Genomic DNA, 56,920 nt, shown 5'->3' on the forward strand with positions numbered 1-56,920 from the left:
GGGTCCCGTCGCCGTGGGTGCGCGGCTGTCCCGCGGCGATCGCCGCCATCAGCTCGTTGGCCTGCGCCAGGTGGGCGGCGGCCTCCCCGACGGTCCATGTGGAGCGGGGAACGGGCAGTCCGGTGTCGGTGGCCTCGCGCAGCACGCCGGCGATGTCCGCGGCGGTCTCGCGTATCGCCTCGCCGAGCCCTTCGGGCAGCACTCCCCGCGACCGACCGTCCGGCGCTCCCACCATGCTCGTCTCCCTCGGCTCAGGACTCCTTCGGCGGCGTGGCGCGCCGTTCGGCGACAAGGTACGCGATGCCCGGGAGCGTGAGCAGGGCGGTGCCCCACAAGGGCAGAGCGAACAGCGCCTCGTCCCCGGTCAGCCTGTCCGTGAGGAAGAGGACGGGAAGTCCGACGACGAGCGCCACGACCCAGCCCTTGCGGAAACCGAGGGAGCCTCGGCGAAGTTCCAGGAGGACGGTGACGAGGCCGATGCTCAGCCAGAAGGCCAGCCGCCCCATGGTGATGTCCACGACCGTCGTCCAGTGGATGAGGTGCGAGTACAGCAGCAGCATGCCGACGACGAACGGAATCAGTGCCGCCATCCTCAGCACGCGACGGTGCAGCGGCATCCGTGCCCTGGCCCAGGACGCGGCGAAGGCCTTGACGTCCCGGCCGACGACGTCCTGCGGGGTGCGGCCGGCCGCCGCGGCGTCCTCCAGGTGGGCGGTCAGCTCGGCGAGCATCTCGCGCACGGATGCGTCGTCGATGCCCCGGTACTCCCAATTGCTGCGGCAGACCGCGATCACGCGCTCGTTCGTCATGGTGTCGTTCCCCCCGTGGGTCGTTCGGTCTCGGTCGTCACGGTCGGCTGCTTCGTCCCGGCCGGCAACTGTGTCCCGGCCGCGCCGGCGAGAATCAGGTCCGCCTGTGTGGCGAACTCCCGCCACACCGCTCTCCCGTGGTCCAGTTCGGCCCGGCCTGCCTCGGACAGCCGGTAGTACTTGCGCGGCGCCCCGCCACTGGACGACGGGGCGCGGTAGGACTCGACCAGCCCCGCGCGCTCCATCCTGGCCAGCAGCGGGTAGATGCTGCCCTCACTCACGAGCTCGAGCCCGCTCTCGGTGAGCGCCTCCACGAACTCGTAGCCGTAACGGGGCCGTTCGGCGATGAGCGACAGCAGGCACAGGTCGAGCACGCCGCGCAGAAGCTGGCTGCGCCGTTGGTCACCGGCCGTCGACAGCTCCTTTGTCATGCGGTGCATGATAGTCACCGACTACCTTGCACCACAAGATATTCCGCGTCCGCTCAGGGGTCCGGGTCGCGTCGGGTCGCCCACTGGTCGTCCACCCGGATGACCCGACCATGGCCGGGAGCCGGCCGCCGAGTCCACCGGCACGCTCCACGGCGACGGCGTTCGGCGCATGATGGACCGTCAGGCTCCCGCTCCGGCCCGCCCTCCGTCTCCATGGCTGTTCGAACACCGCTAGGGTTTCCGCCAGTCATACGACAGACAGCTGAGCACCACGGGGGCGGGCACGTGCAGACGGGTACGGGGACGAGTTCGGAGACGTTCCAGCCGCTCGGGGACGACGATCCGCGCACCGTCGGGGCCTACCGCCTCGTCGCACGGCTCGGAGCCGGCGGCATGGGCCGTGTCTACCTCTCGTACACGCCCGGCGGGCGACCCGTCGCCGTGAAGGTCATCCGCCCCGAGCTGGCGGACGACCCCGACTTCCGCGAACGGTTCCGCCAGGAGGTCACCAACGCCCGTCGCGTACAGGGCGTGTGCACCGCCCCGGTCCTCGACAGCGACACCGAGGGCCCCACGCCCTGGCTGGCCACCGCCTATGTTCCCGGGCCCTCGCTCGCGGAGGCCGTCAAGCGGCACGGCCCGCTGCCCATGTCCACGGTGCTGTTGCTGACGGCGGGGGTCGCGGAGGCGCTCCAGGACATCCACCGGGCCGGGATCGTGCATCGCGACCTCAAGCCGTCGAACGTCCTGCTCGCCCTCGACGGGCCCCGTGTCATCGACTTCGGTGTGGCGCGCGCCGCGGACGCCACCGCCCTGACCCACAGCGGGTCCGCCATCGGAACGCCCGCCTTCATGGCACCCGAGCAGGCGCTCGGCGGGGAGATCACCGGGGCGGCGGACGTGTTCGCGCTCGGCCAGATCGCGGCGTTCGCCGCGACCGGCGTGGGCGCCTTCGGCGACGGACCCTCGCACGGAATCCTGTACCGCATCGTGCACGAGCAGCCCCAGCTCGGTGAACTTCCGGACAAGATAACCGAGTTGGTGTCCGGGTGCCTGCGCAAGGTGGCCTCCGAGCGGCTCACCCCGGCCGATGTCATCCGGCTGTGCGCGGCCGCCGACCCGGACGGCGGCCTACGACGCTCCGACAGCTGGCTCCCGGCATCGGTGGCGGGGCAGCTCGCCCAGCACGCCGTCCGCGAGCCGGAGCCGGGGCCGGAGCAACCGGAGCAGGGCCGACCGGAGCAGGCGCGAGCCGAGCAGGGACAGCCCGAGCAGGCGCGACCCGAGCAGGGACGGCCCGAGCAGGGACAGCCCGGGCAGGCGCGCCCGACTCCCGCCCCGGAAGACACGATGGCTCTGCGTCTCCCCCACCCGGGCGCTGCCCCGCGACCCGGCGTGGCTCCCCTGCCCACCCCGTCCGCCGTCCCGGGTGGCGAGACCGCCGGCGTCTTCGGACCGGCGTCCCCCGGTGTTCCGGCGCCCGGCTCCGCCGCGGGCCTCCCCGCCGGTGCGTTCGGCGGGCCGGCCGCCGCGGGTGTCTCGCCGTACGCCGCTCCGACCGGTCCCGGCCGCCTGGGCTCCGAGCCGCAACGTCGCACCAAGCGGCGGGGGCTGGTCACGGCCGGGGCGGTCGTCCTGACCGCCGCCACGGTCACCGGGGCGCTCTTCCTGTCAGGCGTCCTGCGCCCCGGCGAGCGCGCCGATGAGGCGAACGATCAGGTGGGGCATGGCTCGAGCCCGTCGGCGGAGCAGCGCCCGACCGGTACCGGCGGGCCGTCGGCACCGCCGTCGAAGAGCCCGGAGGCGTCCACGTCGGCGTCCCCTTCCCCGTCCGCCACCACCCGTACCGCCCCTCCCGCGTCCGCCGAGCCGACGGCGTCCCGGCCGCCGACCGCCTCGACCAAGCCGTCGGCCACCGCAGCCCCGCAGCCGCCCGCCACCACGTACGGCGGCATTCGTATGAGGACCAAGCAGGACCTGTATCTGGCCGACCGGCCCGTACGGGCCAAGGCCGACGCGGGCACCATCGACGAGGACCTCACGTACGCCGTGTACTCCTCCGGCGCCGTCGTGGCTCCCGGCTCCACCAGTCGGAGCCAGCTGACCCGGCTCGCGCCCCGCGCCGCGGGGACGCTGAACTCGTGTCTCGCACAGACCGGCAGCGAGAAGTACCTCTGGGTCAAGGACCTGGCCGTCGGCGACCGGCTGTGCCTGATCAGCGGTACCGGCCACGTCGGTCTCATCACCTTCCGGGGCACCGCGCCCTCGCCCGGCACGACGGACTACATCACGGTGGATGTGAAGGTCTGGCGCGACGCGGTGAATCCGGTGGGGGGCTGACCGGCGGCACCGTCGGCACCCTGCCGGACCGCACCCTCATACGATGCCCAGCCGGCCCACCAGCCGGCCGTGGGCGAGCGCCGTCCCGTCGGCGGGCCGGACCGTGGTCCAGGACGCCCCGACGGCAAGGACCGTGGCCGCGCTCGCGACGCCGAGGACGGCGCCCGCGGCCACATCGCCGGGATAGTGCACTCCGGTGTGGACGCGGGAGTAGCCGACGGCGCTCGCCAGTACGCCGAGCGGCACCGCGGCCACGGGCAGGACGACTCCGACGGCGGTGGCGAAAGCGACGGCCGAGGCGGTGTGTCCGGAGGGGAACGAGGCCGAGGCGGGCATGGGGACGTGGCGGCCGACGGCCACCCGGGCCGCCTCCCGGTCGGGGCGGCTCCGGCGGACCACACGCTTGCCGACCAGATTGGCCACGGCCGAGGCCACGGCGATCGCCCCGACCCCCGCGAGCGCCGCCCGCCGGGGGCGTCCGGGGACGACGGCGAGCGCGGCGGCGACTCCGAGCGAGATCTTGGAGTGGTCGGCCGCCGTGGACAGCTTTCGCAGCCCGGTGTCGAGCGTGGGGGTGGGCGTCGCGGCCACCGCCGCGTACACCGCTCCGTCGACGACGCGCAGGTCGTGGAGCGCGGCCGAGATGCTCCGCCGCAGGGCCCGTGGCCCGCGCCGCCCGGGCGTGCCGGCGGGGGCGCCGCCCCCCGCGGTCTCCTCCTCCCGTGCGGGCCTCACCGTGCACGCCCCAGGGCGAGTGCGGTGACCCACCGCCAGTTCAGGGGCGAGCTCGGTGCCACGGTCCCGGGCCGGTGGCGGGGGACGAGGACGCGCAGGGCACGCGGACGGACGGTGCAGACGACCGGCGTGGGCAGGGTCAGTGCCTCGCCGTCCACCGCGACGGGGACGGTCTCCGTTCCGGCTGCGACTTCCACCCGGCGCGCCGTCAGGAGGTTGAGTCCCTGCGAGCGCCGTCCCCGCACGGCGAGGTCGGCCGCATGGGCCACACCCTCCACACGGAGGCCGATCACACCGAGCTTCCCGCGGTCGAGCCGCGTCCGGAGGCCCGTGGCCATCAAGTCCGGTGCGGCATAGGGGTTGTTCGTCACCAGGATCGCCTGCTGTCCCGCGAGCTGTTTCTCACCGGCGGTCGCGTCGAGGCGCCGGCTGCTTTCCTGGAGCAGATCGGGCAGGAGATTGAGGATGGTCTCCGCCTTCGCATCGCGGTACTCGGGACGCTGCACGATGTCCGCGTACACCCCGAACGACACCGTGTTGACGAAGGGCCGCCCGCCGACGAACCCCAGGTCGATCCGGAGTTCCTCACCGTCGGTCAAGGCGTCCAGACACCGGGACGGGTCCGCCCGGTCGAGGCCGAGGTCCATGGCGAAGTGGTTGCGCGTACCGGCGGAGATCACCAGGAAGGGCAGATCGTGCTCGGCGGCCACCCCGGCGACGAGCGCCTGGGTGCCGTCACCGCCCGCCACCCCGAGCAGATCGGCTCCGCCTGCGACGGCCTCGCGGGCCAGCGCTTCCACGTCGGTCCCGCCCTGGGTGTCGAGGAGGTGCACCGTGGCGCCCATCTCCTCTGCGCGCTCCACGAGTCCGAAGCGGCCGACCTTTCCTCCCCCGGACTTCGGGTTCATGATCAGGACAGGCTTGCGGGGCAGCGGCCGGGTCTTGCCGCGCATCACGTAGGCCTTGCCCGTGGCGCGCATCGCGGCCCGCGCGCAGATCAGGGCCAGGCCGTACAGTGCGAGGGCGATGAGCGCGTTGCCCCAGACGCCCTTCTGGATGTAGTGGATCAGTACGCCGACCGGTGCGGCGACCGCGAGCAGCGCACCGAGCAGCCGGAGCGGTCCCCGGCCGGCGAGCAGCCACCACAGTCCGACGGCGGTGACGACGAAGCCGCCGAGCCCGGTCAGCAGGACGATCGGCCCGGCCTTGCCCAGCGCCAGGAAAAGCACGACGACCGCCGCTGTGATCGCGAGCAGCGCGCAACGTGCCAGGAGCCGGGCCGCTCCCCTGTGCCGTCCGGAACCACGCACCGGTACCACCTCCTGTCCCAGCCTCCCCCACTCGGCCCTGTCCGGCTCCCCGGACGGCGCCGTTAGGGAGACGTTATCCCGCGCCGAATTCCCAGTGTGACCCAGCGGCCCGACACGGGCTCCGCCCTTCAGCGGTGGACGATCGCCTGACGCGAGGGCGTAGGCGCGCGGCCGGTGGCGCTCCTGACGGGACATCAATCGGCCGACCGTTCCGCCTTGCTCCTCGCCCGGTCGGCGGCACGGTGCGCGTCCCTTGCCGCGCGGCCGGCTTCCTTCACAGCCTTCTCGGCCTCGGCCGCCGCGTCCTGGACTGCGCGTTTCTCCTCCTTGGCCTCCTTCAGCTGCCGCTCCAGCTCGGTGACGCTCTCGTCCGCCGCGGCGACATCGTGCAGCGCCGCACTGCGCTCTTCCTCGGCCGCGTGCAGCGCCTCGTCGCGGGCGCGGGCCTCCGTGGCGGCTGCCTCGGCCTCCGCCCGATCCCGCTCCCGCCGCTCGCGGCGTTCCGCGTCCGCCTCGCTCACCCGCTTGGCCGCGGTCTTCGAAGGCTTCGCGGCCTTCGAAGACTTCGCAGGCTTCGCGGGCTCCGGCCGGGGAGCTGTGGCCTCTGGAACGACCTCGCCGAAGCCGACCGGCACCTCGGGTGCCCTGACGAGCCGGCCCGTCGCCCACTGCTCGGCGATGCCGGGGTCGGCGAGGACGGCGTGGAAGATCTGCTCGACGTCGTGGAGGACCGCGTCGCTCACCGGCTGTCCGGCGTCCCGCGCCGGTCCGGCGGCCTCGCGGGCCAGCGCGGCAACCACCTTGTGCCGCTGCCCGCTCGCTTCCCGCATCTTCGCCGGGTCGAGCGTGCGGTGGGCCTCCCGGAGGGTCTCGCCGAGCGCGAGCAGGCGATCGACGTCCGCCGGCCGTGCCCGTACGAAGAGATTCGACACCCACGCCGCCGTCGTCGGCCGCCGCAGGCCCGAGACCGCCTTCGCGGCATCCGACTCGCCCGCCTTGCGCGCCTCGGCGACATACGCGTCGCGGGCGGCGGTGAACTCCTCGGGCAGCAGCCCGTACAACTCCTCGATGACCTGCTCGACGTCCACGCCTCCACTATCCGCCGGTCGGCGCCGTTTACGGCGTAGGACGTGCCCGCCCGGGCGGGCCCGCCACACCGACGCAGGCTTCATTGCCCTCGGGATCGGCGAGCACCCAGTGCGACGGCGCGTGGGCGTCGGTCACCAGTCGGCCACCGACCGCGAGCGCCGCCGCCATCCGCTTCTCGGCGAGGTCGTACGGCACCCAGACGTCGACGTGGACCCGGTTGCGCTGCGGGCGCGGTGCGTCCATCTGCTGGAAGTAGAACGGCGCCCCGCGGCGCTGCGGGTCGATCAGGTCCTCGGGGCTGTTGGCACGGTCCTCGTATCCGAGCAGGGCGCGCCAGAACGCCACGACCTCCGGTCCCGCGAGGGCGTCGACGGTGACCTGCACGGTCTGCACGGCGGACGGGTCGGAGGGTAGGCGCAACGTGCGGGCCACCACGGAGATCTGCCGCGCCAGCTCGACATCCCCCTCGGTCAGCCCGTAGTAGTCGCCCGCGATCGTGATCAGTCGCACGGTCACGCCCGCGAACCTCAGGTCGACGTCGGGGTGTCCGTCCGCGACTCCGTGCAGCTCGCTGATCGCGCGTACGAGCTCCGCACCCGCCGCGAGCGATCCCGTACGGAAGTACGCGCACGCCCCCTCGCCCAGCACGCGCCAGTCCTCGAGGCCCGCAGTCTCATGGAACTGCTGCGGCCTGATCCGCTCGGTCTTCGCCTCTCCATCGGTCATGCGCTCAACCTAGCGCGAGACACCGACAACGCCCGTCCCCCGCCCGGCACTTCCGGTGCTGATCCCCGGCACCGACTGCGGCCCGGAACACGCCCGCATGAACCGCGACGACGTGGGCGCACGCGCGAGTGTCGAGGGCGCGGGCTCCGGGGGATTCGTGCCCCGCCGCCGTCAGTCGGTGAGTGCCAGACGGACCGCGAATGCCGCGATGACCGTGCCCGTCACCCGGTCGAGGATCCTGCGGGCGCGCGGCTTGCGCAGCCAGGTGCCGAGGGCGGACGCGGAGGCGATCAGGACGGTCGACCAGATCATGCCGAGCGTGATGTGGACGGCCGTCAGCAGCACTCCCGTCGTGAAATGGGGAGCGCCTTCGGGGATGAACTGGGGCAGGACGGCTACGTAGAAGACGCCCACCTTGGGGTTGAGGAGGTTGGTCAGGGTCCCTTGGCGCCAGCCGCCGGAGAGGGTGTCGACCCCCGTGAGCTGCTGCTCCGGATCGATCTCCGCGCGCCGGCCGCGGAAGGTGTCGACGATCATGCGGCCGGCCATCCACAGCAGGTACGCGGCGCCGGCCCAGCGGAGGATCTCGTAGGCGAGGTGGGAGGCGGTCAGAAGCGCCGTCACCCCGAGCGAGGTCAGTGTGCCCCAGATGAGCGTGCCGGTCTGGATGCCCAGGACGACCCCCCAGGCACGGGTGCGGCGGCCGAGGGCGGCGGTACGCAGGACGAGGGCCGTGTCGAGGCCGGGGGTGAGTGTCAGGAGTCCGACGACGAGAGCGAAGGACCACAACGCGGTGCTCATTGCCATGGAAGATCACGATAGAGGGCGGCTGCGCGACCCCCTGCGGCGCGGTGGCCCGAAGGGGGGCGGTCGGTGACCGGTGAGTTCCCCTCCGAGCCGTGAGCGGTACTCGCCTCTGCCCCTCTGGAAGGCTGGGGGCATGACGTCAGGAACCGCCGAGGAGTTCACCTCCCACCGACCCAGGCTGTTCGGCCTGGCCTACCGCCTGCTCGGGTCCGCCGAAGAGGCGGAAGACGCCGTGCACGACGCGTATCTGCGGTGGAGCGGCGTGGATCGGGCAGCGATCGAGCACCCCGGTGCCTGGCTCGCCAAGGTCGTCACCAACCTCTGTGTCAACCGGCTCACTTCGGCCCGTGCACGACGTGAGCAGTACGTGGGGCCGTGGCTGCCGGAGCCGGTGTTCACGCGGGACGGCGCACTCGGCCCCATGGAGTCCGCCGAGCAGCGCGACGCCGTGTCGACGGCGCTCCTGCTGCTGCTGGAACGGCTCACCCCGACGGAGCGTGCGGTCTACGTCCTGCGTGAGGCGTTCGGCTACACCCATCGGGACATCGCCGGGGTGCTCGACCTGAGCGAGGCCAACTGCCGTCAGACGTACCGCCGGGCGGTCCAGCGCGTGGCGACGCCCGAGGCCCGCTTCGCGCCGGCGGTCCAGCGGCGGCAGGAGCTCGTCGATTCCTTCGTCAGGGCGGCGCGCGAGGGCGATCTGGCAGGGCTTGAGAAGCTGCTCGCCGAGGATGTCACCTGGTGGAGCGACGGCGGCGGCAAGGTCACCGCAGCCCGTCGGCCTCTGGTCGGACGGGACACGGTCATGCGCTTCCTGGCGGGCGTCCTGCCGCGTTTCCCGGACGGATCGGCGCTCATGGGTGCCGAGGTCAACGGTGCGCCTGCAGTGGTGGCGCACGTCGGGGACCTGCTCGTCGCCGTCGCCTCGTTCGAGCTGCGGGACGCCGCCGTCGTCCAGGTGCGAGTCGTGATGAACCCGGAGAAACTCATCTTCGCGGGGCGGCAGTTCACCGCCTCGTCCCCGACGGCGTGACCGGCGGGTGAGCACGGTCACACAGGAGGCTGTCACATACCCGGGGGCTCACCGGTTCTCAGCGGATGACGGGTGCCCCATCGGGGGGCGCCCGCTCAGCGAAGGGACGACACCCACGATGACCACCATCCTGGTGACCGGCGGCACCGGAACCCTCGGCCGGCTCGTCACCGAGCGGCTGCGCTCAGAGGGAGAGCACGAGGTGCGCGTACTCAGCCGCCGTTCCCGGCCGTACGCCGTGGACCTGCGCGAGGGCACGGGGCTCGCCGAGGCCGTGTCGGGCGTGGACACGATCGTGCACTGCGCGAGCTCGCCGCGTGGTGGCGACGAGCAGGCGGCACGCCATCTGATCGAGGCGGCACGCGGGGCGGGCGTGCGGCATCTGGTGTACATCTCGATCGTCGGCGTCGACCGGGTGCCACTCGGCTACTACCGGACCAAGCTCGCCGTCGAGCGGCTCATCGAGGAGTCGTGGCTCGGCTGGACCGTCCTGCGTACGACGCAGTTCCACGACCTGGTGCTGCGGGTCCTGGAGGGCTCGGCGACGCTGCCGGTCATGCTGCTCCCGGCGGGGGTCGCCGACCAGCCGATCGAGGTGTCGGAGGTCGCGGCCCGGCTGGCCGAGCTCGCCGCGGGGGCGCCCGCGGGGCGCGTGCCGGACATGGGCGGCCCCGAGGTCCACACGCTTTCGGAACTGGCCCGGTCCTATCTGCGCGCGAGCGGACGACGGCGCCCGCTCCTGAACGCCCGCCTGGTGGGGAGGGCGTACGGCGGGTTCCGCGCCGGCGGGCATCTGACACCGGAGCGGGCCGTGGGCACGGTCACGTTCGACCAGTTCCTGAAGGGGCGCTTCCCCTCGGCCTGACGACGGGCGGCCGGACCCATCCGCGCCGGAGCCGAGGTGTGCGGCGTGCGAGTGCTCCTGGTCGAGGAGGACGACGATCCACGGTTCGGGGTGGCCGCCGCCCTGTGTGCCGCAGGGTCGCGGTCGGCCTCCCAAGGCGGACGAGGCGCTGTTCGTCACCGCGTACGACTGCGCCGTCTTCGACCGGATGCCCTCCTCGGCCCACGACCGCGCAGCCGCCGTACCGGGTCGGCGCCGCCGGTGTCTTCCCCGTGCTCATGGCGGGAACCACCGGCGGCGCGCGGCACGGCCCACGGCAGGAGCAACACCTGCGTCGCGGGCCACGTCGGCGACCAGCTCACCGCTCGGCATGCGGTCCCGTCCGGGACCGCATGCCGAGCGAGGGGTGAGGGCGCGTTACGGCGCCATCTCGTAGGTGCCCGAGAGCGCCTCGACGCGCTGCCAGACCCGGCCCGAGCGTGCCTCGTCGACGACCGGGCGCCGAACGGCTCCCAGCGCCCAGAGCTGCTGCTGCTCGGTGGCGGAGTCCTTGCCGTGCAGCTCGACGGCGTGGGCCGAGAAGTCCCGCACGAGGACGGCGAACAGCTCGTCGAGAACGTCCTCGTCGAGGTCCGTCAGGCGCGCCTGCTCCAGGACCAGCTGGCCGTGGACGACGAGCGCGAACAGCTGGCCGACGGCGAGGAGGAGGTCGAGGTCGCGGCTCTGCTCCTCGTCGGGCGCGGCGGTGAGGACGAACTCGCACAGCGCATCGGCCTGCTCGCGGAAGCGGGCGACGTTCGCCACTCCGGCGTAGGCGTCGTACGCGGTGCGCCAGTCGTGGAAGCGGACGGATCCCAGGCCGCGGGCCGGGCCCTGGCGGAAGAGGAAGGTGTCGTCGGCGTCGTCCAGACGGGTCGGTACGGGCTCGTACGCGGCCGGGTCCAGCAGGTGGTTGCGCATGAACTTCAGGATCAGCGCCAGGTTGACGTGGACGGTGCCCTCGAGCTTCGGGAGGCCCCGGATCTCGACGGCGGCCTGGGCGAAGTAGTTGTCCTTCTCGAAGCCCTTGGCGGCGATGACGTCCCACATCAGGTCGATGACCTTCTCGCCCTCCGTGGTCACCTTCATCTTCGTCATCGGGTTGAAGAGGAGGTAGCGGCGGTCGTCGGGGCCGGCGGTGCGGAAGTAGTCGACGGCGCGGTCGCTGAAGAGCTTCATGCCCACGAGGCGGACGTACGCGTCGGTCAGCTCGCGTCGCACGTGCGGGAAGGCGGTGACGGGGCGGCCGTAGAGGATGCGGTTCTGGGCGTGGGTGACGGCCTCGTACATCGCGTGCTCGCAGATGCCGATGGAGGCGGTGCACAGGTTGAACTTGCCGACGTTGACGGTGTTGAGGGCGGCGTCGAAGGCGGCGCGGCCGGTGTGCAGGACGTCCTCCGCGGCGACGGGGTAGTCCTCGAGCCGGAACTCGCTGACGTACTTCGACGAGTCGACGACGTTCTTGACCAGGTGGTACGCCGGGTGGCGGCTGTCGGCGGCGAAGAAGACGTAGCCGTCGGGGCCTTCGACGTCGGTGCGGCGGCCGAAGACGGAGACGAGTCCGGCCGCGTTGCCGTTGCCGATGTAGTACTTGGATCCGGTCGCGCGGAAGCCGCCCGCGGCGTCGGGCTCCAGGAGCATGTCGGTGGAGTAGATGTCGGCGCCGTGGGACTTCTCGGAGAGGCCGAAGGCGAAAACCTCACCCTGGGAGAGGAGTTCCGCGGCGCGGGCGCGGGCGGCGGCGTTGTCGCTCTGCCAGACCGGGCCGAGGCCGAGGATGGTGACCTGCCAGGCGTACCAGTAGTCGAGGCCGTAGAAGCCGAGGATCTCGTTCAGGGCAGCGATACGGGCGGTGTCCCAGCGCTTGTCCTGCTGCCCCTCGGCGGCGTCGGCGGAGGGCGTCAGGAAGGTCTCGAACAGTCCTTCCTTGGCGGAGAAGGCGAGGAAGTCCCCCAGCCAGGCCCGGGTGCGGTAGTCCTCGATCAGCCGGCGCTTGCCGCGCTCCTCGAACCAGTCGACGGTGGCGCGCAGCAGCCGACGGGTCTCGGGATCGAAGTGTGCCGGGTCGTAGGTGTGCGGGTTGAACAGCAGCGAGTCGGCCATGTGCTCCGTCTTTCGGTCCGATGGGGTGCGGTGGTCGTGGTGGCGCGGATGGTCGTGGCGGTGCGGGGTTCAGCGCTCGGCAGCGAGCCGGTGGAGGGTCGCGAGGACGTCGTCGAGCCAGGCGAGCGTCATCCGCTCGTACGCGATGCCGCCGCGCAGGACGACGTGCTGGAGCTCCCGGCCCGCGTCGAGCGGGCCGGAGGGGGCGGCCGCCTCCGTAACGGGGAAGTCGCGTTCCTCCCCGGCCAGGTAGTGGGCGAGACGCTCAGCGTGCGTACCCCGGTGCCGCTCCACTTCCTGGATCAGCGCGGCCGGGTCGTCGAAGGCCGCGCCCCTGATCTTCACGGCGAGGTCGTGCCGCATGCTCTCGGGCTCGATGGGCTCGTGGAGCCAACTGGACAGCACCGCCTGTCCCAGGTCCGCGACGGTGTACTCCTTCTTGTCCGGGCGGCCGTGCTGCGGCACGTCCCGTACATCGACCCAGCCGTCGCTCTCCATCCGCTTGAGCACGCGGTAGATCTGCTGATGGCTGGCGGTCCAGAAGTACCCGATGGACCGCTCGAAGCGCCGGGCCAGCTCGTAGCCGGACCCGGGCTTCTCCAGCAAGGACACAAGAATCGCGTGTTCGATCGCCACACCCGGAATCCTTCTATGCAACTCGTTGCATAGGCAAGCGCGACCGCCCGGGTGAGACGCGGCTCACCCGGACAGCGCGGAGACGCGCGACGCCTACCGGGCCACGTCCGCGCGACGGAGCATCGCGAGTCGGCTGGCCGTACGGTCCGGATCGCGCAGGAGATCGGAGCCCTCGGGCAGTCCGGCCAGCGGGTCGGCGCCGATCAGGAACAGCCGTATGTCGCGGTCGCAGCAGACGTCCACCAGGTTGGCGAACCGCTGGCGGCCGTCCGCCGTGCACTCGGCGAGCGGCGGTACGTCGTCCAGGACCAGCGTGCCGAAGCGCTCGGCGAGGGCAAGGTAGTCGGGCACCGCCGTGATGCCCTCGCACAGTTCGTCGAAGCCGATCCACACCAGGTCGGCACGGACGGACTTCGCCCGCAGCTCGCGACGGTGCACGGGGACGAGGGCGGCTTCGTCGGGCCTCGGTGCGGACAACCCCGGTTCTCCGAGCAGCGCATCGGTCCTGTCCGTGAGGCAGGCCCCCTCCGCGAACCTCCGTGAGCCCCGGGCCTGCGCGGGAAGCCGCCGGAAGTCCGTCGGGCCGGACACGTCGAGGACGTCCATCCGCTCCTCGATCCGTTGGATCGTGGGCTCGAAGAGGTGGTGGTGGATCGGGTTGGGCATCAGCCCGGAGGGTGGATGGTTGGACGTCGTGACGAGCGTGACGCTCCGGTCGAGGAGGGTGTGGAAGAGCCGGGCGACCAGCATCGCGTCGCCCGCGTCATGGGCGTGGAACTCGTCGAAGACCAGGAGACGGCAGTCCCCGAGCAGCTCGTCGACGGCACGATCGACAGCACTGTGCCCTCCTTCGCGGGACCGGCCTTCATGGGCCACGCCGTCGTGCAGGGCGCGGAAGAAGTCGTGGAAGTGCAGACGCCGTTTGCGTGTGGTCGGCAGGCCGACGAAGAACGTGTCGACGAGCCAGCTCTTGCCGCGCCCGACCGGACCCCAGACATAGAGGTTGCGGGGCGAGGGGCGGGAGCGACGGAACAGGCCGCTCGTTGCCGACAGTTCACCGGCCAGCAGACAGAGCCGCTCGGCGGCCCGCTCCTGCTCCGGGGCAAGGGTGAAACCCCGCTGCTCTGCCGCCTGCCGGAAGTGGCGCCGCATCGAATCGTACTGCTCGCGCATCCTGTGATTCACGAGTCGCGACACTAACAACGGTCATGAACACACCTGTCATCGAGGCGTGTTCACGCTGGGCGGGGTCCGCTCCGGGTCAGCGGCGTTCGGCGGCCTTGTCGAGTTCCTCGTCGAGTGCCATCGCCGCGGTGATCAGGGCGAGGTGGGTGAACGCCTGTGGGAAGTTGCCGAGTTGTTCGCCGGTCGGGCCGATCTCCTCGGCGAAGAGCCCGACGTGGTTGGCGTACGTGAGCATCTTGTCCATCGCGAAGCGGGCCTGGTCGAGACGGCCCGCCCGGGCCAGGGCCTCGACGTAGAGGAAGCTGCAGAGCGAGAAGGTGCCCTCAGAACCGCGCAGACCGTCGGGGGACGCCTCGGGGTTGTAGCGGTAGACGAGGCTGTCCGTGACGAGTTCGCGGTCCATGGCGTCCAGGGTGGACAGCCACGAGGGCGCCTTCGGGGAGATGAAGCCGACCAGCGGCATGAGCAGCAGCGACGCGTCGAGGACTTCGCTGTCGTAGTGCTGGACGAACGCCTTGCGCCGGGGATTCCAGCCGCGTTCCATCACCTGGACGAGGATGGCGTCGCGCTGCTCGATCCAGCGGGAGAGGTCGGCGGGGCGGGCGTACTGGGTGGCGAGCCGAATGCCGCGGTCGAGGGCGACCCAGCACATCATCCGGCTGTACGTGAAGTGCTTGCGGCCGCCGCGGGTCTCCCAGATGCCCTCGTCGGGGCGGTCCCAGTTGTCGGCGAGCCAGTCGAGGAGCGAGGAGAACCCCTTCCACGCCTCGTAACCGGCCACTTCGACCAGGTCCGCCGAGTGGGTCATGGCGTAGGCGAACTCGCCGTAGATGTCGAGCTGCAGCTGATCGGCCGCCCCGTTCCCCGCCCGCACGGGAGAGGAGTCGCGGTAGCCGGAGAGGTGTCCCAGGATCTCCTCGGCCAGGTGGGGATCGCCGTCGATGCGGTACATGATCTGCATCGGCTCGCTGCCGGGCGGGCGCGGCCCGCGGAAGCGGTCGCCGAGCCATCGGCGGAAGGAGTCGGCCTCCTCGAAGTAGCCGAGGTCGAGCAGCACGCGCAGCGAGAGGGACGCGTCGCGGATCCAGGTGTAGCGGTAGTCCCAGTTCCGCTCGCCGCCGACCTGTTCGGGCAGCCCCATGGTGGCGGCGGCGATCGGCGCTCCGGACGGGGCGTAGATGAGCAGTTTGAGGGTGATGGCCGAGCGGTTGACCATGTGTTGCCAGCGGCCCCGGTAGCGGCATCGGCGGATCCACTCGTGCCAGAAGACCCGAGTCTCCTCCATGGCCGCCTCCATCCCCTGTTGGGTGGCGGGCGCGGGGGCGGCTCCCGGAGCGGAGGTCTCCAGGAGGATTCCGGCCCGCTGGCCCTGCTGGAGGGTGACGGTGGTGTGGATGTCCCGGCCGTCGGTGTCCAGGGGGACGGTGCTGCGCAGATGTACGTCGAGGTCGGGGCCGTGGAAGGTGGCGGTGTTGCCGTCGAGTGTGAGGGTGTGTGGGGCGCGTCCGTAGTCGAAGCGGGGCCGGCACTGTACGTCGAAGGTGAGGGTCCCGCGCACCACCCGCATGGCCCGCACCATGCGGTGCCGGTCGGTGGGGGCGTCCGGACGGTCGTTCACCGGCATGAAGTCGACCACCTCGCCCACCCCCTCCGCGGTGAGGAACCTGGTGATCAGGATGGCCGTGTCGGGGAGGTAGAGCTGGCGGACGTTCATGTCGTGGAGGGTGGGGGCGACGGTGAAATGGCCGCCGCGCTCCTGGTCGAGCAGAGAGGCGAAGATGCTCGGCGAGTCGAAACGGGGTGCGCAGAACCAGTCCACGGCGCCCTCGGCGGAGATCAGGGCGGCGGTCTGCAGGTCACCGATCAGTCCGTGGTCGGCGATCGGAGGGTAGCCGGGCAAGAGGACCTCGATTCTCCCGCGACTCCGGGCCTTCGGTGCCACTGCTCGTGTCCACGGAACCCGCCGGTGGCCGCGTCGGCAACGCGGATGGACCGACCGGGCGAACCACACCGGCGTCCGCCGCGAACCGTCGCCGGCGCCCGCGCACCCGGCGCGCACTCCCTTCCCTCCGATCCGACCAGTCGGTATGTTGCTCGCGACCGCCGAACGCCCCTGGAGGACGTCATGCCCGATGCCGAGCCGGCCCGTTCGCCCGAGCCCGCACCCGCGCCAGCACCCACGCCCCCGATCGAAGGACATTGCGACCCTCGCTTCACCGCCGTACGGGACGCGTTCGAGGCCAACTTCCGCACGAGGGACGAACTCGGGGCCGCGGTGACGGTCCAGGTCCACGGCGAGACCGTGGTGGACCTGTGGGGCGGCTGGGCGGACGGGGCTCGTACACGCCACTGGGAGCACGACACCGTGGTCAACGTCTGGTCCACGACCAAGGGAGTCACCGCGCTCTGCGCACACCTTCTGGCGGACCGCGGACTGCTCGACCTGGACGCGCCGGTCGCCTCCTACTGGCCCGAGTTCGGCGCCGAGGGCAAGGAGACTCTGCCCGTACGCCATCTCCTCTCCCACCGTGCGGGGCTGTCCGGACTGCGTGAGCCGCTCACGCTGGAGGAGTTCTACGACTGGGAGGTGACGACCGCTCGGCTGGCGGCGACGGAGCCGTGGTGGGAGCCCGGCACCCGCTCCGGCTACCACGCCATGACGTACGGCTTCCTGGTCGGCGAGGTGATCCGGCGCATCACCGGACGGCTGACCGGCGACTTCCTCCGCGACGAGATCACCGGACCGCTCGGCATCGACTTCACCATCGGGCTCCCCGAGAAGGAGGCGGTGCGAGTGGCCGAGCTGGTACACCCCCACACTTCCTCGGCGAGCGAACAGGCCGCTCTGTTCGCCCAGTTGGAGCCCGCGGCGCAGGCCGCGCTGGCCAACCCCATGGTCGGCGCCACCCAGGCCAACAGCCCCGAGTGGCGCGCCGCCGAACTGCCGGCCGCCAACGGACACGGAACGGCCCGCGCGGTCGCCGAGCTGTACGGCCTCTTCGCCGGGCGCGGGCGATCCGGCGAGCATCGGATCCTGTCCGAAGCGGCCGCCGAACGGGCCCGCGAGGGGCAGGGCGCCTGCCGGGACCTGGTCCTCGGGGCGGGCTTCGCCCACGACACGGAGTGCGCCCTCGGCCTCTGGCTCAGCGGCCCCAACGCCTCCTACGGCCCCAATCCCCGAGCCTTCGGCCACGACGGCTTCGGCGGCTCCTGCGGCCTCGCGGACCCGGAAGCGGGAGTCTCCCTGGGCTACGTAATGAACCGCATGGGCCCCAACATCGCGGACGATCCTCGCAAGATGGCTCTGGTCGAGGCGGTGTACGCGTCGCTCTGAGACGCCGTACCCACCCCGACGGCCTCGGGCCGCGACGGGAACCGGACATCCGGTCGGCCCGGACGGAGCGGCACGATTACGGCATTGAGGGGCGTCCGCACCTGTACCACAGGCCCGTGGGCGACCCCTCCCCCGCCACGGCGGGGATCGGTCGGCCACCAGGGACGACCGGAGGCGGCGGCCGGATCTGTGCGCCCGCTACCGCTCCGGCGAACGGCCGGGTCCCGCCTGCCGGGGCGCCGCCGGCGGGGGCGCGCGAGGCGCGGGATCGGGGGGACCCCGGCGGTTGAGCTGGCGAAACGGTATCGCCCCTTCCGCTTCACCGACGGGCCACCGCAGAACCATCCCGCCCTCCGGAGCACCCTCCTGAAAGAACGTCAGCAAATCGCCGCAAGCGTTTGCACCCGCCGACCCCGTCACACCCGCCACGGCAGCCAATCCGGGCACACCCGGCACCCGTGAGGTGTTGGACCACATGAACGCGCGTAGATCGGCCGAAAGGCGTTCTTGCCGCCAAGGCCACCCGGATTCGAGGATTCCTCCTGTCGAGTTTGGCAGGTCCATGCCGGAGCACCCTTCGGCCAGGACCTTCTTGCCCGGCGCAAGGGATCGCCCACCCAGCGATTCCCCCCACTCCCCCACCGGAGGATCCTGTGAACCTCAAGCGCCTGTCCCCCCTCGGCGGCGTCACGAAGGGCGCACGGCTCGTCGCCGTGGCCTCCGCGCTGCTCGCCGCCTCAGCGCTTGCCGCCCCCACCTCGTCCGCGGCCACCACCGAGGACGTCCGGGCCACCACCGCCCAACTCGCCGTCGCCGACCAGGCCGTACGCGGAGCCGACGTGCCCGGCACCGCGTGGTACACCGACCAGGCGACCGGGAAGATCGTTCTCACCGCCGACTCCACCGTCTCCGCCGCCGAGATCGCCAAGATCAAGAAGGCTGCCGGTGACCGCGCCGGCTCCCTGGAGATCAAGCGGACTCCCGGCACGTTCAACAAGCTCATCGCGGGCGGCCAGGCCATCTACGCCGGCGGCGGGCGCTGCTCGCTCGGCTTCAACGTCCGCAGCGGCTCGACCTACTACGCCCTGACAGCCGGTCACTGCACCAACATCGGCAGCACCTGGTACACCAACTCGGCCAACACCACGATGCTCGGCACCCGCGCCGGCACCAGCTTCCCGACCAACGACTACGGCATCATCCGCCACTCCAACGCCTCTGCGGCGGACGGCCGGGTCTACCTCTACAACGGCAGCTACCGCGACATCACCGGCGCCGGCAACGCCTCCGTGGGCCAGTCGGTGCAGCGCAGCGGCAGCACCACCGGTCTGCACGGCGGTACGGTCACCGGTCTCAACGCGACCGTCAACTACGGCGGTGGCGACATCGTCTACGGCCTGATCCAGACCAACGTCTGCGCCGAGCCGGGTGACAGCGGCGGTGCGCTCTTCTCCGGCACCACCGCGCTCGGCCTGACCTCCGGCGGCAGCGGCAACTGCTCCAGCGGCGGCACCACGTTCTTCCAGCCGGTCACGGAGGCCCTGAGCGCGTACGGCGTGAGCGTCTTCTAGTTCGGAGTGCGTGGGACCCGCGAAGTCGACGGACTCCTCTGGTCTCCCGCTCAGCACGTCGGCCGGCGGTCCCCTCGGGGCCGCCGGCCTCACCGCTGACGTACGCGCGTTGGTCCTCGTCCGCCTGAGGTACCCGGGGTCGGCACCGGGGATGTGAACGGTTCAGGCGCGCGGTCGGGGCGGGCGCGGCCCGGCGACGGCCTCGGCGAGCAGGTGGCGGCCGGCCGGGGTGGCGAGGATGCCACGCAGGGCCGTGTCCCGGACCGCTCGGGCGGGTGTCGAGCGCAGTGTCCACGCGCGCGTGGCAAGGTCGGTGCGGGCGAGCACGCGCAGGGCGTCGGCGCGGCGGGCGCGGTGCCAGGCCGTGACCGCGTCGGCCGCCGAGCGGCCGCCGTGGGCGGTCGCGTCGGGCAGAACGGCGGCGAGGGAGACGGCGTCCCGCAGGCCGAGGTTGAGTCCTTGCCCGCCGATCGGGCTGCACACATGGGCGGCGTCGCCGATCAGCAGCACCCGCCGGTTCGCGTGGTGCGCGGCGAGGCGCCGTTGGGTGCGGAAGGTGCTCGTCCAGCGGCACTCGCGGACGGTCGCCGTCCATCCCCGGGCGGACGCCTCGGCGGCGAGCCCCGCCGGGCCGTCCGCGTCTCCCGGCGCGAGGCCGTGCGGCCGGTGCAGCACCACGCGGGCCCAGCCGTCGAGATGCATCGGGAGCACCACGAGAAGCCCGCGCGGCCCGCCGACCATGTGCACGCGCGTCGGGTCCAGCGAGGGATCCTCGACCCGCAGGTCGGCGAGCTGCCACAGGCCGGCATGGGTCCGGCCGCGAAAGGCCGTACCGGCGAGGGCGCGCAGGGTGCTCGACGCACCGTCGGCCGCCACCACCCAGCGGGCGCGCAGCGGATCGAGGGCGTCCGACCGTACGGTCACGCCGTCGGCGTCCTCGTCGATCGACCGGACGGGCACCGAGCGATGGACACGGACACCCGTGCGCTCGGCCTCCGCGGCGAGCAGTCCCTCGGTCGCGCACTGCGGGACGGTCAGGATGTACGGATACGGGGAATGCAGCCGTGACAGGTCGAAGCCACCGAGCCTGCGCCCCTGCGCCCACATCTCCACCGTGTCCACGCGCCGGCCCAGTGGGTGCAGCGCATCGGCCAGGCCGCTCGGGGTCAGGGCCTCAAGGGTCCGCGCGTGCAGATCCGTCGCCCGGGACTCGGTGACCGGACCGGGACGGCGTTCGAGCACCACCACCCCGAGCCCCGCCCTGGCGAGCAGCAGGGCAGCACTCAGCCCGACCGGCCCCGCCCCCACGACCGCCACATCCGTGTCGACCCCCATGTCCGGCACTGTAGCCGGGGCCGGCGCGTCACATCACTCCGTATTCGGGCTCGCGGAGCCACCGCCGACGAGCGCGTCCGTCAGGGCCATGAGCCGCTTGCGGGCGTCCGTGTCGTAGGCCTGTTCGTGGGCGCGGGCGTCCGTGAACCGATCGAAGTAGCGGCCGGTTGTGTGCGCCAACTCGGGATCGGTGACGAGTCGTACGGTCGGCCGCACCCCCTCCTCGATCCCGGTCACCGGCGTGAGGCCGTACTCGCGCACTCCGCGGGTGTCCATCAGATGCGCGGGGTGGAGGGTGTTGACGGTGACTCCGGTGCCTTCGAGCTCGGCCGCCAGCTCGAAGGTCGCCTTGATCATCGCCAGCTTGCTGCGACAGTAGGCCCGCAGCCCTTCGTACCCTTCCTCGAACATGACATCGTCGAAGTCGATGCGCTCCTGCCCTATCGAGGCGACGTTGACGACACGGGCCGGGGCCGAGGCGGTGAGCAGGGGGAGGAGCGCCCGGGTCAGCGCGTAGGGCGCCAAGTGGTTGACGGCGAAACGCAGTTCGTACCCCTGCGCACTGACCTCCCGGCGGAGCGGTTCGGCGCCGCCGCCGGCGACCGCGTTGTTCACCAGCGCGTCGAGCCGTGGCTCGGCCGTACGTATTTTGTCGGCCATCGCGCGGACCTGGTCGAGGTCGGCGAGGTCGGCGAGATAGCTCCGGACGGTGGCCTGCGGCGCCGCGGCCCGGACCTCTTCCGCCGCCGCCTCGAGCCGGCCGGAGTCCCTGCCGTGGAGCAGGACGGTGTAGCCCTGCGCGGCGAGCTCCAGCGCGATCCCGCGCCCCAGCCCCTGGGTCGCGCCGGTGATCAGAACAGTGGGTGCGGTAGGTGGTGTCATGACGACCATCCTGGGTGGGGCGAAGGCGCCGTGGGGAGCGGGAGCTGATCCTGGTGTTGCCACCACCAGCCACGACACACCTGCGGGCACCCTGAGGCGTGGCCGACGCCCGAGGGCACCGTCCCGGGCAGTGGGACGGTCTCCGTCTCCACGACGAAACCGTCGTGGTCGCCGTCGGCAGGCGCCGGGTCGCCGCCTTTCGGGTCCCCACTCACGACGCCGATCGGTAGACGCGCAAGTCCCGCACCTCGTAGGACAGTTCCGTCGCCCCGGGGTCGGGCGCGGGGTGGTAGCGGCCGGCACAGACGGAGAGGTTGACGATCAGATAGGCGTGCCAGGAGGGTCCGACGCCCCGTCCGTCCGAGAAGACCTCGACGTCGTCGACCCACCACACCACCGTGCGCGCACCGAACTCGGTGCGCAGCCGAACCCAGCCGCCGGGCCGGACGCCGGGGTCACGGTGGTAGTGGTATCCGCCGCGGACCCGGTTCGAAAGCTCCAGGAGATCCGGGTTGTCGGGGTGGTACTCGAAGACGTCGATCTCCTGGCCGCCGTCCCGCCAGGTCCAGATCGCCGGCCAGGCGCCGTTCCCCTCCGGGAGCCGCACCCGCGCCTCCAGGACGTCACCGGCGCGGACCTCGAAGCCCTCGGGGCTTCCCTCCGTCGTCAGGAGCCCCGCGTCCCAGAGACCATCGCGGCGCCGGGTCGCCCGGAAGACGCCCGAGCGGCTGTAGGCGGGGTCGGCCACCAGGTGGTCCAGCTTGTTGTCCCGCGGGTTGACGGGACCGCCGTCGGGATAGGCCCAGGAGCGGCCCGCCGTCCATTGCTCCGGAGAGGCGAAGTCGGCGGTGAAGACCGGCTCGGCGGCCGGCGGACGTGTCGACATGGGCAGCTCCCCTGGTGCGCGACGGTGCGTGTGTCCCCCAGGAATCTGCCCGTGTACTCCTCCGATATCCGGAACCCATCACTCACTGTCGTGAAGACGTCACGGGAGGCAAGGAGTGACCGGCCATGGGGTGACGGTCGGCGGCGGGGCGTGGTGTACGAAGTCTCTGTGAACGAAAAGATCCAGGCCCCGACCGTCCGCGTGTTCATAGCGCTCGCGCCGCCCGACGACGCGAAGGACGAACTGGCCGAGGCACTGCGGCCCGCCTACGACGCGTACCCGACCATGCGGTGGAACCGCATCGAGGACTGGCACATCACCCTGGCATTCCTCGGAGAGGTGTCCACCGCGACCATTCCGCTCCTGCGAGAGCCGCTCGCGCACCTCGCGGAGACGCGTCGGCCCCTGCGGCTGGCACTGCGCGGCGCCGGGTGCTTCGACGAGCGGGTGCTGTGGAGCGGGATCGACGGGGATCTCGACGGGCTGCACCTCCTCGCCGCCGACGTCCGCGCCGTGATCAGGGACTGCGGCACCGCGTTCGAGGACCGGCCTCTGCGCCCCCATCTGACACTGGCGCGAGCCCGCCGCGACGATCCCGCATGCGTGGGGCAGGTCGCCGCCGGACTCGCCTCCTTCAGCGGCCGCCCCTGGCACGCCGAACGCCTGCACCTGGTCGGCAGCAACTTCGGCCGCGGCCCGGGTCCGATCCGCTACCGGGACATCGAGGCGTGGGACTTCAGGGGGAGTCGGTGACACCCCCTCGAGGGGAGGCGGCCTCGTCGGTAGGGTTCGCCTGATCGACAGCCGGGGGTGTGCGCCCCCGGGAAGGGGTGGGGCATGAGCGACACGGCTCGGAACAGCGGTTCCTGGGACATCAGCGACACGGATGGCGGCGTGCTGGCGGCACGCTGGTGGCAATGGGCGCTGTCGGCGCCCGACGACGTCAGCCCGGTCGCCGACAGGACCGGTCGACACGCGGCCTGGCAGCAGCCGGAGGACCTGTGGTTCCTGGCCGGCACCTACGGTGGCCGCGTGGTGCGGACGTGTGACGTGCCTTCCGAGCGCCCCGTCTTCTTTCCCGTGCTCAACACCCAACACACCAAGCACCACTCGCGGAAGCCGCTGACCATGGACGTGGCGGAGGCGAAGGCCTTCCTCAACGGGGTGCCGCTGCCGTTGAGGGAATTCACCGCGCCGCTGTTCCGGGTGGGCCTGCGGATGCATCTCGCGTGGGGGATATGGGCGGGCATCGCCCCCCTGACGCCGGGACAGTACGTCCTGGAGATCAAGGGCAGCACGACCGGCGGCTTCTGGGTCGACACGACGTACCACCTCACCGCCGTACGCGGATAGCGTCAACGGTCCAGTTGCTTGTGGCGGGCTCTGGCGGACGGAGTTACACCGCCGAGGAGACCAGGCACGGGACGGCCACGTACCAGGGGAACGGACCGGGTCGGTCCAGCTCTTTGAAGAGCGTTCCGATGCCCTCCGTACGCCTCGCTCCTTCGCCGTCGGCGCGCCCCCGGAGAGTCAGTCGACCGGCCAGGTGTGTGCCGGAGCGTTCAGATGCATGTACTCGATGTACTGCAGGGTCATCCGCCGCAGTGCCTGGTGCCGGTCCGCGTGGTCGATGTCGTGGATGTGGTGGAACATCTCGGACTGCCACACCGCGCCGTTACGGCCGCTGACGCACCTCTGCTCGATCACCCCGAGCAGGGGCTCCCGCCGGGCCGCCTCCATGCCCATCCGCTCGAGCCCGCGGTCCGCCAGCGGCAGCAGGCGCCTCAGCACCAGCTCGGTCACCGGAACCTCGCCCATCCCGGGCCAGTACACGTGCGCGTCGATGCCGTGGCGAGCAGCGGCATGGAGGTTGTCCTCGGCGGCCGAGAAGGACATCCGTGACCAGACGGGCCGGTCCTCGTCGACCAGGGCCCGGGTCAGCCCGTAGTAGAAGGCACCGTTCGCCAGCACGTCGGCCACTGTGGGCCCCGCGGGCAGTACCCGGTTCTCCACCCGCAGATGCGGTACGCCGTCGACCACGGCATAGACGGGGCGGTTCCAGCGGTAGACCGTCCCGTTGTGCAGGGTGAGCTCGGACAGTCCGGGGATCCCGCCGTCGGCGAGCGTCTCCTCCGGGTCCTCGTCGTCGCACAGAGGCAGCAGTGCCGGGAAGTAGCGGGCGTTCTCCTCGAACAGGTCGAAGACGGAGTTGATCCATCGCTCGCCGAACCAGACCCGCGGCCGTACTCCCTGCACCTTGAGCTCGTCCGGCCGGGTGTCGGTGGCCTGCTCGAAGAGCGGAATGCGCGTCTCGCGCCACAGCTCCTTGGAGAACAGGAACGGCGAGTTCGCCGCCAGGGCCACCTGCACCCCCGCCACGGCCTGCGCGGCGTTCCAGTAGTCCGCGAACTCGTCCGGCGAGACCTGGAGGTGGAACTGGGTGCTGGTGCACGCCGCCTCCGGCGTGATCGTCTCCGCATGGGTCCGCAGCTTCTCCACCCCGTCCACCGAGATCAGCAGGTCCTCACCTCGTGCGGCGAAGATCTGCTCGTTCAGCAGGTGGTAGCGCGGATCCCCGGACAGCGACTCGGGGCCGGCGTCCTTCAGTTCCAGCGTCGGCAGAATGCCGATCATGACCAGATGCGCGCCGATCGCCGCGGCCCTCTCCTCGGCGTGGTTGAGCGCCTCGCGGATCTCCTGTTCCCAGGAGTCGGGACCGTCCGCGACCAGCCGCCGCGGCTCGATGTTGATCTCCAGATTGAAGCGGCCCAGCTCGGTCGACCAGGTGGGATCCGCGATCGCCTCCAGGACTTCCGTACTGCGCATGGCGGGCTCGGCGGCGGTGTCCACGAGGTTCAGTTCGAGCTCCAGACCGACCTGCGGCCGCTCGAAGTCGAACCGCGACTCACGCAGCATCGTCGCGAACACGTCGAGGCACGAGTGCACCTTGTTCCGGAACCGGCGACGGTCTTCACGGGTGAACTCCAGCGCCGGGACATCACGTCCCATCGGTCCCTCCCGAGTCTCGTCGGCACGGACCCCCACCTTCAGCGTCCCACTCCGCGGGCCGCCCAACCACCGAAGCCGCCGACGGCGGGCGCCGGGCGGTGCCGAAACCGCACACCTGCGACCCCGTACAACCGTGACCTGCGGGTTTCCACAGTGTGGCCACACGGTCGGACCGCTCGGGCGTAGGCTTCGCTCAGCATGGACACGGCGGGGCGGGGGCGGGGCGCATGACGGCTGGAACGGCACAGAACTGGGGATCGACCCTCGATGCGGTCGTGGTGTACGCACAGGGCGCTCTCTGCCGCCGTCTGGCCCGGGGCAGCGTGCCCCCGGGCGGCCGGGTACGGGTGACGGGACTGCCCCGCTCGCTGGACCCCGGCTCACTGCGGGCCCGTGTCCTGGGCGCCCCAGGGGTGCGTGTCACCGAGGCCCGGATCGAGGTCGAGGCCGAACCGCTCGGCCCCGACACACGCACGCACTCCGACGCCGGCACGGGCACCGGCTCGCGCGACGAGTTGCGGCGCGAGGTCGAGCGACTGCGCGACGCGCACGCGGCGGCGCGGGGACGCCGGGACCGGCAGCTGAGCCTCATCGAGGAGGTCCGGGGTCTGCACCCGGTGCCACCGCCCCGCGAGCCCGAGGACCCGCACCGCCGCACCCCGGTCGACGCGTGGCTGGAACTGGCCGATTTCGTCGACGAGCGACTGGCGGTCCTGCACAGCCGCCTCGTCGAGCTGGAGCAGGCACTGCTCCAGCTCGAGCACGAACTCGCCGTCGCCACCGACAGGCTCGCCCGCGCCTCCACCGACGCACCGTCGGCGCATGTGGAGACCACGGTCTCCGCCGTCCTGACCCTCGACGGCACCGGTGTCACGGACGAAGTAGAGGTGGAGGTGGAGTACGGCGTGCCGGGTGCCGTCTGGGTGCCTGCGTACCGTCTCACCCATCGTCAGGGCGACGGCACCGGCCGTCTGGTGCTGCGCGCCTCGGTCGCCCAGCGCACCGGCGAGGACTGGACCGGGGTACGCATCGCCCTGGCCACCGCCGACCTTCGGCGCCGCACCGACCTGCCGAAGCTCCGCTCGATCCGGATCGGACGCCGTCAGCCCGCCCCCGCGCCTTCCGGCTGGCGCGAGCCTCCTGCGGGCCTCGCCGACCTGTTCGCCGGGTACGAGGCGGCCGGCCCCCGCCCCGTCACCACTGCCGCACCGGCGGCTTCCCGGACCGGCTCCGCGCCCGGTCCCGTACCGCCTCCACCGCCACCGGCGCCACAGGGCTTCGGTGGGCCGCCCCCGGTGCTCCCGGTGCCGGGCAGCGCGTACGGCTCCTCCTCCGACACCTACGGGGGCGCGATGGCCGACCAGGCCCAGCCGGCTCCCCCGCAGCTTTCCCCCTCCCGGCCGTCGGCCCCCGCCCCGCCGGGCGGCATGCCGCGTTCCCGCGGCTTCGCGGGCGCCCCGGCCCCCATGGCCCCCGCCGCCATGGCCCCGCCGGCTCCTGGCGCCGCCGCGCCGCCGCCCCCTCCGCCTCCGCCGGCCGGTCCTCCGCAGCCGAGCGGTGCCGAACTGGACTACGCCGCTCTCGTCCTGAGCGGCCCCGCCGAGCCGGGCGGCCGCCGAGGGCGGCTGTTCCCCGCATCGCCCCATGACGCCGTGGCGGCGGACCATCGCCGTCGTGCCGAGGCGGTGGCCGCGCTGCCGCTGCCGGGGCACGCCGTTCGGCCCCGGGAGTCGGCGGGCTCCTTCGACCACCGCTTCGATGCCGCCGCCCGCGCCGACGTTCCGTCGGACGGCACCTGGCACACCGTCACGGTCGGGGAGATTCCGGTCGGTCTGCGCACCGAATACCTCTGCGTGCCGTCCGTGGAGCCGACCGTCTACGCGACGCTGGTGCTCTCCAACGCCACCGACCAGGCTCTGCTGGCGGGCCCGGTGGAGGTCACCGTCGACGACGACTTCCTGCTGACCGCCGCGCTGCCCACGCTCGCCCCCGGCGGTGTCCGCCGAGTGGGGCTCGGACCGGCCGAGGGCATCCGGGTGACCCGTCGTACGAACGTGAACGAGTCGACCGCGGGCCTGCGCAACAACGTCACCGTGCTCGACCACCGCCTCCATGTGGAGCTGGCCAACGGTCTCGCGCGGCCCGTCACCGTCGAGGTCCGCGAGAGGGTTCCGGTCGCCTCCGAACCGGACATCCGGATCGAGGAGCGGGCGGACTGGACGACACCCGCCGACGGAGCCGGGACCGAGCACCATGCCCCGGGCACCCGCATCTGGCGGGTGGACCTGCCCGCCGGTGGCACCACCGCCCTCGACGGCGGCTACGAGATCCGTATCCCGGCCGGCAAAGCCCTGGTCGGCGGCAACCGCAGGAGCTGAGACACGCCATGTCCACGGACTCGAAGCCGACCGCCGTGCCCGTCCCCACCACCGTCCCGGTCCCCGTAACCGCCGTCACCTGTCTGGAGGACCGGGCCCACATCGAGCGCTCCGTCGTGCTCGATGTGGACGCCGGCGTCCAGCGGCTGCGTCTCGGGCCGGTCAGCGCGCTGGCCGTCGACCGCACGCTCCACGCCGAGCTGACCGCCGATCACCCCGCGACCGTGCTCGACGTACGGATCGTCCGCAGCTGGACACCCAGGGGGCCGCAGCCGTCCGTCGACGACGACTCCGCCCTGCGCCTCCGCGTGCACGCCCTCGAGGAGGAGCGCTTCGCCCTGATGCAGCGCCGCGACCGGCTGTACACCCGGCTCGATCTGCTCGGCCGCCTCGCCGCCGATCTGCTGCGGGAGATCGGCGAGGGCGCCGGGTCGGGCGAGTCCGAAGGGCCGCGCTGGGCCGCCGAGTTGGACCGGGTGGACGCCGAGCGCGACGCGCACGGCGAGCGACTCCGCACGGTGGAGGCCCGGCTGACCGCGCTCGCCACCGAACTCGGGGCGGCGCAGCGGGCCATGAACGTCTCGGAGGAGGAGCCCGCCGAGCTGGTCGGCCATGTGGAGCTGACGGTGGAGGCCGCGGTCGCGGGGCCGGTCGGGCTGCGTCTGAGTCATCTCGTCCCGTGTGCGCTGTGGCGGCCCGCCTATCGGGCTGTGCTCGAAGGGGACTCGCTGACGCTGGAGACCGACGCGATGGTCTGGCAGCGTACGGGCGAGGACTGGTCGGACGTACGGCTGACGTTGTCGACGGCACGGTCGGCACTGGCCACCGAACCGCCGTCGCTCGGCGAGGACCGGCTGACGCTGAAGGACCGGACGGCGGCCGAGCGCCGCACGGTCGACGTCGAGCTGCGCGAGGAGGAGATCGGGGACCTCGGCCCTGTGCCGGTGCTCGGTCTGCCGGGGGTGGACGACGGTGGCGAGGCACGGGTCCTGAAGTCTCCCGCCGCGGTCTCCGTGCCCTCGGACGGCCGCGCCCACCGGGTGCCGCTCTCCGTCTTCACCGCGCCCACGAGCAGCGAGTACGCCTGCTCGCCCGAGGTGTCTCCGCTTGTCACGCAGGTGGTGCGGTTCGACAACCGGTCCGGCCATGTGCTGCTCGCCGGGCCCGTGGACCTGGTTCGCGGCAGCGGATTCAGCGGCCGCGGCACCCTGGACTTCACCACTCCCGGCGCCCCGGTCGAGCTCGCCTTCGGCAGCCGTGACGACCACCGGGTGGTCCGGGAGTCCGAGGAGTCCCGCGACTCCACCGGGATCACGCAGCGGACGGTCGTCACCCGCACGGTCCGGCTGCACCTGTCCCGGTTCTCCGCCCCGGGAGAGCGAGGCGAGCGGGTGGTGGTCCTCCGGGAGCGGATCCCGGTCTCCGAGGTCTCGGCGGTGGAGGTACGCCTGCGCAAGGAGGCATGCTCCCCGGCTCCTGACGTGGTCGACGCCGAGGGCATCGTCCGCTGGGACGTCCCCCTCCCGCCCGGCGGCCGCCGTACGGTCACCCTGGTCTACGAGTTGGTGGCGAGCGCCAAGGTCGCCGGGATCTGAGCTACGCCCCGCGATCAGCGGGGCGGACCGGGGGCGCAGCTGGGGCACAGCCCCCGGTAGGTGACGTCGACGTCGGACACCGTGAAGCCGAACCGCTCCTCCGCCGGGAGGCCGGCGAGGGGGTCGCCGGTCGGGTGGACGTCGCGTACGGTGCCGCAGCCGGCGCAGACGAGGTGCTGGTGCGGCCGGTGTGCGTTGGGGTCGTACCGCTTCGCACGTCCGAGGGCGGAGACCTCCACGACCTCACCGAGCAGGACCAGTTCGCCCAGGGTGTTGTAGACCGTCGCCCGGGAGATCTCGGGCAGCCGCTCCGTCGCGCGGACGTGCACCTCGTCGGCCGTGAGGTGGACGTGCTCGCCGTCGAGGACCTCCGCGACGACACGCCGCTGCGAGGTCATCCGCCAGCCACGACCGCGCAGCCGCTCCAGCAGGTCGCTCATAGGATTTCACCTTTCTCGGATGTATTCCGGGGGCGGGAGAATCGTCGGCAATTTCGCCAGGTCCCCGGCGGCTTCGGACTTCGACTGCTTGTTACGCGGTGGTGCCCTGCGTGTTCTCTTAGCGGTGCGGTCTGCGGTGCGCGACCATACGGACGCCGAGTCGCAGTGCTCGAAACCAGAAAAGCAGAAGACGACACGAGCGAGCGGTCGGCAGACGGAAACACCGCGACAGGAAGAAGGACGGACGTGTCCGGCAGCGAAAGCGAGAACCCGGCAATCTCCTCCCCGGCCCCGACGGAGACTCGCCCCAGGACGAACCGGGACTGGTGGCCGAATCAGCTGGACCTTCAGGTCCTCCACCAGCACTCGTCCCAGTCCAATCCGATGGATGAGGATTTCGACTACGCGGCGGAGTTCGCGACCCTGGACGTCGATGCGCTGAAGCGGGACGTCATGGAGGTGATGACGACGTCGCAGGACTGGTGGCCTGCCGATTACGGCCACTACGGTCCGCTCTTCATCCGGATGAGCTGGCACGCGGCGGGAACGTACCGCATCGAGGACGGCCGGGGCGGTGGCGGCTCCGGTGCTCAGCGTTTCGCCCCGCTCAACAGCTGGCCGGACAACGCGAGCCTCGACAAGGCCCGCCGTCTGCTCTGGCCGGTCAAGCAGAAGTACGGACGGAAGATCTCCTGGGCCGATCTTCTGGTTTTCGCCGGCAACTGCGCCATGGATTCCATGGGGTTCAAGACGTTCGGGTTCGGATTCGGGCGACCGGACATCTGGGAACCCGAGGAGATCTTCTGGGGACCCGAGGACACCTGGCTGGGAGATGAGCGCTACAGCGGTGACCGGGAACTTTCCGGTCCTTTCGGGGCCGTGCAGATGGGACTGATCTACGTCAATCCGGAGGGGCCGAACGGAAATCCGGATCCGATCGCCGCCGCCCGGGACATTCGCGAGACGTTCGCGCGTATGGCCATGAACGACGAGGAGACGGTCGCGCTCATCGTCGGCGGCCACACGTTCGGCAAGTGCCATGGCGCGGTCGATCCCGAATACATCGGTCCGGAGCCCGAGGCCGCTCCCATCGAGCAACAGGCCATCGGCTGGCACAACTCGTACGGAAGCGGCAAGGGCGTCGACACCCTCACCAGCGGTCTCGAGGGCGCATGGACCACGGAGCCGACGAAGTGGGACAACGGGTACCTGGACAATCTCTTCCGGTACGAGTGGGAGCTGACGACGAGCCCGGCAGGCGCGCACCAGTGGACTCCCACGGATCCCTCGGCCCAGGGCACGGTGCCCGATGCCCATGATCCGTCGAAGCGGCACGCTCCCATGATGCTGACGACGGACCTCTCGCTGAAGCTGGATCCCGTCTACGGTCCGATCTCGAAGAGCTTCCACGAGAACCCGGAGCGGCTCGCGGAGGCGTTCGCCAAGGCGTGGTACAAGCTGCTGCACCGTGACATGGGGCCCCTCTCGCGCTATCTCGGCCCGTGGATTCCCGAGCCGCAGCTGTGGCAGGACCCGGTCCCCGCGGTCGATCACCAGCTGGTCGGGGACGCGGAGATCGCCGATCTCAAGAGGAGGATCCTCGCCTCGGACCTGTCCGTCTCCCAGCTGGCCACCGCCGCTTGGGCGTCGGCGGCGAGCTTCCGTGGCACCGACAAGCGCGGCGGGGCCAACGGGGCACGGATCCGGCTCGCTCCGCAGAAGGACTGGGAGGTCAACGATCTGCCCGAGGTGGCCGAGGTGGTGCGGACCCTCGATCAGATCCGGCAGGCGTTCAACGACTCCCAGACCGGCGGAGTGAAGGTCTCGCTCGCCGACCTGATCGTCCTGGGCGGCTGCGCGGCCGTCGAGCAGGCCGCGAAGAACGCCGGGCACGCCATCACGGTCCCGTTCTCGCCCGGGCGCACGGATGCCTCGCAGGAGCAGACCGACGTGGAGGCGTTCTCCGTGCTCGAACCGAGGGCGGACGCGTTCCGCAACTACCTCCGGGCCGGAGAGAAGCTGCCGCCGGAGACACTCCTGCTGGACCGCGCCAACCTGCTGACGCTGACCGCGCCCGAGATGACGGTTCTGATCGGCGGGATGCGGGCCCTGAACACCGGCTTCAAGCAGTCCCGGCACGGCGTGTTCACCGACCGGCCGGAGACGCTGACGAACGACTTCTTCGTGAACCTGCTCGACATGGACACGGAGTGGAAGGCGTCGACCGCGACGGAGAACGTGTTCGAGGGCCGGAATCGCGCGACGGGGGAGGTCAAGTGGACCGCCACCGCCGTCGATCTCGTCTTCGGTTCGAACTCCCTGCTCCGAGCCGTCGCGGAGGTGTACGCCTCGGACGACGCGGGAGAGAAGCTCGTGCGTGACTTCGTGGCGGCGTGGGACAAGGTGATGAACCTCGATCGGTTCGACCTGTCCTGACTCCGGTGCCCCGGTCGGCCGTTCCGGCGGCCGACCGGGGCCTCAGCCCGGGGCCGGGCGCAGTCGATCCACCCCGGTGAGGGCGCCCTCGGCGCGACGGCCTTCCGGAGTGGACCGAAGGTCCACAACCCCGCTGCCTAGCAAGCCCCTGTCAGGTAAGTTCCTTCTGTGCACGCTGAGTTGATCTCTTGATGCGCAAGTGACAGGGGGAGGCGCGAGCGCCATGGGCGGGAGACTGTACGGTCAGCAGGCTCTGCAGGAGGGGTTCGTCCCGCGGCTGGTGGGGCTGCATCACAAGGACGGGTACCTGGTCCCCTTCGCCTATCCCAAGGGCGCGCCCGTCGTCCGGATCGTCGGCGGACGGGGAAGCGGCAAGACCGCCCTGCTGGGTGCCGTCCATGACGCGTACAACGGCCGGGTACCGCTCGCCCGGGTCGACCTCGGGGCTCCGGGATTCGGCGAGCCCGGAATCGCAGACGGCGACGACGACGTCCCCAACGCTTCACGCATCACGCACCTGCTCTATCTCCTCGCGTACAAACTCGGCCTGGAGGTAAGGCACTTCGGCAGACCGATGGCCTTCCCCCGGCTGTCGCTGGGGCTCCTCGTCGTCACCGCCTGGCGCCCGCTGAACAGCGGCGAGAACGATGTGCGACCGCCCGACCTGCGCAGGGCGGAAGCGGATCTGCGTACGCTCATCACCGCCGAGGACCCCGACGTCCGCCGCCGCAGGGAGAGCCTCGGCCGCTGGTTCGACCTCGTCACGGACAACCTCCCGCTGGTGCTGTCCGCCGTCCCCGGCCTGGACACCATCGCCGGGATCGTCCTCGACGCCGCCCGGGCGCAGCTCGTCAAGAACGAACCGGACAAGGGCGCGCTCGCCTGGTGGGGCAGCCGGCTGCATCGCTCCCAGGGCTACCAGGGCGACTCGCTGCAGCGGCTCTTCCAGTTCGTCCGCGGCTTCCGCAGGCTCGACGACCGCAGACGCACCGCCGAGGAACACCTCGTCGCCGCCCTCCTCGACGACATCGACGCCAACTACGGCACACTGCGACGGCTCAACAAGAAGCCCCGACCGCTCCTGCTCCTCGACAACGCCCACACCGACGTCGGACGAGCCTTCCTCGACCTGCTCGACGCCGGACACGGCGGCGACGCGACGGGGAAGGCCCCGACGCGGCCCGTCGCCCTCGCCACCCTGCTCGGCAGGGGCCACGGGTACCAGCCGCTGGGCGAGGTCGGCGGCGACGCCGTACCGCAGGCACGGCCCCTGGTACTGAGCGTCCCCGACATCGAACCGGCCCACATCGCGGAGATGCTCAGCCTCGTCGACTACCCCGACCATCTGCCCCGCGTCGTCGCCCGCTACAGCGGCGGCCGGGCGGCGAGCGCCCGGATCCTGGCGGACGCGGCCGTGCGCCGTGTCGAGGACGTGGGCACGATACGCGGCGGGGAGCTCCTCGACGAGGCCGCACCGGCGCTCCTCGCCAAGCTGCTGCCCGATCCGGTGATGCGGGAGCGCCTGGTGCTGCTGTCCGCCGCGGCCGACGCGGGCACCCGTCGCGGGCTGTGGACCTTCTCCCATCCCGAGGACCACTCCGAGGAGATGGTCGCCGTCCGCGTCCGCGAGGCCGACGACTACCGGACCCGCTCCTGCCTCGACGGCGACCGCGCCCTCGATCTGCTGCTGCGGCACCGCCTCGCCGCCACCGTCACCCACGAGCGCTGGCGCGACACCCAACTGCGGCTGCGCTCCCTGTGCGACCCGCGCAGTGACACCTATCTGCACCACACGCTCGCCCTGGGCCGGATCGAGGAGGTGGTCAGCGTCCTGCACCACCGGTTCACCGTCTCCCCGCCCGGCGCATGGCTGACCTCGCTCAACCTGATCTGCGCCGCACCCCATCCCCGCGAGGGCTACGAGCCCCCGGCCGGGAGCCCCACCCTGTCGTGCACGGCCTGCGGCAGCGACGCGCCCGGCCCGCACCACGATGCCGTCGCCTCCCTGGTGCCCCTGCTGTGGCGGCTGTCCGACCCGCTCACTCTCGCCCCGCGCGAGGACGAGCTGACCACCGTCCGCATCGCGCTGGAGACGCTGTACGGCAACAAGGCCGCGCACGCCGCCTACCGCGAGGCGTCCGCCGCCTGGCCGGCCCGTCTGCGGGCCGGAGCACAGGCTCCCGACCTGCCCGTTCAGGAAGGTGCCGCGTCATGACGTCGTTCATCTCGAGACTCCCCGGCGGACCCCTCACCAAGGCGGCCGCTCTCGTCCTCACCCTGGCCGTGCTCGGCGCCGCCGTGTGGGCCGGCATCGTCGTCCTCGGACCGGATCCGGCCTGCGGAAAGGGCATCGAGGAACGGGGCCCCGAAGGCTCCCGGGAATGCACGGGCGTCACCGACGGCAGTTTCGTCTTCGCGGACAACCTCAAGGAGGTCAGCGCACGGATCAAGGCGGAGAACGAGCGGATCAAGGGTGAACCGCATGTGTCCGTCGCCGTGATGCTGCCGATGGCCCCGGCGCAGACCTTCGAGCAGCAGAAGACGCTCCATGAGGTGCAGGGCGCCTACCTCGCCCAGTACCGCGCCAACCACGACTCCAACAGCAAGAAGCCCGCGATACGGCTCCTGCTCGCCAACCCCGGTCGCAGCCATACGCATTGGCGGCCCGTCGCCGAACAGCTCGGCACCATGTCGGAGTCCACGACCGACAACCTCCGGGCGGTGATCGGCTTCGACGTCTCCACCGCCACCACCCAGGCCGCCATCGCCTACCTCACCCGGGAGCGCGGCATCCCGGTCGTCGGCGGCCCCATCACCGCCGACGACTCCGGTAACAGCGCCGAACGCCCCGACGCGTACCCGGGCCTCGCGCGGGTCGTGCCCACGACCACCGACCAGGCCAAGGCCCTGTCCCACTTCAACAAGGGCATCGATCCCAGGCACACCCTGGTCGTCGAGGACATCCGCACCGGCGACAACTACGTCGACGCGCTCAAGCGGGCGTTCGCCGAACGGACCCTCGGATCGCCCCGCGCTCCCGAGCAGTTCCGCGCGCCCGAGGAGTTCCACGAGGAAGGCACCACCGCCAACGCCTTCGACCAGATGGTCGACACGATCTGCACCTCGGCGGCCAAGGTCATCTACTTCGCCGGACGACCCGTCCAGCTGCGGCAGTTCGTCAACGAACTGGGCAACCGGGGCTGCACCGAGAAGAAGTACACCGTCATCACCGGCTCCGGCGCCTCCACCCTCTCCTCGGACAAGCTGCTCGACTGGGACGCCTTCCGCAAGGGCGTGACCCTCCAGTACGCCGCCGTCGCCCACCCCGAGGCCTGGACCGACCGCAAGGCGCCCGCCACGGGAGGCTCCGCCGCCGCCTTCCGTACCCTGTCCGAACTCGCCACCAGCAAAGAGGTCGGAAACATCGGCCCGGTGGAACTCACCGACTCGCGGACCATCACGTTCTACGACGCCGGTCTCACCGCGATCACCGCCATCCGGATGCGCGACGACGGCGACCCCGTCATTCCCACGCTCGGCCGCATCAGCGACTCGTGGCTGCGGCTGCACGGCATGGGCAAGGTCGACGGCGCGAGCGGCTGGATCTGCCTGGACAACTACGGCAACCCGTACAACAAGGCGGTCTCCGTGGTGGAACTCGCCCCCGACGCGCCAGGCCGCATCCGCTTCGTCGGCCTCGCCTGGCCGACGGGCCGCCCCACCCCGGCGGACTGCACCGCGAGCCGCACCTGACGCACCTGACGCACCTGACGCACCACGGAACGTCGCGTAGATCTCGCGGATCTCGGTCAAGAACTCGCCGGCGTGCTCGGAGCGATCGGGTTCCCCAACCACCGCGTCCTGGCCGGTACCCGTTCCCCGCGCATCACCAGGGACGCGGGCCCCACCACCGTGCCGGCCGCCAGCGAGGCACCGGGCAACGCGATGGAGTGCGGCCCCAGCGTGGCTCCCACGTCCAGTCGGATCCGGTCCAGCTGCAACACCCGGTCGTGGAAGACGTGCGTCTGCACCACGCAACCGCGGTTGACCGAGGCTCCATCCCCGATACGGACCAGGTCGGTCTCGGGCAGCCAGTGGGTCTCGCACCACACGCCGCGGCCGATCCGGGCGCCGAGCGAGCGCAGCCACAGGTTGAGGAACGGCGTACCGAGCAGCAGCCGGCCGAGCCAGGGCATGGCCAGTTCCTCGACAAAGGTGTCATAGAGCTCGTTCCGCCAGACGAAGGAACTCCACAGTGGGTGGCGGCCTGTCCTGAACCGCCCCACCACAAGCCATTTCGCGGCAGTGGTGGCCAGACAGGCGAGTATGCCCGCGCACAGCAGCACCACTCCCGCCAGGGCCGCGGCCACCAGCAGTCCGTAGCGTACGGCGAGCACCTGGAGTGCTACTGCGGCCAGGCTGCCGATGAAGGCCGTACCCATGATCGGTACAAGCCGGCACGCCTCCACGGCTGCCCGGGCGAGCACCAGTCTCCGCGGCGGGGCCCAGGTCCGTCCAGGATCCCCTTTCTCCCGTACCCGGGGCCATGAGAAGCCCGGCCTGCCCAGCCAGGACGATCCGGGTTCGGCATGCGCGGGGACGTCCGAGAGCACCCCGACCAGGGCGTCTTGGGGAAGCTCCCGGCCCGGTCTCACGATCCCGGAGTTGCCGACGAAAGCACGCCGCCCGACGCGGGAAAAGTCGAGCCGGAGCCAGCCGCCACGCAGCTCGAACGGCGCCACCAGGGTGTTATCGGCAAGGAACGCCTGGTCGCCTACCCGCATCAGTCCCGGCAGCCCCAGCACGGTGGAAACCTCCGCCTGCCGCCCGACCCTGGCCCCGAGCAGTCGCAGCCACAACGGCGTCAGCAGGCCCGCGTAGAAAGGGAAGAGCGAGGTCCGGGCCATACCCATGAGCCGTGAGACCAACCAGGCGCACCAGGTGACCCTGCCACACGTGGGATGGTACCCGGGAGTCAGAACTCGGCCCGCGAGCCGCACCAGCACGACGGTCAGCGTCGCATAGCAGCCCATCGCCAGCAGGACGAGCAGCGGGGTCAGCAGCAGCAGGTCGAGCATGACGGCGCCGAGGCCAGGTTCGTCGCCCACGAGACGGTTCAGGACCAGCAGCGCCGGTAGGGAGGCCGCCAGTGGCAGCAGCCCCAGGGCCGACAAGGCCGCACTGTAGGCCAGTTCCCAGCGCCGCGAGCGTCGCCGGACCGGCTGCGGCCAGTCGTGGCCCGCGCGCGGGGCACCGGATATCCGCCGTGCCGGTGAGCCGTACCACCGCTCATCCGCAGGCACTTCGCCATCCACACAGCTGCCGGGTGCGAGATCCGCTCCGCTGCCCACCTTGGCACCGGGCATCAGCATGCTGCGGGCGCCCACTCGGGCGCCGTCCCCGATCTCGACCCGGCCCAGATGGAGCACATCGCCGTCCAGCCACCAGCCGGCCGCGTCCACCTCGGGCTCCAGAACACATCCGGAGCCGAAACGGGCCATCCCGGTCACCGGCGGCATGGCGTGCAGATCCACGCTCTGCCCCACCGCGCAGCCCAACGCCTTGGCGTAGCGGGCAGCCCAGTGAGTGCCGAGCAGTGAGGCCATACCGAGTACGGTCCCCATTCGTTCAGCCGCCCACAGCCGCAGGTGCACCGAGCCGCCACGGGGGTGCGTACCGGGTCGGAACCCGGCGGTGAGCAATCGGCCGACGGCCGCCCCGATCACGACGCGGCCGGGGGCGCTGAACAGAGCCAGCCAGCCCGCAGCGATCAGCCACCACGAGTTCCGTGGGGCCCAGGGCCGCGGACCGAGGAGATTGTCCAGCACGGCCAGTACGACCAGCAGCCGTATCCCGACCACGGCGCACAGCACGGTCACCACCACGAGCTGCACCGCACCGGTCCAGCGGGGGGTGGGCAGGATCGTGCGCCCGACCTCGCCGCCGGCCTCCAGTTCATCCAGCCGTGCGGCGAGGTCCTGCAGCCGGGGACACTGGTAGACATCGGTGACGGAAACCCCGGGGACGCGTTCGCGCAGTGTCGACACCAGCTGCGCGACGGACAGGCTCGTACCGCCGAGAGCGAAGAACTCGCTCTCCTCCTCGGGGCGGAGTCCGAGCAGGCTCTCCCAGAGGTCGGCCAGCCATCCTGCGGTGCCGGTCGGCCCTGGGTCCGCCCCCGGAGCGGTGCCTGTTGACGTGGCATGCCGCTCAACCAGCGGCCAGGGCAGGGCGTCACGGTCGACCTTGCCGGACGTGCCGGTGGGAAGACCGTCGACGACGGCCAGCAGGGGGACCAGCGGCTGGGGCAGCCGGGCGAGCAGCAGGACCCTGGCGGCAGCGGTGTCGAAGTGCCGGCGGCCGTCCCCCTGCAGGACCAGGTATCCGACCAGGACCTGGCCGCCCGCCCGGGTGGCGCGTATGGCGGCCGCGGCGGCACATACCCCGGGCAGCGACTGGAGCGCGGCATCGATCTCGCCGAGTTCCACACGCCGGCCGGACAGCTTCACCTGCTCGTCCGCCCTCCCCACGTACACCAGTCCCAGAGGGTCGGCGCGAACCAGGTCGCCGCTGCGATAGGCGCGGAGGCTGCACAGAAAAGGGTGCGGCTGGAACTTCTCGGCGTCCTTGGCAGGGTCCAGGTAACGGGCTGTCCCGACCCCGCCGATCACGAGCTCTCCGATCTCGCCCGGGGCCACGGGCTGGTTGTCCGGGCCCACGACGGCCAGTTCGCAGCCCGCCAACGGTGCGCCGATGCGCACGGGCTGACCGGGGACCAGCCGGGCGGCACAGGCCACCACGGTGGTCTCCGTGGGACCGTAGGTGTTCCACAGCTCGCGCTGTGGAGCGGCGAGCCGGTCGACCAGTTCGGCGGGGCACGCCTCTCCGCCCAGGACGAGCAGCCGCACTCTCGTGAGGCACTCAGCCGGCCACAGGGCGGCCAGGGTCGGAACGGTGGAGACGACAGTGACACCGCGCTCCAGCAGCCACGGCCCCAGATCGGCACCGGCTCTGACCAGCGAGCGCGGTGCCGGAACCAGACAGGCGCCGTGGCGCCATGCGAGCCACATCTCCTCGCAGGAGGCATCGAAGGCGACGGACAGCCCGGCCAGCACCCGGTCCCCCGGTCCCAGCGGTCGGTGCCGGAGGAACAACTGTGCCTCCGCGTCCACAAAGGCAGCAGCCGAGCGGTGCGTCACGGCCACGCCCTTGGGGCGGCCCGAGGTACCGGAGGTGAAAATGACCCAGGCGTCGTCGGCCGGGCAAGGCTGACCCGCCTGGCCGCACGGCACGCGGCCGGGGACCGGACGGACCGTCCCGCTTTCGCCGATGACGGCGCAGACCTCCGCGTCGGCCCAGACGACCGCGGCACGCCGGTCCGGGTCCTCGGCGTCCACAGGGACATAGGACGCGCCCGCGCGGAGCACCGTGAGCACGGCGGTGTAGAGGTCCACGGTTCCGGACGGCACCTGGACTCCGACCCGGTCCCCCACGCCGACACCGAGCACAGCGAGGTCACGTGCCAGCAGGCCGGCCCGGTCCCACAGCTCGCGGTAGCTGAGGACCACGCCGTCTGCGTCGAGCGCGGGTGCGTCGGGGTACCCCCGAACGGACGCCTCCAGGATGTCGAGCAGGGTGCGCGGGGGCATGGCCGGCGCGGCGGCCCAGACCGCGCCGAGCCAGTTTCGCTCGCGCTCCGGGGAGCCCTCCTTGCCGTACCCGTTGGCAGGTTGAGATGGCCGCCCGCCCGGGCGGGGCCGCGGATGTTCCCGGTGAGTCCAAGCCGGCTCCTGAGGCGACTCGGTCATCCGGATTCCTTACGGCGGGGGCTCGATGCGCTCCACGAACACACGCGGCGGGCGCGGGGAGGATGCGGGACTCACAGGAGGAAAAGGCCATGGGGCGGCGCTGCACCGAGCGGGACGGCCCCCAGCCGCGCGGGCACTGCGGCGCCACAGCCCCTCTCAGGTCCAACGGCCCCATACGAACACACGCCTTTCGGGGCCGCATCCTGTGCGCGCGGAGGTGGCGGGGCATGTCCCGTCGGGTGGTGTGACCGGGGAGCCCCTCAGCCCACGCGCGTCCTGGGCAGGTGCATCGTTTGCGTGAACCTGACCTCAGGTTGTCCCCAGAAGAGCCACTGCCCATTCCCGGCGATGCCCGGGCCGGCCGCTCCTCCCCCGCCTACGGGGCACAGCGCGTGTCCTCGACGGCGGGCTCGCGAGTCTCACCGGGGTGCGCGACGTGGTCAGTTCGCGCCCGACGCGGGTCCCGCCAGGCCGTGCAGCAGCAGGGCGGTGAGGGTGTCGACGACCTCCTCGTCGGTTGCCTGCGGGCCGTCCTCCCGTGCCGTGATGACCGCGAACCCGAGCATCGAGACCATCGCCCCCATGGCCGCGGCAACCAGCGCCGGGTCGCCCGGCAGTTGGTGGCCGCGCCCGCGGAGCCACTCCAGGTGCTCGCGGAGGGTCGCCGTCTCCTCGGCCAGACTCGCCCATGCGCGGCCCTCGCCGGGCGGGCCGGCGAAGTTGGTCTGCATCAGGGCCACGACCACCGGCAGGTGGTCTCGCACGACCCGCCAAGTGACGGCGAGATGGTCGCGCAGCTGGTCAGGGTCCGTCAGATCGTGGTCGACCGGGTGGCCGCCCGCGCCGATCTCGGTGTCGGCCTGTGCGTTCAGATCCTGCATCAGGGCTTGGAGCAGGGCGTTCTTGTCCGCGAAGTGGGCGTAGAAGGAGCCGGTGGCACGCCCGGCCTCGCGGGTGATGTCGGTGATCTTCGTGTCGAGATAGCCGCGCTCGGCGAACAGCCGCCGGGCCGCGTCCTTCAACGCCGTCTCGGTCTCGGCGGCCTTCTCCTTGCGTACGCCCATCACGTGAGTCCTCTCGTCGGGCTTGACGCGCGTCAGCCCCCTGCTCCATTGTGAACCACAGTTCGGTGAACTTGGATTCACTGAATATCGATTCAGGGGGTTTGGATGAACGTCATGGTGATCGGCGGCGGAGTGGCGGGCGCGGCAAGTGCCCTGGCGCTACGACGACTTGGCGTGGAGGTCACGGTGTACGAGGCGTATGCCGAACCGGCGGGCCAGGTGGGCTCGTTCCTGAGCCTGGCGTCCAACGGTCTGCGCGTACTGCGCTCCCTCGGCGTACTGGACCGGGTGCAGCGGGCCGGGATCGACGTGCCCGGCCAGCGCATGTGGTCGAGCTCGGGCAAGTTGCTGGGGGACGTTCCGCGAGGTCGGCTCAGCGGCGACGCGCTGCACAGCGTGACCCTCATGCGGGGCGACCTGGTCGAGGCGCTGCGCGCGGAGGCCCTGGCGGCCGGAGCCGCCGTCGTCACGGGTGAGCGCCTGGTGGACACGGTCACCACCGAGAACGGCGTACGGGCGGTCTTCGCCAGCGGCCGTACGGAGGAGGCGACGCTGCTCATCGGCGCGGACGGCATCTGGTCGGCGACTCGGTCGCTGCTCGACCCGCAGGCACCCACGCCCGAGTACGCCGGCCTCTACAGCATCTCGGGCATCGCCGAGGGCATCGAGACCGAACCCGGCTTCTTCAACATGACGTTCGCCCGGAACGGCGCCTTCATCCACCTCGCCGCTCCCGGCGGCAAGGTCTGGTGGTCGGCCCAGGTCTCGTGTCCCGCGCAGCCGGAGCTCGGCCTCACCGAGGAGGAGTGGCTTCGCCGCCTCACCGGGCTCTACCGGCACGAGCAGGTGCCGTCCGCGATCCTCGCGGCGACCGTGGAACTGCACCGCCCCACCCTGATGCACAGGCTCGGCGCGGTCCCGGTCCGCCACAACGACCGCGTCGCGCTGCTCGGCGACGCCGGACACCCCGTCGGCGCGGGTCAAGGCGCGTCGATGGCCCTGGAGGACGCACTGGTCCTGGCCCGGTCACTGGCCACGGAACCCTCGGTGTCCGCCGCCCTCTCGGCCTACGACGCCGCCCGCTCGGACCGCATCGCCAAGATGGTCAAGGCGGCCTCGGGCAACCGTGACGCCAAGACGGCCGGCCCGCTGGCGCGGAGGATGCGAGACCTGGTGATGCCGGTGGCGGTCCCGCTCTTCTTCGAAAAGGCCACGGCCTGGCTCTACACCCACGACTGCGGCGAACTGCCCACCGGCCGGGCGGATGGAGACTCCCAGGCCCGTAGCTCACGACTCTGAGGGACCGCGGCACCACGTGCGGCTCACCCAGGAGTCGTTCGGCCCGGACAGTCCCACGCGGCGATTCTGCGCCATGGACTGCCCGGGCATGCGCGCGGTGCCGACCGCAGGTGTCAGGCCCCGAGCCCGGCGAAGAAGGCGCGGACGTCGGTGACGAACTCCTCCGGCTGCTCCAGCGCGAGGAAGTTGCCTCCGCGCTCCAGCTCGCTCCAGTGGGTGATGTGGTGATCCCGCTCGGCGAAGCGGCGGATGGCGACATCCGTGCCCAGGGCGACGGCCACGCCGGTCGGGACGGTGCCGCGCGGCTTCGGGGCCCAGGCGCTCGCGTCGTGGCCCGCTTCGTAGTAGAGGTTCGCCGAGGAGCCGGCCGTACCGCTGAACCAGTAGACGCTGACGTTCGTCAGCAGACGGTCGCGGCCCACGGCGTCCTCGGGGAGCTCAGCGGCAGGGTCCGTCCACTCCTTGAACTTCTCCACGATCCAGGCGAGTTGGCCGACCGGCGAGTCGTGCAGCCCGTAGGCGAGGGTCTGCGGGCGAGTGGACTGGATGGCGTTGAAGCCCATCTTGTCCTGCTGGAAGTTCTCCAGCCGGGCCAGTCGCTCCTGCTCGGGGCCGGTCAGTCCCCCGAACTCGGCAGGGTCCCCGGAGGGGAAGGTGATCAGGCCGTTCACGTGGATGCCGGCGACCTTGTCCGGTGCCTGGCGCCCCATCTCGGCGGCGATCCAGGCGCCGCCGCCCGTGCCCTGAACGCCGTAGGAGTCGTAGCCGAGCCGGCCCATGAGCTCCACGAACGCGCCTGCGATGCGGCCGGTGTTCCAGCCGGCCTCGCCGAGCGGACCGGAGAAGCCCGTGCCGGGCGTGGAGGTCACGATGACATGGAAGTCCTGCGTCAGCGGTCGAATGACATCGACGAACTGCATGAACGAGCAGGGCCAGTCGTGCACCAGAAGCAGCGGGACAGCCGCCTCGTGCTGCGAACGGACGTGCAGGAAGTGGATGTTCTGGCCGTCGATCTCGGTGGTGAACTGGGGGAACTCGTTGAGCTCCGCCTCCGCCTTGCGCCAGTCGAAGCCGTCGGCCCAGTACGCGGCCAGACCCTTGAGGTAGTCGGTGGGCACACCCCGGCTCCAGCCGGTGCCGGGGATCTCACTGCCCCAGCGGGTGCGCGCCAGCCGATCGCGCAGATCGTCGAGCTCCTCCTGCGCGATGTCGATGCGGTACGGGTGGATCCGGGCGTCGGTGTTGCTGCTGGTCTCCATGGGTAAGACAGTATTCTGCATATAGGCACGATGCCTTCCTAATAACACCTCAGGCTTGGTTTCATGCTCGACACTTCCGCGCGTCTACTGCGTCTGCTCTCCCTGTTGCAAACCCCGCGAGCCTGGCCGGGATCCGAACTGGCGGAGCGCCTGGGCGTGAGCGGCCGAACCATCCGCAACGACATCGACCGGCTGCGCGAACTCGGCTATCCCGTGGACGCCACGCGCGGAGCCACCGGCGGCTACCGGCTGGGCGCCGGGGCGGCGATGCCCCCACTGCTCCTCGACGACGAGGAGGCCGTCGCGGTGACGATCGCGCTGCGCATCGCTGCGCGGGGCGCCGTCCCCGGCACCGCCGAGACCTCGCTCCAGGCACTGGCCAAGGTCGAGCAGGTGCTGCCCTCACGGCTGCGCCGACGGGTGCGGACACTCCAGGCGTACACCGTGGCCGTACCGGCCGACCGTCCGGCCCCGGCCGTCTCCGCGGACGTACTGACGACCCTGGTATCCGCCTGCCGCGACCAGGAACAGCTGCGCTTCGACTACCTGGACCACGCCGGCCGGCCCAGCCGCCGCATCGTGGAGCCGTATCGGGCGGTGAACTGGGGACAGCGCTGGTACCTGGTGGCGTGGGACGTCGAGCGCGAGGACTGGCGGACCTTCAGGGTCGACCGGATCCAGCCCCGCACCCCGACCGGACCGCGCTTCGCCCCGCGCGAACCGCCCGGCGGGGACATCGCGGCGTACGTCTCCCGTCGTGTGTCCGGCGCCGCCTGGCGCCACCACGCACGGGTGACCGTCCACGCCCCGGCGGCGGCGGTGGTCGAACGGATCAACCCCGCGGTCGGCACGGTCGAGGCGATCGACGCCGACACCTGCCTCCTGATCACCGGCGCCGACACCGTACAGACCCTCGCCCTCCACCTGGGCATGCTCGACTTCGACTTCGACGTCACCGAGCCCCCGGAACTGGTCGACCACCTGCGCCGTCTCGCGGACCGCTACGGCCGCGCGACACCACCTGTCCACTGAGGCGAGGCGCTCTTCGTGCAGAAGGGTCAGACGGGGAGGCGGCCCCACGGCACCGGGTCGCGGGAAGGCTACGAGCCCTCCGCCAGTCCCTCCCAGTGGTCGGCGAGCGCCTGGAGCGTGGCGACGAGCGGTGCGCGCTCCGCCTCGCCGAAGGACTCCAGGAGGATCTTGTCGAGCGACCGGGTACGGTCGTTGGCCTCGCGGAGGGTCTCACGACCCGCGTCGGTGAGGTAGAGCAGCTTGCGGCGGCCGTCGGAGGCCGCGGTTCGGCGGTCGAGCAGGCCGCGGTTCTCCAGCCTGCGGGCCACGTCGGCCATGGTGGACGTGTCCAGGGAGACGGCGGCGGCCATGGAGCGCTGATCCCGGCCGGGGTTGGCCTCCACGGTCTGCAGCACCGCGAACTGGGGGCCCGTCAGTACCGGGTCCACCTCGCGTGCCCACACCGCGAGATACGCCTGGTAGAGGCGGCGGACCTGATAGCCGGGTGCGGCTGTCAGGGCAGCCGGAATCTCCGGGGTGGTCTCGGCGGGCGGGGTCTGGTCGGCCATGGGGCCTACTTAAGCACGCACGGCCGACGCCGAGCGAGGGCGGGTGACGGCATATCGGTGGTCGTCGCAGAGGGCGACGCGTGGGAGCACCCGCGCGGTCAGGGACCCGAATCGGGATGGATCGAGCCCGGACGGTCGGCCAGCCGGAGGCCGCTGCCTCCTCCCTTCATCGCGATGATCTCGGCCGCGATGGACACGGCGGTCTCCTCCGGGGTCCGGGCGCCCAGGTCCAGGCCGATCGGGCTGCACAGTCGCTTCAGTTCGGCCTCTGCCAGTCCTGCATCCGTGAGCCGGTTCCACCTGTCCTGGTGGGTGCGCCGGGAGCCCATCGCCCCGATGTAGCCGACGTCCGGCAGGCGCAGCGCGACCTCGAGCAGCGGGACGTCGAACTTGGGGTCATGCGTCAGCACGCAGAGCACGGTTCTCGCGTCGATCCGCCCGGCCTCCGCCTCGGCGCGGAGATACCGGTGCGGCCACGCCACGACGACCTCGTCCGCGCCGGGGAACCGGGCCGCGGTGGCGAACACCGGACGCGCGTCGCACACGGTGACCCGGTGGCCGAGGAGCGATCCCGTACGCGCGAGGGCCGCCGCGAAGTCGATGGCGCCGAACACGATCATCCGGGGCGGTGGCGCGAAGGACTCGACGAACACCCGCAGCCCCGCGCCCGGGACGTCCGGGTCTCCGTCACGGCACGCTCCGTCCGCGCTGTAGCGCAGCACGGTGGATCGGCCGGCGTCCAGCAGACCGCGGGCGTCATGGCGTACGAGACGGTCCAGACGCTCCGAGCCGGTGCCGCCCACCACCCGGTCCGGCAGGACGACCATGCGGCGGCCGAGGCGTTCCGGCGGCCCGGTGATCACGGTGGCCACCGCGACCGGCCGTCCGGCCCGTACCGTCTCGGCCACCTCACCCAGCTGCGGAAACGTCTCGGGGTCGATCCTCTCCACGAACACGTCGAGCGTGCCGCCGCAGGTCAGCCCGACCGCGAAGGCGTCGCTGTCGGACACTCCGTACCGCTGGAGCACCGGACGCGCCCCGGTGAGCGCCTCCTGCCCCAACTCGTAGACGGCGCTTTCGACACAGCCGCCCGAGACGCTGCCGACCGCCTCGCCTCCGGGTCCCACCAGCATCGAAGCGCCCGGCCGGCGCGGGGCCGAGGAGTGGGTGGCCACCACGGTGGCCAGGGCCACTGCCTTGCCCTCGGCCCACCAGGACATCAGCGGGTCCATCACGTCACGCATGAGCCGCTCCTTCCACGCCGGCCGACTCGACGGTGCGCCCCGCTCACGGCTGGGCCGCTGCGACCCGCCCGCCGAGCAGGCTGCCGGCGCCCGGCACGACGGGGGGCAGGCCGAGCTCCGTCAGGATGCGGAACGCCGTGGACGTGGCCGCCGACAGCACGGGCAACCCCGCTTCGTCCTCGACCGGCTGGATCGACGCGAGGGACGGCATCTGTACGCACGCCGACAGCACCAGGGCGTCGGCCCGGCGCAGGTCGAGGCGCCGCCAGTGCTCGCGCAGATCGGCCGGGTCGAGTCGGGCGACCGCCAGGTTGTCGGGCACTTCGAGGCTGAGGGCGTCCACCACCTCGATGCCGGCGTCCTCGATGTACTCGACGACCTGGGCGGTGAGCCCCTTCATGTACGGCGTGATGATGGCGACGCGCCGGGCTCCGAGGGCCCCGATGCCGCTGAGCAGGGCACCGGCGCTGGAGACCACCGGGGCCTCGGCGCCCTCGGCGCGCAGCACGGAGGTGATCTCGTTCTCGGCCACGCAGTGGTGGCCGGGGCCTTGGGCCATGATGGCGACCAGGCAGGCGGTGGCGACGACGTCGGGGCGGGCGTCGGCCAGTTCGAGTGCGGCGCGCCGGGTCTGCGCGTTCATCCCGCGCAGTTCCTCGGGGGTGACGTGCTTCATGCGCATCCGGCTGCTGTGGAACACGAAACGGTCGTCGGGCTCGACGGCCTCGCGGGCGCTCAGCATCCGCGGCAGTTCGGTCTCCATGGTCAGGTTGGAGCTGGGCACGATCATGCCGATGTGATGGTCCGTCATGGGTTTGTCCTCCGGTGGTGTGCGGCGCGGGTCGGTGCCACTCCCCCGTACGGAGCGCCGAGTACGGCGGTCCGGCGGCGGGGGCTACGAGCCCGAAGTCAGTCCCACCCAGTGGTCGGCGAGGGACGTCAGCGTGTGCAGAAGGGTGTGGTGTTCGGCGTCGCCGTACGGCTCCATCAGAAGCCGGTCCAGCGCCCGTGCCCGCCGGTCGGCCTCACGGAGAAGGTGCTCGCCCTCCTCGGCGATATGGAGCAGTTTGCGGCGGCCGTCGTCGGCCGCGGTGCGGCGGGTGATCAGACCCCGGGTCTCCAGACGTCGGGCCACGTCCGCCATGGTCGAGGTGTCCAGCGCCACCGCGGCGGCGAGGGAGCGCTGATCGCGTCCGGGACATGCCTGGACGGTCTGGAGGACGGCGAACTGCGGGCCGGTGAGCACGGGGTCCACCTCGCGCAGCCACGCGGCGAGGTACGCCTGGTAGAGGCGGCGCACCTGGTAGCCGGGGGCGGCGGTCAGGGCGGCCGGGGACTGGGCTGCGGTCCTGGACGTCGGTTCCGCGTCATACATGACCACGCTTACGCACGCTGCCGGCTGTCGGTGGCGGGGTCGGTGCCCGGCTGGAGGTCGGTGTCGGGTCGGCCGGGGTCGGGGGCGGGCTGGGAGAGGACGGTGCTCAGGGCCGATCGCAGGGCCGCGAGGGCTGCCGTCGGAGCGTCCCAGAAGATCATGTGTCCGGCGCCGGGGATGCCGTGCAGGGTGGCCGCCGGGTTCGCCCGGGAGGCCTCCTCGACACCGGATGCGGTGACGACCGGGCTGTCGGCCCCGTGCAGGAGGGCGACCGGTGTCGGGACCCGGGGCCACCAGTCGAAGAAGTCCTCGTGCTCGAAGCCGCGGTGGGTGCCGACGACGGCCTCCTCGGCGCAGCTGGACAGCCAGCGCGCCCGCAGTTCCTGCTCCCGCCGCGGCCACGTCGGCCAGGAGACGGCCACCTCGTCGGCATCCGTGCCCCGACGGGCCTCGGACAGCTGTCGTAGGAAGGCCTCCAGGCTGGTGGGGTACGGTCCTCGGCCGGGACCGCTCATGGGGGGATCGGCCAGGACGGCGCCGCGCACGGCCACCTTGGCCCGCACCGCGACGACGGCCGCGATCCGCGCGCCCATGGAGTGGCCGAACAGCAGCGGGTCGTCCAGCCCCAGGCCGCTGATCAGCGCCTCGGTGTCCTCGGCGTACTCCTCCAGTACGAAGCCGTCGCCGTCGTCGGACAGTCCCCGGCCGCGGACGTCCAGCACCACCGGCCTGACAAGGTCGGTCAGTTCGCGGGCGATGAAGTCCATGGTGATCGCGGGACTGGTGATGCCGGGCAGGATCACCAGTGGGGGCAGATCGCCGCCGTAGTCGAGTGCGTGCAGCCGGATGCCGCCGGAGCGGACCCACCGGCTGGTGGCGGGCACGTCGGCCAGGTCGGCGAGCGCGGCCTGCAGAACCGATCGCTGGGACACGGGACTTCTCCTCATGAACGAGCCCGCACGAAGGGAGCGGGCGGAGAGCTGACGTAACGGACCGCGTCCTCGAGGCTGATGACGTCGCCGTACTTGGCCTGGATGTCGAAGAGCGCCGCGTCCGCCGGCCCTTCCGCCCGGTCGCCCACGCAGGCGCGGGGCACGAGCACCGAGAATCCCGACTGGACGGCGTCCACGGCGGTGGCGCGTACGCAGCCGCTGGTGGTGGCGCCGCACACGACGACGGTGTCGCAGCCGAGTCCGGTCAGGGTGCCGGCGAGGTTGGTTCCGAAGAACGCGGAGGCGCCCTTCTTCACCACCAGCACGTCGTGTTCGGGCCGCATCGGCAACCGCGGGTCGACGGCCACCGCGTCGCTGCCCTCGACCAGCTCCCGCAGGCCCGGCGCCTTGCGCAGCCAGGCGATCGAGTCCCCGGACGCCTCGGCCTCGGTGTAGGCGATGGCCGTGAAGACCACCGGCACGTCGGCCGGACGCCCCGCCTCGATCAGGTCGGTGGTCGCGGACACGACCTCGGTCAGATCCGAACCCGAAGGATACGAGTCCTCGGTGAAGCCCCGGGTCAGATCCACCACGACGATCGCCGGACGGCTGCCACGCCTGACCGGAGAACCGAAGCCGGCCGCCTTGTAGGTGCGATCGGTGCTCGCACCGTAGAGTCCGGCGCTCATCGGCGCCTGCCCAGGAGCCAGCCCTGGAAGAGCCCGAACAGGAAGGCGGCGCCGACCGGGCCGTACTTCTTCAGCACCGGGCCGGCGATCAGCGACAGCCCGTCGAGTTCGGCGGACGCGGCGGCGGGCACGGCGGCCGGGGACCAGGACGCGGCCGGGGCCGGGGTGGGGCCCTGCGCGTCGCTCCGGGCGAGGAGCAGGTCTCCGAGGTTCTGCGCGAACTGCTGGAGGATCCGGTCGGACACCGTGGCGATGGCGCCCTTGCCGAACTGGGCGATCTTCCCCCGGATCACGAGATCCGTGGTGAGGTTCAGCTGCGCGCCGTCGGAGGACGGGATCACTTCCAGAGAGACCTCGGCCTCGGCGTCGCCGCTGCCGTGGGTGTCGGCGCCGCTGGCGTGGACACGCAGGCGCCGCTTCTCGGCGTCGACCTCCAGGAAGCGCACGGTGCCGGCATAGGCGGCCGTGATCGGGCCCACCTTGACCTTGACGGCGCCGCGCCAGGCGTCGCCGTCCCGGCCCTCGAGAGCGGCTCCCGGCATGCAGGATGCCACTCGCTGGACATCGCTGATCAGGGCGAACACCGCGTCGGGCGCGGCCTTGACCGGAACGGTATTGATCAGTTGCACGGAGTCTCCTCGGAGCACGCGGCCCGCTGAGCGCGCCGGGCGGTCGCGCAGGCGTCGATCGCCTCCACGATGGTCTGGTAGCCGGTGCACCGGCACAGGTTGGCGGCGACGACCTCCCTGATCTCCTCCTTGGTCGCCTCGGGCCGCTCCGCGAGGAAGCCTTCGGCGAGCATGAGGAAGCCGGGGGTGCAGAAGCCGCACTGCAGGCCGTGGTTCTCGGTGAAGGCCCGCTGGAGATCGCCGAGTTCGCCGGAGTGGGAGCCGGAGCTGGAGCGGGGTTCGCAGTCGGGGCGGGAGCCGGAGTCGGGGCGGGAGCCGGAGTCGTGGCGGGAGCCGGAGTCGGAGTGGCTTCCCGTGTCGGCGAGAGACTCGACGGTCGTGATCCTCGCTCCCTCCACCTGCGCGGCGAACATCAGGCAGGCCCGGGCCGGGAGCCCGTCGACCAGCACGGTGCACGCGCCGCAGATGCCGTGCTCGCAGCCGACGTGGGTGCCCGTCAGCCGCAGGTCGTGGCGGAGCACGTCCACCAGGGTGCGGCGCGGTGCGGTGATCACTTCGTGCGAGGTGCCGTTGACGTCGAGGGTGAGGAGCTGGACGTCGTCGCCCAGGCCGCTGGTGTCGTTCATGGTGTCTGCTCCCGTGCTGGTGCCGGCGGTACCGGTGCCGCCGCGGTCAGGGCGCGGTGGACGGTCTCCGGTGTGATGGGTGTGTCGTCCAGCTCGACGCCGGTGGGGCGCAGCGCGTCGTTGACGGCGTTGAGTACGGCGGCGGGGGCCCCGATGGTGCCGCCCTCCCCGGCTCCCTTGGCGCCTGTCTCGGTGAAGGCGCACGGGGTCTCCAGGTGGTGGATGGTGACGTCGGGGATCTCGTGGGCGGTGGGCACCTTGTAGTCCATGAAGCTGGTGGCCGAGGGCTCGCCCCGGTCGTCGTACGTCACCTGCTCGAACAGGGCACCCGCGATGCCCTGGGCGATGCCGCCCCGGCACTGGCCCTCCACGACCTGTGGGTTGATCGCCACACCGCAGTCCTCGACACAGACATAGGCGAGGATCTCCACCCGGCCGGTGCCCTCGTGCAGTTCGACGACGACACCATGGGTGGCGTTGGAGAAGGTGCCGTCGTTGAAGACGTCGAAGACGGCGGTGGCGGTGAGGCCCGGCTCGATGTCCTTGGGCAGCAGATGCGCCTTGAGGTACGCGATGTCGGCCAGGTGCTCGTACGTGAGTGTCGTGTCCGGGTCGTCGAGGCGGCGGACCCGGCCCTGGTCCAGTGCGGTCCCTTCCGGGGAGATGCCCCACTCGGCGGCGGCGATCGCGCGGAGCTTGTCGCCGAGCCTGGCCGCCGCCAGACCCACCGCGCTGCCGCCGACGACGATCGAGCGGCTGGCGAAGCTGCCCCAGCCGTAGGTGATGCGGTCGGTGTCGCCCTGGTGGAGCTTGACCTTGGCGAGGTCGACGCCGAGGGCGTCGGCGACGATCTGCGCCATGGTCGTCTCGTGGCTCTGGCCGTGGCTCATGGTGCCGGTGGTGACGGTGACGGCACCGCTGGTGTCCATGCGGACCTCTGAGAGGTCGAAGCCGGGGACGACCTCCATCTTGCGCGCGGCGAAGGCGGCGGAGCCGTACCCCGTGCGTTCGCTGAAGCAGCTGTAGCCGATCCCGACATGGCGTCCCTCGGCCCGGGCCGCGGCCTGCCGCGCGTACCAGCCGGCCTCCTTCAGCGCCTGTTCGCACAGGTCGAGGGATTCCAGGTACGAGCCGGGGTCGTAGGTGATGCCGTTGACGCCGGTGTAGGGAAACTCGGTGATGACGTTCCGGCGTCGGATCTCCAATGGGTCGAGGCCCAGTTCACGGGCGGCGCGTTCCATGAGCCGCTCGACGACCATCACGTACTGCGGGCGGCTCACGCCCCGGTACGGGGCGGTGGGTGCCTTGTTGGTGGTGATGGCCCGGCCGCGCACGCGGTAGGCGGGGACCTTGTAGACGCCGGGCATCTCGGCGAAGGCCATCAGCGGCTCGATACCTGCCGTGAACGGGTAGCAGGAGTAGGCGCCCATGTCGCAGACCACGTCCGCGTCGAGGCCGAGGATCCGGCCGTCGGCGTCGAAGGCGGCGCGTGCGGTGTAGTGCTGTTCGCGGGCGAGGAAGGAGGCCGACAGGGCGTCCTTGCGGTCCTCGATCCACTTCACGGGCCGCCCGAGCCGCCGTGCCGCCGCCGCGGTGGCGATCTCCTCCCGGCCGACCGCGCACTTGAGCCCGAAGCCGCCGCCCATGTCCGGGACGATCACCCGCACCGCGCGCTCGTCGAGCCGGAGACAGCGCGAGGCGACGGTGCGCACCTGGTGCGGGACCTGGGTGCAGGTGTGCAGGACGAGCTGTTCCTCCCGGTCGTCCCAGTGCGCGACCGCACCGCGGGTCTCCAGCGGCAGTGCGTTCTGCCGGCCCGTCCTCGTCTCCACGTGCACGACGCAGGGTGCGTTGTCGAAGACGTCGTCGATGCCTTCGGTGGCGAACAGGGAGACGTCGACGAGGGTGTTGTGCGCGGCCTCGTCGTGGACCAGGGCGGCACCGGGTGCGAGGGCCTGTTCCTCGCGGGTGATGGGCGGGAGGGACTCGTACGTGACCTTGGCCGCTTCCAGTCCGTCTTCGGCGGTGTACGGGTCGCGGGCGACGACCACGGCGATGGGTTCGCCGACGTAGCGGACCCGGTCGCGGGCGAGGACCGGCATGGCGGTGGGTACGAACTCCGACAGCGGGCGGCCGAGTCGGGCCGTGATGTCGCCCATCTCCAGGTCCGCTGCGGTGAACGCGGCCACGACGCCCGGCACTCGGCGCACGTCGGTCAGGTCGACGGCGGTGATCACGCCGTGGGCGACCGTGCTGCGGACGAACTGGGCGTGCAGCATGCCCGGCAGCTCGATGTCGTCGACGAAGCGGCCTCGCCCGGTCAGCAGCCGAGGATCCTCGCGGCGGGCCACCGACCTGCCGACCAGACGGTCGTCCTTGGTGGACTTCATCGGGACATCGCCTCCTCACAGGCGCGTTCGACCAGGGTGCGGGTGACGTGTTTGCGGTACTGGGTGCTGCCGTTCGCGTCGCCCGGCGGGTCCACCGCGGCCGCCGCCGCTTCGGCGCAGTCCCGGAAGGAACCGCCGGCGGCCAGCACCGCCTCCGCCTCGGGGACCCGTACCGGCATCGCGGCGACACCGCCGAGGGCCACCCGGCCGCCCCGGACGGCGGATCCGTCGACGTCCAGGTCCACGGCCGCTGCCACGATGGCGAAGTCACCGTGACGCTCGGCGAATTCGGTGAGCGCCGCGTGGGGCGCGGGGCGCGGGAAGACCACCTCGACGAGGATCTCGTCTGGGTCCAGGGCGGTCGTGTAGTAGCCGAAGAAGAACTCTCCGGCCGGGATGCGACGCCGGCCGCGCGGGCTCCGGACCACGATCTCGGCGTCCAGCAGTACGGCGAGCAGACACCACTCGGCGGTCGAGTCGCCGTGTGCGATGCTGCCGCCGACCGTGCCCCGGGTGCGGATCGGCAGATGGCCGATCCACGCCATGGCGTCACGGATGACGTCGAAGTCCGCCCCGAGCATGTGCGGCGGGGCGATCTCCACCGTGTGGTGGGTGGTGAGTGCCCCGATGTGCAGCCCGCCGTCGGCGTCGACGCCCAGATGGTCGAGTGCACGCAGGCCGGCGATGTCGACCAGGTGGGCCGGCCGGGCCAGTCGGAAGTTCATCATCGCGACCAGGCTCTGGCCGCCTGCGATGACCTTGGCTTCGTCACCCAGCTCGGCGAGAAGCGCCGTTGCGCCCTCGATGTCGCGCGCCCGGTGGTAGCGGAAGGGAGCGGGCTTCATGGTTCTCCTGTCGTACGGAGTCTGACGGGGAGGTGGGCCCGGTCGGCCGGGCGAGCCCTCAGAGCACCCCCCGACCGGGTGCTGGTACCGGGACCTCGGCCGGCTCGTGTCCCGAAAGGTCCTCGGCGTCGTCGGCGTCGCGCTCGGCGTCGTCGTCGAGCGCTCGTCCCTTGGTCTCGGGGGCCGCCACCGCCATCCAGACGACGGACCCCACGACGGCCAGGGCGAGTACGGCGAAGGTGAGCGGCAGCCCCAGCAGCGGCCACATGACCGAGCCGAACAGCAGCGGGGCGAAGCCGGTGAGCACCCGGCTGAAGGACGATGCCCAGCCGAAGCCGCTGGCCCGCAGCAGCGTCGGGTACAGCTCGGACACATAGGCGTACATGGCGGGGATGGTCAGCTGCATCAGGAGGCCGAAGACCGCGATGGCGACGACGGATCCGGTCGGCATGTCCAGCATCAGCGCGAACGCCACGAGGGCGAGCGCGGCGAGCGGGGCCGTGGCTCCGATGAGCCATTTCCGGCCCACCACGTCGACCAGCGCGGTGGAGACCAGGACTCCGAGGATGCCCACGCCGCTCATCAGCGTCGTACTCATGAACGCGGCCGTGTCGCCGAGGCCCTGTTCCTTGAGGATGGACGGCATCCAGCTCAGCGCCGCGTAGTAGACGAGCATGACGCTGGCGAAGAGGAGCCATGCGGCTGAGGTGATACGCGGGCTGAACTTCCAGACGTCGCGGAGCTGTTCGTAGGCGGCACGGGGCCCCCTCGACCTGGACTCCTCCACCGGGGCGGGGATGACGTAGGGCTCGACCGGCGCTCCGGTACGGGCCACCAGATCGTCGATGACGGCGCGGGCCTCGGCCTCCCTGCCCTTCTTGCTGAGGTAGACCGGCGACTCCGGGATGCCCCGGCGCACCCAGAAGAGGAGCAGCGCCGGGAGGCTCATGGTGGCGAGCATCCACCGCCAGTTGTCGTCGAGTGTCAGCATCATGGTCGACACGAGACCGCACAGGGTCACGCCGACCGGCCACCACACGTCCAGCGCGGTGAGGACCCGCCCGCGGTACTTCCTCGGCGAGAACTCCGCCACCAGGGCGTAGTCGACGGGAATGCAGCCGCCGAGTCCGACGCCGGCGACGAATCGCAGGGCCAGGAAGACGGCGTAGTTCGGGGCGAAGGCTCCGAGCACCGAGAAAAGCGCGAAGATCAGCAGGGTGACGCTGAAGGCCTTCTTGCGGCCGATGCGGTCCGCGACCGCGCCCCAGACCACGGCGCCCAGGGCCATGCCGACCAGGTTGGCGGTGGCCACGAGGCCGCGCTGGGAGAGCGTCAGGTCGAAGTGCTCACCGAGCAGGGGCATCAGGAAGCCGTTGAGCGCGATGTCGTAGGCGTCGAAGAGGTAGCCGAGGCCGCCGATGATGAAGATCTTTCCCTGGACGCCCCATCTCCATGGGAGGTCCTGAACAATCTGGTCGCCTGTTTTCACGTTCGCTCCACGGGGGTGTTCGAGGGGGACGCGCCCGCGCGGGGCGGACACCGGGGGTGGAAGAGCGGGGTGGGGCTGGGGGTTGCCGGAAGGGAAGTGGCCCGAGTGGCCGGGTCAGCGGGCGAAGCGGTAGTCGTAGGCGCCCAGATCCGGGTCGTTGAGCGGAGTGCCGCTCCACAGCCAGTCGTAGGAGACGTCGGACTCTCCGTCGAAGCCGCGCTTGAGCAGCTCGTCGCGGGCCTCCTGACGAGGGCCGTCCGGGTAGTGGTAGAAGGTCTTGTTCTGCAGCGAGGCGTCCTGGACCATGCCGGCGTGCTTGGCGCGCCGGTCGACGTAGCGGCGCAGCGCGAGCTCGGTGCCGTCGACGGTGGTTCCGCCCAGTTCCTCGGCCAGGACCGCGGCGTCCTCCATGGCCTGGGAGGCGCCCTGTGCCTGGTAGGGCAGCATGGCGTGGCAGGCGTCGCCCAGGAGGGCTACGCGGCCGTCCACCCAGACCGGGTCGCGGCGGCGGTGGTAGAGGGCGAAGCTCATGACGTCGTCCTTGGCCTTGGACAGCATCGCCGCGACGCGGTCGTCCCAGCCGGGGTAGGCGTTCACGAGCTCGTCGGCGCCGGCCTGGGCGGTCCACTTCTCGGCGACGTCGTCGGTGCACGGGACGCATCCGACGACGTTGAGGTACTCACCGCCGCGGATCACGTAGTGGACGAGGTGCCGTTCGGGGCCGTACCAGATGGTGCTCTGGAAGCGGTCCATCAGGAATCGGGTCGCCGGGTCGGCGGCGATGAGGTCGCCCGGGATCAATGCCCGGAAGGCCATCTCGCCGGAGAACTGCAGCGTGTCGGGGAGGCCCATGAGGTCGCGGACGCGGGACCGGATGCCGTCGGCGCCGATCAGCACATCGGCTTCGAAGCGTCGGCCGTCCTCGGTCACGGCGGCGGGCCGTCGGGGGTTGCTGCGGTCCAGCTCGGTGACCGTGCTTCCGGTGTGCAGGGCGACGACCGGTCCGGGACCGGCCGGGTCGACGCAGGCGTCCGTGAGGACGCCGTGCAGGTCGGCGCGGTGGTAGTGCCAGTACGGGGCGTTGTAGCGCTGTTTGCAGGCGTCGCCGAGCTGGGTCAGCCCGATGATGCTGCCGTCCTTCCACCTGCGCCGCACCTGGTCCTGGGGCTCGGTGTGGATGGCCTCCAACTGCTTGCGCAGTCCGAGCCCGAGCAGGATGCGGCTCGCGTTGGGCGCCGTCTGGATGCCGGCGCCGATCTCGCCGAACTGCGGTGCCTGTTCGAGCACGGTGACGCCGAGGCCTCGCTGGCGCAGGGCCAGTGCGGCCGTCATCCCGCCGAGCCCGCCTCCGACGATGACGACTTCGAACGATTGGGTGGATGCCATGTGTTCTCCAGATGCGGGTGCGGCAGGGCGTGATCAGTGGTCGACGAGTCGGCCCGCGCTGACGACGTCCTGGTCGTCGACGGACACGGTGCAGCCCCGCATGGCGATGTCGAGGTGTGCGTACGACTCCCGGCCGAGAACGGGGTGCGGCCCGGTGGACCAGAGGAAGTTGCCGGCGAACGCCCGGGCGTCCATGCCCATCAGCTCTTCCTTGCCGTACAGGGCGGTGGCGAACCAGTCGGCGGTGCGCATCAGGCCCCAGCCCATGTGGGACAGGCTGCGCGCCCATTCGTCGTTCGCGTCGTCGAAGAACGTGTTCAGCAGATGGGCCTCGGCGCCGCCGGAGACCTTC

At 71.6% G+C, this 56,920-nt stretch carries 47 protein-coding genes (2 of these 47 running past the window's edge); 14 read left to right on the forward strand and 33 right to left on the reverse strand.

Annotation, left to right across the window (positions count from 1 at the left end; genetic code table 11):
• The 3 genes in view from ACFC0D_RS01735 to ACFC0D_RS01745 are tightly spaced (at most 16 nt apart) and all read right to left on the reverse strand, a layout consistent with a single transcriptional unit that may run on beyond the window.
• Positions 1 to 235 carry the 5' portion of a maleylpyruvate isomerase family mycothiol-dependent enzyme gene (locus ACFC0D_RS01735; protein ID WP_376430465.1) on the reverse strand. 587 nt of this gene lie to the left of the window's left edge, so 235 of the gene's 822 nt are visible here — the first part of the coding sequence; the start codon lies at positions 233 to 235; its stop codon lies off the left edge, out of view.
• 16 nt (positions 236 to 251) lie between these two features.
• The gene (locus tag ACFC0D_RS01740) at positions 252 to 809 is read right to left on the reverse strand and encodes a hypothetical protein (protein WP_376430466.1); all 558 of its coding nucleotides are present in this window, start codon (positions 807 to 809) and stop codon (positions 252 to 254) included.
• The gene (locus ACFC0D_RS01745; protein WP_376430467.1) at positions 806 to 1,240 is read right to left on the reverse strand and encodes a PadR family transcriptional regulator; all 435 of its coding nucleotides are present in this window, start codon (positions 1,238 to 1,240) and stop codon (positions 806 to 808) included. Before ACFC0D_RS01745 ends, ACFC0D_RS01740 begins: the two co-directional genes overlap by 4 nt.
• 285 nt (positions 1,241 to 1,525) lie before the next feature.
• Here ACFC0D_RS01745 and ACFC0D_RS01750 point away from each other — a divergent pair, with 285 nt between their 5' ends.
• Positions 1,526 to 3,580 carry a protein kinase gene (locus ACFC0D_RS01750; protein WP_376430468.1) on the forward strand — a complete coding sequence of 685 codons (2,055 nt, stop codon included), beginning with the start codon at positions 1,526 to 1,528 and terminating at the stop codon, positions 3,578 to 3,580.
• A 36-nt stretch (positions 3,581 to 3,616) separates the two neighbouring features.
• Here ACFC0D_RS01750 and ACFC0D_RS01755 read toward each other — a convergent pair whose 3' ends face one another.
• The 5 genes from ACFC0D_RS01755 to ACFC0D_RS01775 all read right to left on the reverse strand — a co-directional run bounded on the left by ACFC0D_RS01755 (position 3,617) and on the right by ACFC0D_RS01775 (position 8,247).
• A complete protein-coding gene (locus tag ACFC0D_RS01755) occupies positions 3,617 to 4,237 on the reverse strand; it encodes a phosphatase PAP2 family protein (protein ID WP_376430549.1) in 621 nt (206 codons plus the stop codon).
• A 74-nt stretch (positions 4,238 to 4,311) separates the two neighbouring features.
• On the reverse strand, positions 4,312 to 5,625 hold the full coding sequence (locus tag ACFC0D_RS01760; protein ID WP_376430469.1) for a diacylglycerol/lipid kinase family protein: 1,314 nt from the start codon (positions 5,623 to 5,625) through the stop codon (positions 4,312 to 4,314).
• Positions 5,626 to 5,819: 194 nt separating this feature from the next.
• Positions 5,820 to 6,713, reverse strand: a complete 894-nt coding sequence (locus tag ACFC0D_RS01765; protein ID WP_376430470.1) for a hypothetical protein — start codon at positions 6,711 to 6,713, stop codon at positions 5,820 to 5,822.
• 28 nt (positions 6,714 to 6,741) lie between these two features.
• On the reverse strand, positions 6,742 to 7,440 hold the full coding sequence (locus ACFC0D_RS01770; protein ID WP_376430471.1) for a VOC family protein: 699 nt from the start codon (positions 7,438 to 7,440) through the stop codon (positions 6,742 to 6,744).
• Between the two features lie 171 nt (positions 7,441 to 7,611).
• The gene (locus tag ACFC0D_RS01775) at positions 7,612 to 8,247 is read right to left on the reverse strand and encodes a LysE family translocator (protein ID WP_376430472.1); all 636 of its coding nucleotides are present in this window, start codon (positions 8,245 to 8,247) and stop codon (positions 7,612 to 7,614) included.
• Between the two features lie 133 nt (positions 8,248 to 8,380).
• On the opposite strand from ACFC0D_RS01775, the gene ACFC0D_RS01780 reads away from it, so the two are divergent.
• Together ACFC0D_RS01780 and ACFC0D_RS01785 are read left to right on the forward strand one after the other, a co-directional pair.
• Complete coding sequence (locus tag ACFC0D_RS01780) at positions 8,381 to 9,280, forward strand: RNA polymerase sigma-70 factor (RefSeq protein ID WP_376430473.1); 900 nt, start codon at positions 8,381 to 8,383, stop codon at positions 9,278 to 9,280.
• Positions 9,281 to 9,398: 118 nt separating this feature from the next.
• Positions 9,399 to 10,145, forward strand: a complete 747-nt coding sequence (locus ACFC0D_RS01785; protein ID WP_376430474.1) for an SDR family oxidoreductase — start codon at positions 9,399 to 9,401, stop codon at positions 10,143 to 10,145.
• A gap of 396 nt (positions 10,146 to 10,541) precedes the next feature.
• Here the strand turns inward: ACFC0D_RS01785 and ACFC0D_RS01790 are convergent, their stop codons facing one another.
• The 4 genes from ACFC0D_RS01790 to ACFC0D_RS01805 all read right to left on the reverse strand — a co-directional run bounded on the left by ACFC0D_RS01790 (position 10,542) and on the right by ACFC0D_RS01805 (position 15,987).
• Positions 10,542 to 12,266, reverse strand: coding sequence for an acyl-CoA dehydrogenase family protein (locus tag ACFC0D_RS01790; protein ID WP_376430475.1), 1,725 nt, complete (start codon positions 12,264 to 12,266; stop codon positions 10,542 to 10,544).
• Positions 12,267 to 12,335: 69 nt separating this feature from the next.
• Entirely contained in the window at positions 12,336 to 12,902 is a 567-nt protein-coding gene (locus ACFC0D_RS01795) for a PadR family transcriptional regulator (protein ID WP_376430476.1), read from the reverse strand.
• A gap of 93 nt (positions 12,903 to 12,995) precedes the next feature.
• Positions 12,996 to 14,075 (reverse strand): cell division protein ZapE, encoded by a 1,080-nt coding sequence (gene zapE / locus ACFC0D_RS01800; RefSeq protein WP_376430477.1) that lies wholly within the window; start codon positions 14,073 to 14,075, stop codon positions 12,996 to 12,998.
• Between the two features lie 88 nt (positions 14,076 to 14,163).
• On the reverse strand, positions 14,164 to 15,987 hold the full coding sequence (locus ACFC0D_RS01805; protein ID WP_376430478.1) for a glycoside hydrolase family 15 protein: 1,824 nt from the start codon (positions 15,985 to 15,987) through the stop codon (positions 14,164 to 14,166).
• 225 nt (positions 15,988 to 16,212) lie between these two features.
• Here ACFC0D_RS01805 and ACFC0D_RS01810 point away from each other — a divergent pair, with 225 nt between their 5' ends.
• Both ACFC0D_RS01810 and ACFC0D_RS01815 read left to right on the forward strand, forming a co-directional pair.
• A complete protein-coding gene (locus ACFC0D_RS01810; RefSeq protein ID WP_376430479.1) occupies positions 16,213 to 17,421 on the forward strand; it encodes a serine hydrolase domain-containing protein in 1,209 nt (402 codons plus the stop codon).
• 653 nt (positions 17,422 to 18,074) lie between these two features.
• Positions 18,075 to 18,992: a S1 family peptidase gene (locus ACFC0D_RS01815; protein WP_376430480.1), complete on the forward strand. Its 918-nt coding sequence runs from the start codon at positions 18,075 to 18,077 to the stop codon at positions 18,990 to 18,992.
• A gap of 162 nt (positions 18,993 to 19,154) precedes the next feature.
• Here the strand turns inward: ACFC0D_RS01815 and ACFC0D_RS01820 are convergent, their stop codons facing one another.
• The 3 genes from ACFC0D_RS01820 to ACFC0D_RS01830 form a co-directional block, all read right to left on the reverse strand.
• Positions 19,155 to 20,327: an FAD-dependent oxidoreductase gene (locus ACFC0D_RS01820; RefSeq protein WP_376430481.1), complete on the reverse strand. Its 1,173-nt coding sequence runs from the start codon at positions 20,325 to 20,327 to the stop codon at positions 19,155 to 19,157.
• A 33-nt stretch (positions 20,328 to 20,360) separates the two neighbouring features.
• Positions 20,361 to 21,218, reverse strand: a complete 858-nt coding sequence (locus ACFC0D_RS01825; protein WP_376430482.1) for an SDR family NAD(P)-dependent oxidoreductase — start codon at positions 21,216 to 21,218, stop codon at positions 20,361 to 20,363.
• 202 nt (positions 21,219 to 21,420) lie between these two features.
• The gene (locus tag ACFC0D_RS01830) at positions 21,421 to 22,095 is read right to left on the reverse strand and encodes a beta-glucanase (RefSeq protein WP_376430483.1); all 675 of its coding nucleotides are present in this window, start codon (positions 22,093 to 22,095) and stop codon (positions 21,421 to 21,423) included.
• 168 nt (positions 22,096 to 22,263) lie between these two features.
• On the opposite strand from ACFC0D_RS01830, the gene thpR reads away from it, so the two are divergent.
• Both thpR and ACFC0D_RS01840 read left to right on the forward strand, forming a co-directional pair.
• Positions 22,264 to 22,848 (forward strand): RNA 2',3'-cyclic phosphodiesterase, encoded by a 585-nt coding sequence (thpR, locus tag ACFC0D_RS01835; RefSeq protein WP_376430484.1) that lies wholly within the window; start codon positions 22,264 to 22,266, stop codon positions 22,846 to 22,848.
• 84 nt (positions 22,849 to 22,932) lie between these two features.
• Positions 22,933 to 23,448, forward strand: coding sequence for a hypothetical protein (locus ACFC0D_RS01840; protein ID WP_376430485.1), 516 nt, complete (start codon positions 22,933 to 22,935; stop codon positions 23,446 to 23,448).
• 177 nt (positions 23,449 to 23,625) lie between these two features.
• Here ACFC0D_RS01840 and ACFC0D_RS01845 read toward each other — a convergent pair whose 3' ends face one another.
• Positions 23,626 to 25,104 (reverse strand): glutamate--cysteine ligase, encoded by a 1,479-nt coding sequence (locus tag ACFC0D_RS01845; RefSeq protein ID WP_376430486.1) that lies wholly within the window; start codon positions 25,102 to 25,104, stop codon positions 23,626 to 23,628.
• Positions 25,105 to 25,331: 227 nt separating this feature from the next.
• On the opposite strand from ACFC0D_RS01845, the gene ACFC0D_RS01850 reads away from it, so the two are divergent.
• A complete protein-coding gene (locus ACFC0D_RS01850; protein ID WP_376430487.1) occupies positions 25,332 to 27,482 on the forward strand; it encodes a DUF4139 domain-containing protein in 2,151 nt (716 codons plus the stop codon).
• Between the two features lie 8 nt (positions 27,483 to 27,490).
• A complete protein-coding gene (locus ACFC0D_RS01855; protein ID WP_376430488.1) occupies positions 27,491 to 29,077 on the forward strand; it encodes a DUF4139 domain-containing protein in 1,587 nt (528 codons plus the stop codon).
• A gap of 14 nt (positions 29,078 to 29,091) precedes the next feature.
• On the opposite strand, the gene ACFC0D_RS01860 is transcribed toward ACFC0D_RS01855, so the two are convergent.
• Positions 29,092 to 29,517, reverse strand: coding sequence for a Fur family transcriptional regulator (locus tag ACFC0D_RS01860; protein ID WP_376430489.1), 426 nt, complete (start codon positions 29,515 to 29,517; stop codon positions 29,092 to 29,094).
• 246 nt (positions 29,518 to 29,763) lie between these two features.
• On the opposite strand from ACFC0D_RS01860, the gene katG reads away from it, so the two are divergent.
• The 3 genes from katG to ACFC0D_RS01875 all read left to right on the forward strand — a co-directional run bounded on the left by katG (position 29,764) and on the right by ACFC0D_RS01875 (position 35,706).
• Entirely contained in the window at positions 29,764 to 31,953 is a 2,190-nt protein-coding gene (katG, locus tag ACFC0D_RS01865; RefSeq protein WP_376430490.1) for a catalase/peroxidase HPI, read from the forward strand.
• A gap of 223 nt (positions 31,954 to 32,176) precedes the next feature.
• Positions 32,177 to 34,168, forward strand: coding sequence for a hypothetical protein (locus tag ACFC0D_RS01870; RefSeq protein WP_376430491.1), 1,992 nt, complete (start codon positions 32,177 to 32,179; stop codon positions 34,166 to 34,168).
• A complete protein-coding gene (locus tag ACFC0D_RS01875) occupies positions 34,165 to 35,706 on the forward strand; it encodes a hypothetical protein (protein WP_376430492.1) in 1,542 nt (513 codons plus the stop codon). The genes ACFC0D_RS01870 and ACFC0D_RS01875 overlap by 4 nt, the downstream gene beginning before the upstream one ends.
• A 56-nt stretch (positions 35,707 to 35,762) precedes the next feature.
• Here ACFC0D_RS01875 and ACFC0D_RS01880 read toward each other — a convergent pair whose 3' ends face one another.
• Together ACFC0D_RS01880 and ACFC0D_RS01885 are read right to left on the reverse strand one after the other, a co-directional pair.
• Positions 35,763 to 39,602, reverse strand: a complete 3,840-nt coding sequence (locus tag ACFC0D_RS01880) for a Pls/PosA family non-ribosomal peptide synthetase (protein ID WP_376430550.1) — start codon at positions 39,600 to 39,602, stop codon at positions 35,763 to 35,765.
• Positions 39,603 to 40,201: 599 nt separating this feature from the next.
• Entirely contained in the window at positions 40,202 to 40,825 is a 624-nt protein-coding gene (locus ACFC0D_RS01885) for a TetR/AcrR family transcriptional regulator (protein ID WP_376430493.1), read from the reverse strand.
• A gap of 105 nt (positions 40,826 to 40,930) precedes the next feature.
• Between ACFC0D_RS01885 and ACFC0D_RS01890 the strand changes: the two genes are divergently transcribed.
• Positions 40,931 to 42,124: an FAD-dependent oxidoreductase gene (locus ACFC0D_RS01890; RefSeq protein WP_376430494.1), complete on the forward strand. Its 1,194-nt coding sequence runs from the start codon at positions 40,931 to 40,933 to the stop codon at positions 42,122 to 42,124.
• A 113-nt stretch (positions 42,125 to 42,237) separates the two neighbouring features.
• On the opposite strand, the gene ACFC0D_RS01895 is transcribed toward ACFC0D_RS01890, so the two are convergent.
• On the reverse strand, positions 42,238 to 43,383 hold the full coding sequence (locus tag ACFC0D_RS01895) for an epoxide hydrolase family protein (RefSeq protein WP_376430495.1): 1,146 nt from the start codon (positions 43,381 to 43,383) through the stop codon (positions 42,238 to 42,240).
• A gap of 63 nt (positions 43,384 to 43,446) precedes the next feature.
• On the opposite strand from ACFC0D_RS01895, the gene ACFC0D_RS01900 reads away from it, so the two are divergent.
• A complete protein-coding gene (locus ACFC0D_RS01900) occupies positions 43,447 to 44,415 on the forward strand; it encodes a helix-turn-helix transcriptional regulator (protein WP_376430496.1) in 969 nt (322 codons plus the stop codon).
• A gap of 68 nt (positions 44,416 to 44,483) precedes the next feature.
• Here the strand turns inward: ACFC0D_RS01900 and ACFC0D_RS01905 are convergent, their stop codons facing one another.
• The 13 genes from ACFC0D_RS01905 to ACFC0D_RS01965 form a co-directional block, all read right to left on the reverse strand.
• The gene (locus ACFC0D_RS01905) at positions 44,484 to 44,963 is read right to left on the reverse strand and encodes a MarR family winged helix-turn-helix transcriptional regulator (protein ID WP_329124001.1); all 480 of its coding nucleotides are present in this window, start codon (positions 44,961 to 44,963) and stop codon (positions 44,484 to 44,486) included.
• A 98-nt stretch (positions 44,964 to 45,061) separates the two neighbouring features.
• Complete coding sequence (locus ACFC0D_RS01910; RefSeq protein ID WP_376430497.1) at positions 45,062 to 46,207, reverse strand: XdhC family protein; 1,146 nt, start codon at positions 46,205 to 46,207, stop codon at positions 45,062 to 45,064.
• 43 nt (positions 46,208 to 46,250) lie between these two features.
• Complete coding sequence (locus ACFC0D_RS01915) at positions 46,251 to 47,018, reverse strand: Asp/Glu racemase (RefSeq protein ID WP_376430498.1); 768 nt, start codon at positions 47,016 to 47,018, stop codon at positions 46,251 to 46,253.
• An 84-nt stretch (positions 47,019 to 47,102) separates the two neighbouring features.
• Positions 47,103 to 47,582, reverse strand: coding sequence for a MarR family winged helix-turn-helix transcriptional regulator (locus ACFC0D_RS01920; protein ID WP_376430551.1), 480 nt, complete (start codon positions 47,580 to 47,582; stop codon positions 47,103 to 47,105).
• 8 nt (positions 47,583 to 47,590) lie between these two features.
• A complete protein-coding gene (locus ACFC0D_RS01925; protein ID WP_376430499.1) occupies positions 47,591 to 48,529 on the reverse strand; it encodes an alpha/beta fold hydrolase in 939 nt (312 codons plus the stop codon).
• Positions 48,526 to 49,203: an isochorismatase family protein gene (locus tag ACFC0D_RS01930; protein WP_376430500.1), complete on the reverse strand. Its 678-nt coding sequence runs from the start codon at positions 49,201 to 49,203 to the stop codon at positions 48,526 to 48,528. Before ACFC0D_RS01930 ends, ACFC0D_RS01925 begins: the two co-directional genes overlap by 4 nt.
• Positions 49,200 to 49,832: an SRPBCC family protein gene (locus ACFC0D_RS01935; protein ID WP_376430501.1), complete on the reverse strand. Its 633-nt coding sequence runs from the start codon at positions 49,830 to 49,832 to the stop codon at positions 49,200 to 49,202. The genes ACFC0D_RS01930 and ACFC0D_RS01935 overlap by 4 nt, the downstream gene beginning before the upstream one ends.
• Positions 49,823 to 50,458, reverse strand: coding sequence for a (2Fe-2S)-binding protein (locus tag ACFC0D_RS01940; protein WP_376430502.1), 636 nt, complete (start codon positions 50,456 to 50,458; stop codon positions 49,823 to 49,825). Before ACFC0D_RS01940 ends, ACFC0D_RS01935 begins: the two co-directional genes overlap by 10 nt.
• On the reverse strand, positions 50,455 to 52,848 hold the full coding sequence (locus ACFC0D_RS01945; RefSeq protein ID WP_376430503.1) for a xanthine dehydrogenase family protein molybdopterin-binding subunit: 2,394 nt from the start codon (positions 52,846 to 52,848) through the stop codon (positions 50,455 to 50,457). The genes ACFC0D_RS01940 and ACFC0D_RS01945 overlap by 4 nt, the downstream gene beginning before the upstream one ends.
• Positions 52,845 to 53,693, reverse strand: coding sequence for an FAD binding domain-containing protein (locus ACFC0D_RS01950; protein ID WP_376430504.1), 849 nt, complete (start codon positions 53,691 to 53,693; stop codon positions 52,845 to 52,847). Before ACFC0D_RS01950 ends, ACFC0D_RS01945 begins: the two co-directional genes overlap by 4 nt.
• A gap of 58 nt (positions 53,694 to 53,751) precedes the next feature.
• Complete coding sequence (locus ACFC0D_RS01955) at positions 53,752 to 55,182, reverse strand: MFS transporter (RefSeq protein WP_376430505.1); 1,431 nt, start codon at positions 55,180 to 55,182, stop codon at positions 53,752 to 53,754.
• A 114-nt stretch (positions 55,183 to 55,296) separates the two neighbouring features.
• On the reverse strand, positions 55,297 to 56,568 hold the full coding sequence (locus ACFC0D_RS01960) for an FAD-dependent oxidoreductase (RefSeq protein WP_376430506.1): 1,272 nt from the start codon (positions 56,566 to 56,568) through the stop codon (positions 55,297 to 55,299).
• A 33-nt stretch (positions 56,569 to 56,601) separates the two neighbouring features.
• Positions 56,602 to 56,920 carry the end of a hypothetical protein gene (locus tag ACFC0D_RS01965; RefSeq protein ID WP_376430507.1) on the reverse strand. It continues 713 nt past the right edge of the window, so the window shows 319 of its 1,032 coding nt (coding positions 714-1,032); its start codon lies beyond the right edge, outside the window; the stop codon is at positions 56,602 to 56,604.

Origin of the sequence: Streptomyces sp. NPDC056222 (genome assembly GCF_042264065.1) — a bacterium.
Taxonomy (GTDB): domain Bacteria; phylum Actinomycetota; class Actinomycetes; order Streptomycetales; family Streptomycetaceae; genus Streptomyces.

Excerpts from the sequence above, each read along its gene's own strand:
- ACFC0D_RS01740 (WP_376430466.1), bottom strand. The coding sequence starts at position 809 with ATGACGAACGAGCGCGTGATCGCGGTCTGCCGCAGCAATTGGGAGTAC.
- ACFC0D_RS01745 (WP_376430467.1), bottom strand. The coding sequence starts at position 1,240 with ATGACAAAGGAGCTGTCGACGGCCGGTGACCAACGGCGCAGCCAGCTT.
- ACFC0D_RS01770 (WP_376430471.1), bottom strand. The coding sequence starts at position 7,440 with ATGACCGATGGAGAGGCGAAGACCGAGCGGATCAGGCCGCAGCAGTTC.
- ACFC0D_RS01775 (WP_376430472.1), bottom strand. The coding sequence starts at position 8,247 with ATGGCAATGAGCACCGCGTTGTGGTCCTTCGCTCTCGTCGTCGGACTC.
- ACFC0D_RS01780 (WP_376430473.1), top strand. The coding sequence starts at position 8,381 with ATGACGTCAGGAACCGCCGAGGAGTTCACCTCCCACCGACCCAGGCTG.
- ACFC0D_RS01785 (WP_376430474.1), top strand. The coding sequence starts at position 9,399 with ATGACCACCATCCTGGTGACCGGCGGCACCGGAACCCTCGGCCGGCTC.
- ACFC0D_RS01790 (WP_376430475.1), bottom strand. The coding sequence starts at position 12,266 with ATGGCCGACTCGCTGCTGTTCAACCCGCACACCTACGACCCGGCACAC.
- zapE (WP_376430477.1), bottom strand. The coding sequence starts at position 14,075 with ATGCGCGAGCAGTACGATTCGATGCGGCGCCACTTCCGGCAGGCGGCA.
- ACFC0D_RS01810 (WP_376430479.1), top strand. The coding sequence starts at position 16,213 with ATGCCCGATGCCGAGCCGGCCCGTTCGCCCGAGCCCGCACCCGCGCCA.
- ACFC0D_RS01820 (WP_376430481.1), bottom strand. The coding sequence starts at position 20,327 with ATGGGGGTCGACACGGATGTGGCGGTCGTGGGGGCGGGGCCGGTCGGG.
- ACFC0D_RS01825 (WP_376430482.1), bottom strand. The coding sequence starts at position 21,218 with ATGGTCGTCATGACACCACCTACCGCACCCACTGTTCTGATCACCGGC.
- ACFC0D_RS01830 (WP_376430483.1), bottom strand. The coding sequence starts at position 22,095 with ATGTCGACACGTCCGCCGGCCGCCGAGCCGGTCTTCACCGCCGACTTC.
- ACFC0D_RS01840 (WP_376430485.1), top strand. The coding sequence starts at position 22,933 with ATGAGCGACACGGCTCGGAACAGCGGTTCCTGGGACATCAGCGACACG.
- ACFC0D_RS01845 (WP_376430486.1), bottom strand. The coding sequence starts at position 25,104 with ATGGGACGTGATGTCCCGGCGCTGGAGTTCACCCGTGAAGACCGTCGC.
- ACFC0D_RS01850 (WP_376430487.1), top strand. The coding sequence starts at position 25,332 with ATGACGGCTGGAACGGCACAGAACTGGGGATCGACCCTCGATGCGGTC.
- ACFC0D_RS01855 (WP_376430488.1), top strand. The coding sequence starts at position 27,491 with ATGTCCACGGACTCGAAGCCGACCGCCGTGCCCGTCCCCACCACCGTC.
- ACFC0D_RS01860 (WP_376430489.1), bottom strand. The coding sequence starts at position 29,517 with ATGAGCGACCTGCTGGAGCGGCTGCGCGGTCGTGGCTGGCGGATGACC.
- ACFC0D_RS01870 (WP_376430491.1), top strand. The coding sequence starts at position 32,177 with ATGGGCGGGAGACTGTACGGTCAGCAGGCTCTGCAGGAGGGGTTCGTC.
- ACFC0D_RS01875 (WP_376430492.1), top strand. The coding sequence starts at position 34,165 with ATGACGTCGTTCATCTCGAGACTCCCCGGCGGACCCCTCACCAAGGCG.
- ACFC0D_RS01880 (WP_376430550.1), bottom strand. The coding sequence starts at position 39,602 with ATGCCCCCGCGCACCCTGCTCGACATCCTGGAGGCGTCCGTTCGGGGG.
- ACFC0D_RS01885 (WP_376430493.1), bottom strand. The coding sequence starts at position 40,825 with ATGGGCGTACGCAAGGAGAAGGCCGCCGAGACCGAGACGGCGTTGAAG.
- ACFC0D_RS01890 (WP_376430494.1), top strand. The coding sequence starts at position 40,931 with ATGAACGTCATGGTGATCGGCGGCGGAGTGGCGGGCGCGGCAAGTGCC.
- ACFC0D_RS01895 (WP_376430495.1), bottom strand. The coding sequence starts at position 43,383 with ATGGAGACCAGCAGCAACACCGACGCCCGGATCCACCCGTACCGCATC.
- ACFC0D_RS01900 (WP_376430496.1), top strand. The coding sequence starts at position 43,447 with ATGCTCGACACTTCCGCGCGTCTACTGCGTCTGCTCTCCCTGTTGCAA.
- ACFC0D_RS01905 (WP_329124001.1), bottom strand. The coding sequence starts at position 44,963 with ATGGCCGACCAGACCCCGCCCGCCGAGACCACCCCGGAGATTCCGGCT.
- ACFC0D_RS01910 (WP_376430497.1), bottom strand. The coding sequence starts at position 46,207 with ATGCGTGACGTGATGGACCCGCTGATGTCCTGGTGGGCCGAGGGCAAG.
- ACFC0D_RS01915 (WP_376430498.1), bottom strand. The coding sequence starts at position 47,018 with ATGACGGACCATCACATCGGCATGATCGTGCCCAGCTCCAACCTGACC.
- ACFC0D_RS01920 (WP_376430551.1), bottom strand. The coding sequence starts at position 47,582 with ATGTATGACGCGGAACCGACGTCCAGGACCGCAGCCCAGTCCCCGGCC.
- ACFC0D_RS01925 (WP_376430499.1), bottom strand. The coding sequence starts at position 48,529 with ATGAGGAGAAGTCCCGTGTCCCAGCGATCGGTTCTGCAGGCCGCGCTC.
- ACFC0D_RS01930 (WP_376430500.1), bottom strand. The coding sequence starts at position 49,203 with ATGAGCGCCGGACTCTACGGTGCGAGCACCGATCGCACCTACAAGGCG.
- ACFC0D_RS01940 (WP_376430502.1), bottom strand. The coding sequence starts at position 50,458 with ATGAACGACACCAGCGGCCTGGGCGACGACGTCCAGCTCCTCACCCTC.
- ACFC0D_RS01945 (WP_376430503.1), bottom strand. The coding sequence starts at position 52,848 with ATGAAGTCCACCAAGGACGACCGTCTGGTCGGCAGGTCGGTGGCCCGC.
- ACFC0D_RS01950 (WP_376430504.1), bottom strand. The coding sequence starts at position 53,693 with ATGAAGCCCGCTCCCTTCCGCTACCACCGGGCGCGCGACATCGAGGGC.
- ACFC0D_RS01960 (WP_376430506.1), bottom strand. The coding sequence starts at position 56,568 with ATGGCATCCACCCAATCGTTCGAAGTCGTCATCGTCGGAGGCGGGCTC.